General features: G+C 46.2%; 43 protein-coding genes (1 of these 43 only partly in view). 22 read left to right on the forward strand and 21 right to left on the reverse strand.

Going from position 1 to position 45,341, the window contains the following annotated elements; genetic code table 11:
* The 5 genes from KTG12_RS11570 to KTG12_RS11590 all read left to right on the forward strand — a co-directional run.
* Positions 1-331, forward strand: the 3' portion of a protein-coding gene (locus KTG12_RS11570; RefSeq protein WP_005645580.1) for a helix-turn-helix domain-containing protein. Its footprint begins 254 nt before the window's first position; the window shows 331 of its 585 coding nt (coding positions 255-585); its start codon lies off the left edge, out of view; it ends in the stop codon at positions 329-331.
* 12 nt (positions 332-343) lie between these two features.
* On the forward strand, positions 344-1,999 hold the full coding sequence (locus KTG12_RS11575; protein ID WP_216945445.1) for an AMP-binding protein: 1,656 nt from the start codon (positions 344-346) through the stop codon (positions 1,997-1,999).
* Between the two features lie 44 nt (positions 2,000-2,043).
* Complete coding sequence (gene ahcY, locus KTG12_RS11580; RefSeq protein WP_005635546.1) at positions 2,044-3,462, forward strand: adenosylhomocysteinase; 1,419 nt, start codon at positions 2,044-2,046, stop codon at positions 3,460-3,462.
* A 65-nt stretch (positions 3,463-3,527) separates the two neighbouring features.
* A complete protein-coding gene (locus KTG12_RS11585; protein WP_005635544.1) occupies positions 3,528-4,301 on the forward strand; it encodes a bifunctional 2-polyprenyl-6-hydroxyphenol methylase/3-demethylubiquinol 3-O-methyltransferase UbiG in 774 nt (257 codons plus the stop codon).
* A gap of 2 nt (positions 4,302-4,303) precedes the next feature.
* Positions 4,304-5,302, forward strand: a complete 999-nt coding sequence (locus KTG12_RS11590) for a glycosyltransferase (RefSeq protein ID WP_022322489.1) — start codon at positions 4,304-4,306, stop codon at positions 5,300-5,302.
* Between the two features lie 125 nt (positions 5,303-5,427).
* Here the strand turns inward: KTG12_RS11590 and KTG12_RS11595 are convergent, their stop codons facing one another.
* The 7 genes from KTG12_RS11595 to KTG12_RS11625 all read right to left on the reverse strand — a co-directional run bounded on the left by KTG12_RS11595 (position 5,428) and on the right by KTG12_RS11625 (position 13,060).
* Positions 5,428-7,947: a YfhO family protein gene (locus tag KTG12_RS11595; protein WP_138273051.1), complete on the reverse strand. Its 2,520-nt coding sequence runs from the start codon at positions 7,945-7,947 to the stop codon at positions 5,428-5,430.
* A gap of 26 nt (positions 7,948-7,973) precedes the next feature.
* Positions 7,974-8,735: a glycosyltransferase family 2 protein gene (locus tag KTG12_RS11600; protein WP_005645564.1), complete on the reverse strand. Its 762-nt coding sequence runs from the start codon at positions 8,733-8,735 to the stop codon at positions 7,974-7,976.
* An 81-nt stretch (positions 8,736-8,816) separates the two neighbouring features.
* Complete coding sequence (locus KTG12_RS11605; RefSeq protein WP_138273052.1) at positions 8,817-10,085, reverse strand: DNA primase; 1,269 nt, start codon at positions 10,083-10,085, stop codon at positions 8,817-8,819.
* Complete coding sequence (locus KTG12_RS11610; RefSeq protein ID WP_138273053.1) at positions 10,082-11,449, reverse strand: DnaB-like helicase C-terminal domain-containing protein; 1,368 nt, start codon at positions 11,447-11,449, stop codon at positions 10,082-10,084. The genes KTG12_RS11605 and KTG12_RS11610 overlap by 4 nt, the downstream gene beginning before the upstream one ends.
* Entirely contained in the window at positions 11,449-11,922 is a 474-nt protein-coding gene (locus KTG12_RS11615; RefSeq protein WP_005635526.1) for a hypothetical protein, read from the reverse strand. The genes KTG12_RS11610 and KTG12_RS11615 overlap by 1 nt, the downstream gene beginning before the upstream one ends.
* 280 nt (positions 11,923-12,202) lie before the next feature.
* The gene (locus KTG12_RS11620) at positions 12,203-12,577 is read right to left on the reverse strand and encodes a hypothetical protein (RefSeq protein WP_005645556.1); all 375 of its coding nucleotides are present in this window, start codon (positions 12,575-12,577) and stop codon (positions 12,203-12,205) included.
* 258 nt (positions 12,578-12,835) lie between these two features.
* Complete coding sequence (locus KTG12_RS11625; RefSeq protein WP_005645553.1) at positions 12,836-13,060, reverse strand: DUF4248 domain-containing protein; 225 nt, start codon at positions 13,058-13,060, stop codon at positions 12,836-12,838.
* A 221-nt stretch (positions 13,061-13,281) separates the two neighbouring features.
* Between KTG12_RS11625 and KTG12_RS11630 the strand changes: the two genes are divergently transcribed.
* Together KTG12_RS11630 and KTG12_RS11635 are read left to right on the forward strand one after the other, a co-directional pair.
* Positions 13,282-13,731, forward strand: a complete 450-nt coding sequence (locus tag KTG12_RS11630; protein ID WP_005645551.1) for an HU family DNA-binding protein — start codon at positions 13,282-13,284, stop codon at positions 13,729-13,731.
* A 240-nt stretch (positions 13,732-13,971) separates the two neighbouring features.
* Positions 13,972-14,424 (forward strand): glycoside hydrolase family 73 protein, encoded by a 453-nt coding sequence (locus KTG12_RS11635; protein WP_005645549.1) that lies wholly within the window; start codon positions 13,972-13,974, stop codon positions 14,422-14,424.
* A 554-nt stretch (positions 14,425-14,978) separates the two neighbouring features.
* On the opposite strand, the gene KTG12_RS11640 is transcribed toward KTG12_RS11635, so the two are convergent.
* From KTG12_RS11640 to KTG12_RS11700, 13 genes are all read right to left on the reverse strand, one after another.
* A complete protein-coding gene (locus KTG12_RS11640; RefSeq protein ID WP_005635510.1) occupies positions 14,979-16,058 on the reverse strand; it encodes a DegT/DnrJ/EryC1/StrS aminotransferase family protein in 1,080 nt (359 codons plus the stop codon).
* Positions 16,051-16,416: an FdtA/QdtA family cupin domain-containing protein gene (locus KTG12_RS11645; protein WP_005635509.1), complete on the reverse strand. Its 366-nt coding sequence runs from the start codon at positions 16,414-16,416 to the stop codon at positions 16,051-16,053. The genes KTG12_RS11640 and KTG12_RS11645 overlap by 8 nt, the downstream gene beginning before the upstream one ends.
* A 3-nt stretch (positions 16,417-16,419) precedes the next feature.
* Entirely contained in the window at positions 16,420-17,235 is an 816-nt protein-coding gene (locus KTG12_RS11650) for a glycosyl transferase (RefSeq protein ID WP_224204866.1), read from the reverse strand.
* A gap of 148 nt (positions 17,236-17,383) precedes the next feature.
* A complete protein-coding gene (locus tag KTG12_RS11655; protein WP_005635507.1) occupies positions 17,384-18,289 on the reverse strand; it encodes a glycosyltransferase family 2 protein in 906 nt (301 codons plus the stop codon).
* A gap of 1 nt (position 18,290) precedes the next feature.
* Positions 18,291-19,580, reverse strand: a complete 1,290-nt coding sequence (locus tag KTG12_RS11660; protein WP_149935991.1) for a nucleotide sugar dehydrogenase — start codon at positions 19,578-19,580, stop codon at positions 18,291-18,293.
* A complete protein-coding gene (locus tag KTG12_RS11665; protein WP_122298333.1) occupies positions 19,581-20,411 on the reverse strand; it encodes an alpha-1,2-fucosyltransferase in 831 nt (276 codons plus the stop codon).
* A complete protein-coding gene (locus KTG12_RS11670; RefSeq protein WP_005635501.1) occupies positions 20,408-21,415 on the reverse strand; it encodes a glycosyltransferase in 1,008 nt (335 codons plus the stop codon). Before KTG12_RS11670 ends, KTG12_RS11665 begins: the two co-directional genes overlap by 4 nt.
* A gap of 1 nt (position 21,416) precedes the next feature.
* On the reverse strand, positions 21,417-22,628 hold the full coding sequence (locus tag KTG12_RS11675) for a glycosyltransferase family 4 protein (protein ID WP_005651410.1): 1,212 nt from the start codon (positions 22,626-22,628) through the stop codon (positions 21,417-21,419).
* A complete protein-coding gene (gene wecB, locus KTG12_RS11680; protein ID WP_005635495.1) occupies positions 22,625-23,821 on the reverse strand; it encodes a non-hydrolyzing UDP-N-acetylglucosamine 2-epimerase in 1,197 nt (398 codons plus the stop codon). Before wecB ends, KTG12_RS11675 begins: the two co-directional genes overlap by 4 nt.
* A 4-nt stretch (positions 23,822-23,825) precedes the next feature.
* Positions 23,826-24,479: a CatB-related O-acetyltransferase gene (locus KTG12_RS11685; RefSeq protein ID WP_224204168.1), complete on the reverse strand. Its 654-nt coding sequence runs from the start codon at positions 24,477-24,479 to the stop codon at positions 23,826-23,828.
* Positions 24,480-24,680: 201 nt separating this feature from the next.
* Positions 24,681-26,126, reverse strand: coding sequence for a lipopolysaccharide biosynthesis protein (locus tag KTG12_RS11690; protein ID WP_005635487.1), 1,446 nt, complete (start codon positions 26,124-26,126; stop codon positions 24,681-24,683).
* Between the two features lie 16 nt (positions 26,127-26,142).
* On the reverse strand, positions 26,143-26,370 hold the full coding sequence (locus tag KTG12_RS11695; protein WP_005635486.1) for a hypothetical protein: 228 nt from the start codon (positions 26,368-26,370) through the stop codon (positions 26,143-26,145).
* A 386-nt stretch (positions 26,371-26,756) separates the two neighbouring features.
* Positions 26,757-28,070 carry a UDP-glucose/GDP-mannose dehydrogenase family protein gene (locus tag KTG12_RS11700; RefSeq protein ID WP_005635484.1) on the reverse strand — a complete coding sequence of 438 codons (1,314 nt, stop codon included), beginning with the start codon at positions 28,068-28,070 and terminating at the stop codon, positions 26,757-26,759.
* A gap of 343 nt (positions 28,071-28,413) precedes the next feature.
* On the opposite strand from KTG12_RS11700, the gene KTG12_RS11705 reads away from it, so the two are divergent.
* From KTG12_RS11705 to KTG12_RS11770, 14 genes are all read left to right on the forward strand, one after another.
* Complete coding sequence (locus KTG12_RS11705) at positions 28,414-29,553, forward strand: hypothetical protein (protein ID WP_005635482.1); 1,140 nt, start codon at positions 28,414-28,416, stop codon at positions 29,551-29,553.
* A 79-nt stretch (positions 29,554-29,632) separates the two neighbouring features.
* Positions 29,633-31,498: a DNA topoisomerase IV subunit B gene (locus tag KTG12_RS11710; protein WP_005635480.1), complete on the forward strand. Its 1,866-nt coding sequence runs from the start codon at positions 29,633-29,635 to the stop codon at positions 31,496-31,498.
* Between the two features lie 22 nt (positions 31,499-31,520).
* The gene (gene coaD, locus KTG12_RS11715) at positions 31,521-32,054 is read left to right on the forward strand and encodes a pantetheine-phosphate adenylyltransferase (RefSeq protein ID WP_022321745.1); all 534 of its coding nucleotides are present in this window, start codon (positions 31,521-31,523) and stop codon (positions 32,052-32,054) included.
* A gap of 12 nt (positions 32,055-32,066) precedes the next feature.
* Entirely contained in the window at positions 32,067-33,659 is a 1,593-nt protein-coding gene (locus tag KTG12_RS11720) for a S41 family peptidase (RefSeq protein ID WP_119216515.1), read from the forward strand.
* Positions 33,660-33,733: 74 nt separating this feature from the next.
* Positions 33,734-33,928: a hypothetical protein gene (locus KTG12_RS11725; protein ID WP_227225855.1), complete on the forward strand. Its 195-nt coding sequence runs from the start codon at positions 33,734-33,736 to the stop codon at positions 33,926-33,928.
* Entirely contained in the window at positions 33,925-34,203 is a 279-nt protein-coding gene (locus KTG12_RS11730; RefSeq protein WP_022321747.1) for a type II toxin-antitoxin system YafQ family toxin, read from the forward strand. Before KTG12_RS11725 ends, KTG12_RS11730 begins: the two co-directional genes overlap by 4 nt.
* A 6-nt stretch (positions 34,204-34,209) precedes the next feature.
* Complete coding sequence (locus tag KTG12_RS11735; protein ID WP_005635471.1) at positions 34,210-34,740, forward strand: chromate transporter; 531 nt, start codon at positions 34,210-34,212, stop codon at positions 34,738-34,740.
* Position 34,741: 1 nt separating this feature from the next.
* Positions 34,742-35,293 carry a chromate transporter gene (locus KTG12_RS11740; RefSeq protein ID WP_005635470.1) on the forward strand — a complete coding sequence of 184 codons (552 nt, stop codon included), beginning with the start codon at positions 34,742-34,744 and terminating at the stop codon, positions 35,291-35,293.
* Positions 35,294-35,552: 259 nt separating this feature from the next.
* Complete coding sequence (locus tag KTG12_RS11745; protein ID WP_122300432.1) at positions 35,553-36,908, forward strand: TolC family protein; 1,356 nt, start codon at positions 35,553-35,555, stop codon at positions 36,906-36,908.
* A gap of 133 nt (positions 36,909-37,041) precedes the next feature.
* Positions 37,042-38,274: an efflux RND transporter periplasmic adaptor subunit gene (locus KTG12_RS11750; protein ID WP_022321752.1), complete on the forward strand. Its 1,233-nt coding sequence runs from the start codon at positions 37,042-37,044 to the stop codon at positions 38,272-38,274.
* Between the two features lie 45 nt (positions 38,275-38,319).
* Positions 38,320-39,060 carry an ABC transporter ATP-binding protein gene (locus KTG12_RS11755; protein ID WP_022321753.1) on the forward strand — a complete coding sequence of 247 codons (741 nt, stop codon included), beginning with the start codon at positions 38,320-38,322 and terminating at the stop codon, positions 39,058-39,060.
* Between the two features lie 109 nt (positions 39,061-39,169).
* Positions 39,170-40,390, forward strand: coding sequence for an ABC transporter permease (locus KTG12_RS11760; protein WP_005651391.1), 1,221 nt, complete (start codon positions 39,170-39,172; stop codon positions 40,388-40,390).
* A gap of 246 nt (positions 40,391-40,636) precedes the next feature.
* On the forward strand, positions 40,637-41,704 hold the full coding sequence (locus tag KTG12_RS11765) for a sensor histidine kinase (RefSeq protein WP_371745255.1): 1,068 nt from the start codon (positions 40,637-40,639) through the stop codon (positions 41,702-41,704).
* Between the two features lie 42 nt (positions 41,705-41,746).
* A complete protein-coding gene (locus KTG12_RS11770) occupies positions 41,747-42,460 on the forward strand; it encodes a LytTR family DNA-binding domain-containing protein (RefSeq protein WP_005635454.1) in 714 nt (237 codons plus the stop codon).
* Between the two features lie 54 nt (positions 42,461-42,514).
* On the opposite strand, the gene dacB is transcribed toward KTG12_RS11770, so the two are convergent.
* Positions 42,515-43,972, reverse strand: coding sequence for a D-alanyl-D-alanine carboxypeptidase/D-alanyl-D-alanine-endopeptidase (gene dacB, locus KTG12_RS11775; RefSeq protein ID WP_005651384.1), 1,458 nt, complete (start codon positions 43,970-43,972; stop codon positions 42,515-42,517).
* An 89-nt stretch (positions 43,973-44,061) separates the two neighbouring features.
* Here dacB and KTG12_RS11780 point away from each other — a divergent pair, with 89 nt between their 5' ends.
* A complete protein-coding gene (locus KTG12_RS11780) occupies positions 44,062-45,210 on the forward strand; it encodes an AI-2E family transporter (RefSeq protein ID WP_005635451.1) in 1,149 nt (382 codons plus the stop codon).
* Positions 45,211-45,341: the final 131 nt, after the last annotated feature.

The raw sequence follows: 45,341 nt of genomic DNA on the forward strand, positions 1-45,341 counted from the left end.
GAACAGCATAGGCTTCAGCAACAACGACAGCAAGGCACGCAAGCACATGGAATACCATTCACTGTCACAAGACAAGTCGGGCCGCCATATGGAACCGTTCCTGATCGATGTCGCTCCGAGTGAAGACGGGGTGGATTTCGTACTCTCCACACACGAAGGGGAAGAATTCATCTATGTACTGGAAGGCGTCCTCGAAATCAACTATGGCAAGAATACCTATATCCTGGAAGAAGGCGACAGCATCTACTACGATTCCATCGTCGCCCACCACGTACATGCCGCCGCCGACAATACGGCGAAAATCCTCGGAGTCATCTACACCCCCTATTAATCTGCCGTCTCTATGGAAATACAATTACAAGACAGGACGCTCGGCCAGTGGATGGAACATTGGGCCGAGACGACACCCGACAAGGAATATCTGGTATATTCCGACCGCGACCTCCGTTTCACCTGGAAGGAATTCAACGAACGTGTAGACCGGATGGCGAAAGGCATGCTTTCGATCGGGATCAAACATGGCACGCATGTCGGCATCTGGGCGACCAATGTCCCCGACTGGCTTACATTCCTGTATGCTGCCGCCAAGATCGGAGCAGTGGCCGTTACCGTCAATACCAACTACAAGCAGAGCGAACTGGAATTCCTGGTCGAAAACGCGGATATCCATACATTATGCATTACCGACGGCGTGTTCGACGGAAGTTATGTCGACATGGTATATACCATGTTGCCCGAACTGAAGGAATCACAACGTGGCTACCTGAAAAGCAAACGTTTCCCGGTTCTGAAGAATGTAGTTTACATCGGGCAGGAGAAATACAGAGGAATGTACAACACTCCCGAACTGCTGCTTTTAGGCGAAAACGTCAGTGACGAGACACTGTTGGAAGCCAAAAAGCTGGTGACCCCGCACGACGTCGTGAACATGCAATATACATCCGGCACGACCGGCTTCCCCAAAGGGGTCATGCTGACGCACTATAACATTGCCAACAACGGGCTGTTGACAGGAGAACACATGAAATTCACGGCAGACGACAAACTATGCTGCTGCGTCCCTCTGTTCCACTGCTTCGGTGTCGTGCTCGCCTCCATGAACGTCTTGACGCATGGATGCACACAAGTCATGGTCGAAAAATTCGATCCGCTGGTCGTACTCGCCTCCATCCACAAGGAACGGTGCACGGCCCTTTACGGCGTGCCGACCATGTTCATAGCCGAGCTCAATCACCCGATGTTCAGCATGTTCGACCTGACCTCCCTCCGCACCGGCATCATGGCAGGCTCCCTTTGCCCTGTGGAGTTGATGAAGCAGGTGGAAGAAAAAATGTTCATGCGCGTGACCAGCGTATACGGGTTGACGGAAGCATCGCCCGGCATGACACATTCGCGCATCGACGATCCGGCGGAAGTCCGCTACAATACGGTGGGCCGTGACTACGAATTTACCGAAGTCCGCGTGATCGATCCGGAAACGGGCGAAGAATGTCCGGTAGGCGTACAAGGTGAAATGTGCAACCGGGGGTACAACACCATGAAAGGCTATTACAACAACCCGGCAGCCACGGCCGAGGTCATCGACAAAGACGGCTTCCTGCACAGTGGCGACCTGGGCGTGAAAGACGAACATGGCAACTACCGCATCACCGGACGCATCAAGGACATGATTATCCGGGGAGGAGAGAATATCTATCCTCGTGAACTGGAGGAATTCCTTTATCACCTGGAAGGGGTGAAAGATGTACAGGTCGCTGCCGTCCCATCCAAGAAATACGGAGAGGAAGTGGGAGCCTTTATCATCCTGCACGAAGGCGTCACCATGACGGAAGATATCGTCAAGGACTTCTGCCGCAGAAAGATCGCCCGGCATAAGATCCCGAAGTATATATTCTTCGTCGACACCTTCCCCATGACCGGTAGCGGAAAGATCCAGAAGTTCAAACTGAAAGACTTGGGCTTGAAATTATTGGCCGACCGAGGAATCACTCCGGTATGATTTTTTTTCGTACCTTTGCAACATTAACATTTTAGTATCAATTTATGTCACAATTATTTCCAACTAATCTGCCTTATAAAGTGGCAGATATGAGTTTGGCTGAATTCGGTCGTAAAGAAATCGAGATCGCCGAACACGAAATGCCGGGACTTATGGCACTTCGCAAGAAGTACGCCGATCAGAAACCTCTGAAAGGAGCTCGTATCACCGGCTCACTGCACATGACGATTCAGACCGCAGTGTTAATCGAAACATTAGTTGCGTTGGGAGCAGATGTTCGCTGGGCAAGCTGCAACATCTTCTCTACACAGGACCACGCTGCCGCAGCCATCGCTGCCGATGGTGTTCCCGTTTTCGCCTGGAAGGGTGAAACACTGGAAGAATACTGGTGGTGTACCGACATGGCACTCCGTTTCCCCGACGGCAAAGGTCCGCACATGATTGTGGATGACGGTGGCGACGCATCCCTGCTGGTTCATATGGGTTACCGGGCAGAGAACGATGCCGAAACGATCAACCGCAAAGGTGGCAATCACGAAGAACAGGTCATCCTGGATACCTTAAACCGTATCCTGGCTGAAGACAATACCCGTTGGCACCGCACGATCGCCGAAATGAAAGGTGTCTCCGAAGAAACGACTACCGGCGTACACCGCCTGTACCAAATGATGGAAAAAGGTGAACTGCTGGTTCCGGCCATCAATGTCAACGACTCCGTTACGAAATCGAAATTCGACAACCTGTACGGTTGCCGCGAATCACTGGCCGACGGCATCAAGCGCGCTACCGACGTGATGATCGCCGGCAAAGTCGTGGTAGTAGCTGGATATGGCGACGTAGGGAAAGGCTGTGCCCACTCCATGCGCTCTTACGGAGCCCGTGTCCTGATCACGGAGATCGATCCGATTTGCGCCCTGCAAGCCGCCATGGAAGGCTTCGAAGTGACGACAATGGAAGAAGCCGTCAAGGAAGGCAACGTTTTCGTTACGACCACCGGTAACTGCGACATCATCACCATCGAACATATGGCCCAGATGAAAGACCAGGCCATCGTTTGCAACATCGGCCATTTCGACAACGAAATCCAGGTCGACAAGCTGGTGAACTATCCGAACATCCAGCACACCAACATCAAACCGCAGGTTGACAAGTACACATTCCCGACAGGCAACTCTATCTTCCTGTTGGCAGAAGGCCGCTTGGTGAACTTGGGTTGCGCGACAGGCCATCCTTCTTTCGTAATGAGCAACTCCTTCACAAATCAAGTCTTGGCCCAGATGGATTTGTGGACAATGCCTTACGAAATAGGTGTCTACCGCCTGCCGAAACGTTTGGACGAAGAAGTTGCCCGCCTCCACCTGGAGCGCATCGGCGTCAAACTGTCCAAGTTGACACAGAAGCAAGCCGATTACATCGGCGTACCGGTCGAAGGACCTTATAAGGCCGAACATTACAGATATTAATATATCTGAGGGTGTGCTCAAAAGTATGAAGGCTTTCGGCACACCCTCTTTTTTATTTTGTAGATATGCAAAAAAGACACGCTGACAGACAACTATATTTCAACGAACAAAGTATTACGACACAAAAATATGTAATACCTTTCATTGAAAAGCATAAACCGATTACGGCAGATTCCCACATTCTCGAAATCGGTTGCGGGGAAGGAGGAAACATAAAGCCCTTTCTGGATCTCGGTTGCCAAGTGACCGGCATAGACATCAACGGAGGCCAGATTGCAATCGCAAAAGAAATCTACAGCGTACATCCCAACAACAGAAACTTGACATTGATCTGCGAGGATATCTACAAAGTAACCGAACTGCACAACAAGTTCGACATTATCATCATCCGGGATGTGATAGAACACATCCCCAACCAAGAATTATTCTTGCCTTTTATAAAGAGGTTCTTAAGTCCTCACGGTATTATTTTCGTAGCCTTTCCACCCTGGCAAAATCCATTCGGAGGTCACCAGCAGATTTGCAACAACAAGCTCCTAAGCCATTTGCCCTGGTTCCATCTATTGCCCCGTCCCGTATATAAAAAAGTGCTGGAATGGGGGAATGTCAATCCCGGAGGACTTTTGGAAATCAAAGATACCGGCATTTCATTGGAACGTTTTCTCTCGATCGTGCACAAAGAAAAATACCGGATAGTCGAAGAAGTCCTCTATTTCATCAACCCTAATTACGAAACAAAATTCAATCTCCGTCCCCGCAGACTATGGAGATTCCTGAATATCCCGTATATCCGTAACTTCTATACAACCTGCGGATATTACATCTTAAAGAATTCATAAATATGGCAACATCCCATTTATCCCTTATCATCCCTGTCTACAACCGTCCCAACGAGGTAGAGGAGTTATTGGACAGCCTTACACGGCAGAGTGAAACAAACTTCGAAGTCGTCATCGTAGAAGACGGCTCGAAGGATACTTGCCAGCATGTAGTCGAAGCTTTCAAAGATAAGTTGGATGTTTCCTATTCCTATATTCCTAATGGCGGTCCGGGCAATGCCCGTAACTACGGGGCGAAGCAGAGCAAAGGCGATTACCTGATCGTTCTCGATTCAGATTGCATCCTGCCTCCCGACTACATCAAATCGGTAAACAAGGAACTGAAGGAAACCGGGGCGGACGCTTTCGGAGGGCCGGACAAGGCTTCTGACAGCTTTACGGACGTGCAGAAGGCCATCAACTACTCCATGACCTCCTTCTTTACGACAGGCGGCATTCGTGGCGGAAAAAAGAAGATGGATAAGTTCTACCCCCGTAGCTTCAACATGGGAATCCGGAAAAGCACCTACGAAGCGTTAGGCGGCTTCTCCCCCATGCGCTTCGGGGAAGATATCGATTTCAGTATCCGCCTGTTCAAGAACGGCAACAAAGTATGCCTGTTTCCCTCCGCCTGGGTATATCACAAAAGACGTACGGATTGGCACAAGTTCTTCCGCCAGGTTTATAATTCCGGCATCGCCCGTATCAATTTGTACAAGAAATATCCGGACTCGCTTAAACTGGTACATCTATTGCCGGCGGCCTTTACATTAGGAGTACTCTTTTTCCTGGTCGGAAGCCTCTTCTGCACTTGGAGTTTATTGCCGCTCGGACTTTTCTGTTTGCTTATCTTTGCGGATTCTTCGATTCAGAATAAAAGCATCAAAATCGGCTTCCTGTCGATTATCGCCTCCTTTATCCAACTGTCAGGATACGGTTGTGGATTTTTAGATGCTGCCTGGAACAGGCTGGTTTTGAAAAAGGAAGAGTTTTCGGCATTCCAAAAGACGTTCTACAAATAAAAAGACTCCCAAAAGTCATTGTCAAGACAACCGTCTTCATCCCATACGAACATTGACTTCATCGGGATAAAGACGGTCGTCTTTATTACCACGACGACCGTCAAAAGTGATACGTTTGAACAATATCAATTTTTACTCTTTTTCCAATATTTCCATCCCGACCAACCGATCGCAGCGATCAGCAATAACAAGATCAGGAACGAACTGTAGGAAGAAACGTATGCAGCCGTCACATAACCGGACGGACGGAACTCGAATACGATCGTATGTTCGCCTGCCGGAACACGCATGCCACGCAATATCCAGTCCGCACGGAAATGAGGCACTTCCTTGCCATCGACCGTAGCCTTCCAACCCGGCTGGTAATATACTTCGGAGAAGACTGCCAATTGTTCCTTATCCGCTTTACTCTTATAGGTCAGGCGGTTCGGACGGTATTCTTCCAACACGATCGTTGCGGTTGAATCTTTCTGCGGCACAAATCCTTCCAAATCTTCTTGGAAACGCTTATCAACCACAGCGGTTCTCAGCGGATCGATCGTATTCAAGGCTTCTATCTCGGCATCCGCATTGTCCACCATATCCAGCTTGTCCACAAACCAGGCATTCCCGAATGCATACGGATTCTTCAACGGTTGCTGTTCAGGGTTATAGATGACATAGCGGGTATTCAACATATTCAAGGAAGGACAAGCAGCCAACGCAGACATCACGTCTTCAGCCGTCTGTGCCTTCTGCAAAGCACTGATAATCCCACGCAACTCACCGTCCAGCCGATGGTCGATCAGCTCCTGGTAACGGCGTAGCTTGACGGCATGATACCCTCCGATAGAATGATGGAAATAGGAAGTATTCGTTTCCTGCCACGGGTTATTGATGTTCAACACACGGAAAATCGAACCCGTATCCTGCAGAATCGCCTTGTCGGCAACCGTTTCCTTATACATCTCCGCCGGCTGCTGCCTGACGAAATTACTGTCATTCAGATAACGACGATCCACCGTCCAAAGATCAATCAAAATAAGGACTGCCACCCCTGCACTTACGAAAGTCGCCGCAGTCTTCTTGTTCTTCGCCTTCCAGAACCAGACAAGCAACCCGGCTCCCAACAGGATGAAGATCAAAGACCGCAACGCATCGGCCGAAGCCAGCGAAGCACGGTCCATCAACAAGGCCGTGTAATACCACTCCGGAACCTGGCTCTGGAACTGCGCATCGTATGCAGACCGGAAATCCAACAACAAGGAAGGCATCAGCCAAAGGATCACACAAAGTCCTCCGGTCAGCCCCAAAGCCCAAAGGAATCCTTTTTTCAAACGAGCCTCCTCCACTTTTTCGGTCAAGATTTCCCGCAACCCCCAAATAGCGACGATCGGAAATACCAATCCCGGTATCACCAACGCCATCTCGACCGTACGGAACTTATTGTACAAAGGCAGATAATGGAACATCAGGTCGTTGAAAGAATCGAAATTACGTCCCAACGCAAGGAATGTCAGGAACACCGATCCAGCCAGCAGCCACCATTTCATAGGATTCCGGATCACGAACATCCCCAAGACGAACAGGAAGCAGACCAACGCCCCGAAATAGACCGGCCCGGAAGTGAATATCTTATCTCCCCAATAGGTATAGGTCTGTACTTCTTTCCCCACCTGGGCCCCGTTTTTCTTCAACTCCTTGTATAACTCGGAAGAGCTGTCCAACGTTCCTCCCGAACCGCCGCCATATACATTCGGCACAAGAACGGTCATCAACTCTTTCCAGCCGTAACTCCATTGAAAAGCATAATCCTTATCCAAGCCGGTGGAAGCCTTCTCCACTTTGCCCGAAACATCCGGTTTCGGCGTCAGCTCTGAAGCGCCACGGATGGAGTGCTGCCCCAGATCCCAATTGGAATACATCCCCTGCGCATTAGGCAATACGGCCAATACGACGCAAGCGGCCATAATCAGGGAGGTCTTCAACCATTCGCCATAGGCTTTCTCCTTGATCTTTCTGACTGCATATCCTATATAGATCAGCAGACAAAGCAGGACCAGATAATAGGTGATCTGAATATGCCCGTTCGCCAGAGACAAAGCGACGCCCAGCAGGAACAAGACGGCTCCCCACAGATAGGAGCGCCTGAAAAGCAAAGCCATACCGGCCAACGTCACCGGCATATAACCGATCACATAGGCTTTCACGATATGCCCCGCCTCGATAATAATGATATTATAGGATGCGAATGCAAAAGCGAATGCCCCGGCAATCGCAAGCCACCAGTTTACTCCCATGACACACATCAGCAGGTAGAAACACACCAATCCGACAAATACCATAGCCGCATCGCCATATCCCACCTTTTTCAACCAACCATCCACAATCGAATAAGAAGGCATACTCGGTGCGGCCTGCCCATATCCTGTCACATACGGCATCCCTCCGAACATCGCATCCGACCAGACACTGAACTCACCCGGCTGTGCCGTCTCGGCGTATTGATCCATCTGGCTTGATCCCATTCCGGTCGCCTTGATATTATCGCCCTGCATGATTACTTTCCCATCAAACACCGCCGGTGAAAAATAGGTCATCACCAGTCCCAAAAACAAAATCAGGGCAACAACATGTTTCCCCCATTGCTTCAGCAAATCCTTCATATATGTCTCATTAAAATTCATATTCTTTACACCCGCCCCTTCAGGCACTTCGCCGTATAAAAACGGATGGCGAACCAGCCGTGGAGCAAAACCGTAACAAAAGTACCATAATATTTGCACATAATCGCATATCTCTCCCGCAAGGATGCTTTTCTTTGCGTCGTGCTCGTCCCGCCGTCCAGGAAGTCGGACAGGGTAAGGTGCGTGTTACAGAATGAACGGGCCTGCTTCATGCAACGGATACACCAGTCGAAATCGGCCGAATAGCGATATTGCAAATCATATGACGGGGCAATCGTACGTTTTGGAATGAACGACTGGTGGCAAACCAACATCCCCATCCTGAAACTCTTCCACGAAAGTTTCCGCGGCGCCCTAAGGCGGCGCAGTCCCAGCGACCGCCTTTCCTCGTCCACGATATTCGTTTCCCCATAGATGATATCCGGCAAAGCCTTCCTCTTCTGCAACCTGGAAACGACCGACTGGACCGTATCGGACGAACAGAGGGTATCGCCGGCGTTGATGAACCAGACATAATCTCCCGTCGCCTTTTGAAGCCCCTTGTTCATGGCATCGTATATCCCCTTGTCCGGCTCGCTCACCCAATAGGCCAGCCCCGATTCATACCGTCTGATGATATCCACCGTTCCGTCTGTCGAACCGCCGTCTATCACGATATATTCGATGTTCGGATAGGACTGGCTCAACACGTTCAACAACGTCTGCTCCACCAGGCGCACGGCATTATAGGTAATCGTTATGATTGAAAATGTAGGTTGTAACTGCATAATAATTATGACTATGTTCCATTTAACTTAACAATCCGTCTCCCGCGAATGACTCCGGCAAATTCATCGGTGACCGGTTGTTTACACCACCACATTCCTCCCCAGCCGCATCGTCACACGTGAGAGGCGGGATTTCTGTTTTGCGAGCAAAGATAACAAAGATATTCGGTCTTCACATGAAAGACAGAGAGATAAATCGCTCACGGTCTTTGCAATCTGCCGAAGCAGGTGGTGTTCGTAGGTTTCCAGCAAGGCCAGATGGAGGGAAGCGGTGATCTGACGGCGGAAAGAGACGAAGCCCGATCCATGCAGCAGGCTGTCCGGATCCTCCCCGTAAGGAAGCTGCATCCGGCTCACTTCGAACAAACAGGCCGGCTCCAACCGTTCCCCTTCCGGGCCTGTCCCGCACGAGAGCATCGCCACGATCTTTTCCATCGACGCCTCTCCGGCCCTGTCGGCATCCAGCAGCAGGACGATCCGCTGCGTATATCCCGCCAGCAACCGGAGATGCCCGGCAGTGAAAGCCACCCCGCAGAGCGCCACCGTATTCGTAAATCCGGCGGCATGCATCGCCAGGGCGTCCTTGTAGCCTTCGGTGACGAAGACGAACCGCCTCTCCCGTATCGCCTCCCCCGCCCGGTCCAGCGCATAAAGCACCCGGCTCTTGCTATAGACCGGACTGGCCGGCGAGTTGACATACTTGGCTCCCTCCTCCCCATCCGTCCGCCTGCGGGCCGCAAACGCCACCAGCCCTCCCTTCTCGTCCCGGATCGGGAAGATCAGCCGCGACCGCATCTTCCGGTAATCCGCCGGCACTTCCGGAGGAGCGATCCCCACCCCGAAAAGGCGGTACGTCTCCCTCAAAGCCTCGTCTTCCGGCACGTAAGGCTGCAACAGGGAGGCGAACAGACGATTGGCGGCGCCAATCGTCCGAATGGACAATTGAGAATTGACAACAGACAATTGGTCGTCACTGTTTTCATTTGCCGTTTTGTCCGGGGAGCCGGCTGTCCCCTTTCCGTCCGTCCTTTTCTTCTTCCCTGCATAATTGTCTACTGTCCACTCCCTACTGTCAATCGAATACCGTTTCGCCAGCTTTCCCATCGCTTCCGTAAACGAACATCCCTCGATCTTCTGCACGAAAGCGAACAAGTCTCCGCCTTCGCCGCAAGCGAAACATTTGAAAAACTGTTTTCCCGGATGGACGTGCAACGAAGGATGCTTGTCTGCATGGAAAGGACACAAGCCGACATATCCCGCACCGCTGCGCTGCAACGGCACATAGGCAGCCACCACTTCCTCGATCGTGGCCACCCGAAGGATTCTCTCTTTCAACGAATCGCCTCTCATAACAACCGGTTTTCATAAGACAGGAACCGTGTCATCGAAACATTGTAGCGGAAACGCGCCCGTCCGGTCGCCCCGTTACGGTTCTTGGCGACCAAAAGGTAGCCCACGCCCCGCAGGTCCTCCTTCGTATCCTTGTCGTACAAGATGCCGTATTTCTCGGCCCGGTAGACGAAGATCACCTGGTCCGCCACCTGCTCGATCGCGCCGGAGTTACGCAGGTCGCTCAAGATCGGCAGATAAGGAGCCAGGCGCCGGTCGCTGTCGCGGTTCATCTGCGCCAACAGAACGGCAGGCACATCCAGCTCGACCGCCATCAGCTTCACCTTCCGCACCACATCGCCCAAGGCCAGATCGGTCGTCTCGTTGCGGCTGCCCCGTGTGTAAGGGATATGGATCAGGTTCAGATAGTCGATGAAGAAGATGTCCAGCTCCCGGCGAGCCTTGCGCGTCATCAGCACGGCACGGATCTCGTCGATGGCGAGCGAACCGCAATAGACGATCCTCAACGGCAACCCCGCCAGCTCAGCCGCCGCTTTCTCCAACAACGCACGCTCCTCGCGGTTCGTCCCCTTGAAACGGATCTTGCCGGCCTCCACGCCGCTCAGCATCGAAAGGATACGTTCCGTCACCTCCTCCTCGCTCATCTCGATGCTGAAATAAAGCGTATTCCGCCCCGCACGCGCCGCCTGAAGCGCCATGTGCAAAGCCACCGCCGTCTTTCCCATCGAAGGCCGCCCGGAGAGCACCGCCAGTTCACCCCGGTAAAGGCCGCCCGTCAAGTCGTCCAGTTCGTCGAACCCGGTACGCACCTGTATATGTTCCCCTTTTTCGCGTGCCTCCTGATTACGGAACGAACGCGCCAGGACTTCGCGTGCCACCTCGGCCGCCATCCGGACATCCACGCCTCCGGAGGCATGTTCACGCAAGCCGTCCATGTCGTCCGTGACACCGGCGAGGAGCTTCATCACGTCGACATCCGGCTGCTGCGCCTCCAGGCCGCGTTTGTTCAGGCTCGCCACACAGCCGCGCAACATCCATTCGCGCTGTACCAGACGCACATATTCGTGGATGTGGCTGTCGTTGCGCACCGCCTGCAACATGGCGCTTAGGAAAGAGACTCCGTTCAGCTCGCCATAAAGCCGGTGATCGAGCCGGAACATCTCCGCCTCGACCGTCGCCATGTCGATCCGTTCGCCGCGCGAAGCCAGCCCAGCGAAGGCACGGAACACCAGGCGCAGCCCCGGTTCGGTAAACATCTCTTCCGTCACCCGTCCGCCCAATTCGTGGAAAGAGGCGGGACGTCCCAGCAGAGCGGCCACCAAGACCCGCTCCGCCGGATACGATTGTACGGCATTCAACCCCATCAGACAGTCTCCCCGGTGTTATAGACCGTCCCGTTCTGGTACATGTAGAGGGCTGTCGCAAGCGACAAACCGTCGCCGCCGCCCCCCTGCGGAGAGCCGTGGCCGTCGGGCTGGGGAGGCGCGTCATAGAAGGTCAAGGTGAACTTCGTCATCCTGCCCACCGCCGTGACCGTCAACCATCCTGCCTCGACAAGATGTCCGACAGCCGTGACTGCCGCCCGGCGTATCAACCCCGTACGCCGTGCCAGTTCCGAATAAGAGGTGATCCACTCGCCTCGTTCACAAGCATAGTCTTTGAAATGAAAGGAGACTTCTCCTTTTTTGAAATAGGCAAAACCCAATATGCACAGGAGCACCTTTGCCTCTTTTTCACACTTGTCTCCCGGCGTAAAAGCAATCTGCATGGCCTGCCGGGAAACTTTCGTATAGCCGCATCTTGCAAAATCGGCCGAAAACGTCATATCCTTTTTCATAATGAACGGATTTAAAATTAAACATTTTTACCCCAAATAAAAACGGTGCAGTCAATAGCACAATATAAACAATTTATTTTCAGCTACTTGTAGAGGTTTTCCGTCAGTTTCGGTTCAATCCTACATCTTAGAATAAATATATTAATATATATATAAGCTCATTAATTTGCGCCCTTTTCAATCGGCATGGGCAAAGGTACGACAGGAAAGGGGCGTTTTGTAATACCCAAAAATGTCGGATAAAAAAGCCGGCGCGGCGCATTGCAAGCGGGTTTACACGTTATTTCCTATACAAATTCCGAAAAAATTCCTGCAAAACAGGCCTCAATTGGTCATACATCCCACACTTGTCATACCAGATGGTCCGTATGGAAGACTCCGCCAGGCCCAGATCGAACGTCTCCGACATAAAACCGATCAGATACCGGGGCCGTACGTCCCCGAATACCTCCATCAACCACAGCGTCTTAAAAATCCCGATCAGAAATTCCGGCTTCGACACCGGGATGCGGTTCTTATACGCTTTCTCTTCTATCCCGAAAATCAGACGATGCAGGTCATCCCCGAATTCCTGGAAGAAATTCTGCGCCACGGCGCACATCCTCTCCTGCTTCCCCTTGGCCTCCTCCGTAAGGAAGAGTGCATAAACGATCATTTCGTACAGCGGATCGGACGCGTCCCGTACCTCTTTTCTGATTTTCTTGTACGAGCGGCAATAGTCACCTTTCCGCTTTTTTTTAACTTGCTCATATGCTTATCTATTTATTGCCTGCAATGCCGGCCGGCCTTTATCCTCTCCCTATCGATGGGAAAAAGTACCCTCTTCCGCATCCGGAAATCCGGTCTTTTGTCTCCCAAGTTCCCTGGTCTTACACGTCAAAGTCCCTTGTTTCGTACACAGAAGTCCCTTGTTTCAAGGCTCACCCAAAAACTGCACGATTGTCTTCACCTGTCGGGGTGTCAACGTCTTCTTCCCTTTCCGCCAACCGTAGCCCTGCAGCTCCGTCTCTAACACCGGGTCTGCCCCCACCCATTTGGACAACCGTTTCCCGGCCGATTCCGGCATCAAATCCGGCCCGTAAAGGACCGCCAATTCCTGCCACCCGTAACTTCTGATTTCGAATTCGTTTACGATCATAATTCCCATCGTTTCATTGTCCTATAAAGATACGGAATAAAAATCAATATTCAATAGATAATCACATTTATATCCTACTTCTTTCTACCTGTTTCCGCATCGATCTTCGCCGATGTTCCCCAATCTGTATTTCTGCCTGTACCGGGACCTTACCTTTGTCTTGTTATCGATAATGAAAAAAAGATTCCGTAAAAGTATTCACTTAAAAACTAATCACGCTTATGTCATTAAACTATCGCTTGGTAAGAAGACCGGATATGCGCAAAGACGCAGCCGAGGGCTCGAAGCTGTACTATGCACAGGTCCGTTCCTTGAAGAAATTGAAATTCGAAAAGTTCTGTAACATGGTGGCAGTGCGCAGCTCCGCCTTCGTGGGAGATGTGAAACTGGTCATCGACGGCATCCTGTCCGTCATGGAGGAACGGTTGGAAGAAGGGGATGTGATCCAGCTGGGCCGCCTGGGTAACTTCCGGATGGTCGCAGGCAGCAAAGGGGTGGAGAACGAAGCAGACTTCAACACGTCTTTCTTCAACAAGGCGCGTATCGTCTTCTCGCCGGGGACCATGCTGACGCAGGTGAAAAAGAATGTCACATTCGAACATCTCGACCTGGTCCCGGCCGGTGACAAACCGTCTTCCGGAGGCGGGGAGGAGAAACCGGGTGAACTGTAGGCCGGAAGCTAAATTCAAACAGACTAAGAAACTGTTTTGATTTTTCTGCCTGATGATTTGAGAAGTCTTTTTGAGGCAGATCCGTCACTCTGACGAGGAGGATAAGCAAGCTATCTGACGAAGAAGAGAGGGGCGGATATGACCGAAAAGACGTTCAAATTATCAGGCGAAAACAACAAGAATATAATTAAAAGGGGCTGTTTGTAAAAAATCAAAACAGTGTCCAAAAACAACAAGAAAATGAAAGCAGAACAGGTTGATTTTATATCGTCATATCTCCCTCTTGCCCGCAAGGCGGGAGAAAGTTTCCGGATCAATCCGGTAGTGATCCTGGCACAGGCGGTCATCGAATCGGGTTGGGGACAGAGCGACCTCGCACGCGAGCACCATAACTTTTTCGGTATCACCGCCTACGGCAAGAAAAACGTCTGGTGGAAAGGCGAAGGTATCGAGTTGGGCGCCCACTCCCTCCGTTTCCGTGTCTACGACACTCCGCAGGATTCCTTCATGGACTACGCCCGCCTGATCCGCCATGCCTACACCCCGGCGGCCGACGTCAGCAACAACCCGCAGGCTTTCGCCCGTTCCATCTCATACAGCCGTTACATCAGCGAAGTCAACGGCGACAACCGCGAAGCCTACCGCATCTTGCTGATAAAGCTCTGCCGACAGATCGAGAAAATTAAAGATTGAGAATTAAAAATTGAAAAATCCTTCTAATTTATGAAAGTCCTTGAAACAGTACTCAACTTCTTCCTCACGCTCGCCCAGGTCATCTTTCCCCGCAAGCGTAAACCGTCTCCCAGCGACCGTCCTTGTCCTCCTCCCCAGCCTCCTCTTCCTGTCCCTCCTCTCCCTCTGGAAGGGGGAAACGGAAGTGACCCTGGCCTGCATCGGCGGGATTCTCTCCCTCCTGAAGAACAACCAACCCCCTCCCCACATTCCCAAGAATCCCGACGCCCCTCTTCCCCCGACCACCAGCCACCCTCAGCCGACTGGCTGGGAATCTCAGGCTACACACTGATCGCCTGCGGGGGAGTGGGATGCGTCTGCAGGTGGCTGATGGGGTGAGGTAAAATGATCAAGAGCCATGTCCTAAAGGCCACGGCTCTTGATTGTTTTCGTTGATTTCTTATGTGTTATGAACAAGACAAATGAAAAAAGGAATAGAGATTAATTAATATACTAATTAGCCCAGGAAAAAATCGCTGATATTTATAGTACACAAGTAGTTTATGAACCATATTTCAAAATTTATTCATTATCTCTACGACTCTATATACATCACTTTCCGAATGCCCATAAGAGATAGGTAAACTTAATGTCGTACGATGTATTTCTTCTGAAATAGGATACTCCCCTTTTAATATACCTTGCATAGCTTTTTGCCTATGAGGAGGTATAGGATAATGAATATCTGTCTTAACTTCATTTTTCAGCAAATACTCTTTCAACATGTCTCTTTTAGGGTGTCGAACATTAAAGATATGATACACATCAAAACAGTCGGAGGTAACTATTGGCTTAATAAAATCTTCCTTTAAACCTTCTATATAAATTTGAGCTAGTTTTCTTTTATGAGCATTTATTTCATCTAAATGTTTTAGTTTGACATTCAATAACGCTGCTTGAATTTCATCCAAACGAGAATTATAGCCAATATAATCATTCTGATATTTGATATTTGAACCATAATTTCTTAACGCTCTAAACACAGAATCAGCTTTTGAATCATTAGTAGTAATAGCCCCAGCATCTCCCAGTGCTCCTAAATTTTTTGTAGGATAAAAAGAAAATGCACCTGTTCCAAAAGTACCAACTTTCTGTCCCTTATATTTAGCTCCATGAGCTTGAGCACAATCTTCTATCAGTTGTAGATTATACTTTCCAGCGAGCTGCATGATAGAAGTCATTTCGCAGGCTTTCCCATAAAGATGAACCACCATTATCGCTTTTGTTTTTTCAGAGATATGTTCTTCGATCTTTAAAGGGTCAATGTTATAAGTACGAATATCTGGTTCTACTAATACAGGTTTCAAGCCACACTGCAATATGGACAAAATGGTTGCAATATATGTATTTGAAGGAACCAAGACTTCACTTCCCTGCGGAAAATCATAAATACGCAAAGCCAGCATTAAGGCATCCAACCCTGAAGCAACTCCAATACAATGCTTGACTCCACAATAACCGGCAAAACTTTCTTCAAAAGTTCTCACCTCTTTGCCCAAGACATACCAGCCACTTTCCAAAAAAGAAGAAAAACACTCCTTATATTCCTTTTCTAAAGACTTATTCGTCCTTCCTAAATTTTCATATTCAATCATAAGGTTCGAAAATATAATCGTTAGGATCAAAAAATTCCGAAGCAAGTACCATCAATATGGCATCTTTACTAAAATGATGCATCGTGTGCCAATCATTCGGATCCAATATCAAACATTTATGAGGTGAATCCAATACAAACTCTTGCTTTTCTACTCCGGTATTATTTGATATCGTACAATGTCCCTGCAAACAAATTGCTGCTTGCATAGTCTTATGATGCCGATGCCCTCCCCTAGTAGAATCATCAACTCCATAAATATAGAAAATACGTTTGATATCAAAAGGTATTACTTTTTCTATCACAGTCAGATTTCCCCTATCATCCGTAAAAGTCTTTAAATCAATTATATGAGCCATTTATTATTGATGTAATAATTTTATATAATGTATTTCTTTAAATCCTCTTCTAACAAAAACTTCCGCAAGATACTTAAAAAATTTCCATCCGGATAAATAATGTTCCATTTTACCTAACGCATATTGTTTTCTCAACTTCACTATCTCTTTCACGTATGGATTAAATAGCAATATAATAGTAGAATCATTCCTCTTATAATAAGGACGAGGAGAAAAATAAAACGGAGTTACAAATACTAATGAATGAAAATGATAAAAAACAAGAGGGAACTGTTTTTCCGTCTCCAATTCTATACCTATTATCTCTTTTCCTTGTTGCTCAAAACGATATTGCTGCATATTCCAAGGAGCGACACCACCACCTAAATGTTGGAGAACGTGCACGCCTTCAAAACGTTCAGGCCAATCATCCAAATATTTTTGATCACCAAAACGTCCATCTTCAAAACGATTATAACACCATTCCAAACAAGCCTTACGCCACCACGTTAGAACTTTACGCCCTTGTTGATTATTCCTAAAATAAACAAATTGAACACAATATATTCCTGTTTTTTCACTTTGATCATATTGAGGCGTATAACGGTGTGGAGTAATTAACACAGACTCGCTTTCATCCATTTCATCCAACAGTATTTGAGGAGAAGCAAAAAAATACAAATCCGCATCAATATAGGTACAATGATCGACATCATAATTATCCAACACATACAAAATCGTTGAAGAAGAACAAGTCCAACAGTATTCTCCCCTACTTCTGGTTGGCTTTACTTTCAATAATTCTTCATCTTCAAACTCTGGCAAGGAAATAACCGTCATATTTGCCAAATAAAGAGATTTTAAAACCGAAAAGCATTCATCATTAAAAGCGAACACATAAAGATGGAAATCTTTACAATGTCGATTCAACGACTCATACATCGCCAATCCTCTGGAGAGATAGCCAGAATCAAAAAGAGTACAGAAATTAAGCATGCGTTTTTAATCTAAAAATATGTCTTAACCGATCTTTAATTCTTGCCCATAAGATCACATATTTAAAATAAAAAATAAATTGTTTTCGAGCATATTCGGATTCTTTAATTTCAATCGGACAAACTAATATCGGTTCTTGCGATAGCTCCACATCAAACTCCTCACTTGTTCCACAATTAGTGCCACTTCCATCACTTCCATTGTGATAAATCAATGATTTACCCGGATACAACGTTAGCTTATCTTCTAAAAAAGCCGATGCATACCAACGTATTGCCCAAGAGCCTATTTCTCCATTAACTTGTCTCTCCAGCATTCGAGTATATGGATAACTTCCTTCAAAATCAAACGTTCTAGTGAGAGACCGTTCTTTCAAACAATGAAGCAATTCACTTCCGTTTGAATTAAACAAATCCCAACCTCGCTTCCAAGTACCCCACCCTAAACAGTCCGCTCCTTTTATGAAAAAAGTATCAGGTAAGCTTTTTTTTATCGGATAAATATATCCATGAACACTTATCACCCGTTCTTCATCTTCATACAAAGACAACGCTTCATTCATAAACTTCAAAAAATAGGGGGAAGTAAGCAAGTCATCTTCTAAAACAATTATCCTTCCAAACTCATTGACAATGGAAGTGACACCATCAATAATATTATTAGCCAAGCCAAAATTCCGATCTCGCTCAATAATACGCAACGATTTAAATCCTGTAATATTTCGAATATAGGAACGAGTTTCTTCCACCCCTTTTTTAGCCGCTTCATTTTTAGGAGCATCAGAGAAAATTATCAAATCACTTTCTGAAGCATATTCATTCTTCAACAATGCTTCAACCGTTTGCTGAGTATGCCACGGCCTGTTATAAGTAAATATAACAATTGGTGCTAATTTCATTTTAAAGTCTCCCGTACACTAATGATTTATCCAAGACGCCTTTTACATCAAATAAAACGGTCGGCTGGTTACGAACGAAGCCAAAATCCAACTGTTTAAACTCATCATGAGCAACAGCTAAAATAATACCGTCGTATTTCTTGATATCCGACATCTGCTCCAACAGTTCGACGCCATATTCTTCCTTTACTTCGTCTCTTAAAGCATAAGGATCATACACATCTACGTCAACCCCGAAATCTTTTAGCTCATCAATAATATCGACAACTTTTGTATTTCGAGTATCCGGACAGTTCTCTTTAAAAGTAAAACCAAGGACCAAAACCTTACTTCCGACAATCTTTATGCCATGACGGATCATCAGTTTAACAGTTTTAGAAGCCACAAAACGTCCCATTTCATTATTAACAGTACGCCCTGATAGTATTACTTGCGGATTATATCCTAAGCATTGTGACTTGTGTAACAAATAATACGGATCCACACCGATACAATGTCCACCTACTAAGCCAGGAGCAAACTTCAAAAAGTTCCACTTTGTCGCGGCAGCATCCAATACCTCTTGCGTATCAATACCCATCTTATCAAAAATAAGAGCCAACTCATTCATAAAAGAAATATTGACATCTCGCTGCGCATTCTCAATAGCTTTACAAGCTTCTGCGACTTTTATGCAAGAAGCCTTAAATGTACCGGCTTTAATTATGGAGCTATAAAGTTCGTTTATCCTATCTGCAATCTCAGGTGTTGATCCAGATACCACCTTCTTTATCGTTGTCAAAGTATTCTTTTTATCACCTGGATTAATACGTTCAGGGGAATAACCACAAAAGAAATCCTGATTGAATTTCAAACCTGATTCCTTTTCCAATACAGGCACGCAATCTTCTTCTGTACAACCTGGATACACGGTCGATTCGTACACAACAATATCACCTTTCTTCAAAACTTTGCCAACCGTGGACGAAGCCCCTAACAAAGGCTTCAAATCCGGAGTTTTAAATTTGGTTATAGGGGTTGGAACCGTCACAATAAAGAAGTTACAATCATGCAATGCTTCTATATCATGGCTTAATTTCAAGCCTATCGCATGATTTGTATCAGAAAGCGATAGCACTTTTTTCAAAGATGAACTATCAATCTCTCTTGTTCTATCACTTCCACCTTGAAGCTCCTTTACACGAGCCTCATTTATATCAAATCCGACAACCGGATACTTTTTACTAAATTCAACAGCCAATGGCATACCAACATAGCCGAGGCCGATTACTGCTATTTTCATATTCTTCATTTATATATGTACAATAGAACCATTCATACTTACATCTGTATAACCATCTGGCATAATAACCTTTTTATCTGCATTCACTGAAAGCCACGCTCCCCACCAACTAAAAGTACTATTAGCAATAATAAAATGATTACATTGGCTCATTAATTTTAGTTCATAAAGTTCATCTTTAAAATTCTCAACAAAAAAACAAATCCCATTAATCGATAGATTTTCTCTACACCAATTTATATCATCTGAAAAAATAAAAAAGGTAGGATTTTCTACATTTTCAGATATATATTTTATTGCCTTCTTATAATAATCTATACTTATAACAGGTTCGTATTGTATCCTTCTAAAATGAATAGCTACTGCGTTCGATTTTTCTATCAAATCAGAATAATACAAATAAGTGTTATTAATTTCAACTTCAAATCTTAAATCTTTTAACAAAACATCTCGATAGGAACTAAAATCAAAATATTGCCAATATCCTTGAAGATACAAATTCTTATCCGAGTAAATCTTAAAAAAACTATCCAAAGTTTCTAAAGGGTATTTTTGATTTTCTTCAAAAAAATCAAATTTATATGCTAAAAGATGCCTTATATAAGGCATCTTCCTTTGTGCAAAGGATAATAATGTATAAAAGCGTAAAGCTGGCAATAATGAAATTGAAAAGTCTCCTAATCTATAAACTCTTTTATATCCATCATTAGCAAATCCCGTTCTTATATCTAATGTAACTTTGCAATCAGTAATCAAAGATAAGACTTTTGCAAAAGCGTAAATAAATAACTGATTGCCAACTCCACCCCAAACTCTTAAAATAATATCCTTCTTTTTCATTTAAATCTTTTTCTTATCGAATACCTTAATTGCCTATAAGAATCAAGCAAACGATTTTTCTCATACAAATAAAAACTTTCTAACACCGCTTTCTTTAACTGGATAGGATCAACAGACAGATTCTGTCCAGTTTTGTAATAAGAAGTAAACAGTGATAACAACAACTCAGCCCTTTTCAAATAAGTATGATTTTCCATAACACATTCATACCCTCCATTTGAAATCTTCTGACGAAGTTCAGAAGATTCCAGATATATCTGAATAGAAGAAATCATTTCCTTTACATCCATAACCTCAACCAGGTGTAAACCATTTACAAATGGAGAATCTTCAGACAGTCTCTCGGATAACAAAAAAGATCTACATGCCATTACTTCAAATAATCTTGTTTCTGTATCCAAATATTCCTCTGAATGAATATTCAATACTATTTTGGCCCGATTTACCAATTGAACCATATCAGCACCATAAATTCCAACTGCCTCATATAGATTACACGATCTTTTTATTTCATCCAGCCACTTTCTTCGTCGACCAAGCATATTTCCAATAAATAAGACATCAATATCTTTTTTTATTCCCTCTATTGGATAATGTGACATTGGATCAAAGCCATTTAATAGAACAGTTACTTTATCTTCTGTCAACCAACCTTTCTCTATAATTGAACGTTTACAGGCTAATGTGTGAACAAAAACATGTTCAAATAAGCCCGAATTTAGCAATCGGTCTTGATCTCTATTCCTTGAAACTAATTCAGATGCCCAAAAGAACTTGGGTCTATTGATTGATTTTAATATTCCTATAGGAAAATCATCTCCTCTTTGTAAGAAAAAATAGTCAAAATCTCCTACTTGTTTTATTCGTTGAATTATATCTTTCCTATGTTTTCTATAATCGATAGTTACTAAATCCACACCTAAAGAGAGGAACGCCTTTGCTAAAAAATGTTCAGCCCCCCAATCTTTATTTTGCTCATGTACTGCAATATATAATAATCTCATTTTATCCTTTCAGTTTTTTCCAATAATAGAAAGCATAAGGTAGTACATTAAACTTACCTGTTTTTCTATGTTCAAAACATTTTATTTGATCAACTAAATCTTCCTTATATGGTGCTATAGTTGCATTCTTCAATATCTCGCAAACTTGCATATATCGATCTTTCCAATTCAAATTTTGTTCCGCATAAATACGAGCCTCTTTCTTAAATACCTTTATTCTATCAATATTATTCAAATAATAAATCATCTGTTCTTGAATCGATTTAACTGAAACTTTACATTGAGGCCAAAAATATCCATCACTACGAGCGTACAAATATTCTACGTCCGCGATACGTCCATTTATTCCACTTTGTATAAATTCATTCATTGGAGCATTATCTGGTACAATACAGGGTAATCCACAAGACAAAGCCTCTGCAACAGTTAAGCCTAAACCATCCAATATAGAAGGATAAACATAAATATCTCCCAAATGATACAGTCCTGGCGCAGCAACAGTCTCCGTCCTCACTTCGATATTTGAACTCAATAATATTGATTGATCATACCTTGCTACATAATTATCTAATGCGACTTGAGTATGAATAAGTAATTTTGCCTTATCCTTATAAAAAGCAGGTAATGACAAAAAAGCAGCAATAACAGTATCCGTACCCTTTCTTATCGGATTCATTCCTGCCGAATGAAAGAATGTAATCTGTGATTGTTCACATGATTCTTCAATATTATTAGAGAAAAGATTAATATCTGTACCCCAAGGGATATAAAAACTCTGAGGTAAATCTTTAAACAACCGATAATGACGTTTTGTGTTACATAAAATGTAATCATATATAGCAAAAAAAGGTACTGTTTCTTCAGTATAGTAATCCACATATGTACCAACTTTAATACCTAATTCTTTACACCAAATTACTGGAATCCACCAATTTTGTTCATTAAATAGAACAACATCTATTTGTCGATTTTTAAGCCAATCTATAAAATCTTTTTTTTCTATTCCAGTTGCTCCACAATAATATTTCTTATTTACTTTTCCCCAAGTAACAAAATCACGATCCCATTCTGACTGATTACGAGCATATGATTCTCCACCTCTCGCATATATATACACACTATTGTTTGAATCAGATCGAAGAGCCTCCAAGTATTGTCTGGAAACATAAGCCGCCCCTCGCTCAAACCAAGTCGTTACAATTCCTACATTCATGATAATTTACTTGAGAACAATCTTTTAATTATTTCTGAGATACGAACAGATGTATATCCATCTCCATAAGGATTTTGGGCTTGGCTCATTGCCATATATAATTGATGATTTTCCAATAAAGAAGAAACTTCATCTACAATTTTCATTTTACTTGTCCCTACTAATTTTACAGTACCGGCCTCTACTCCTTCTGGACGTTCTGTCGTATCACGCATAACCAAAACAGGTTTTCCTAATCCTGGTGCCTCTTCTTGGATCCCTCCGCTATCCGTTAATATCAAATAAGATAACTCCATTAATGAAACAAAAGGCAAATACTCCAATGGATTACAAAAGAATAAATTCGTGTATTTCATTGAAATCGATTCTATCTCTCCAAAAACAGACTCCACAGCTTCCTTAACATGAGGATTCGGATGCATAGGATAAACAAAATCCACATTAGAGTACTTTAATGACAAAGTTTTTATACTTTCACAAATTTGAATAAAAGGTTTCCCAAAGTTTTCTCTTCTATGCCCTGTTATCAAAACTAATACTCTTTCATGTTCTTTCCATTTTGATAATAGCTCAACAGGTATTCGACTCTGCAAAAGAAGATTTTCATTATTGATTTGCAAAGACTTATTTTCTTTTAATAATGAAAGTGCCATGTGCAAAGCATCAATAACTGTATTGCCGACTACTTCAATTTTTGTCGGATCAATATTTTCTTTCAGAAGATTCTTTCTACTCAACTCCGTGGGAGCAAGATGAAATGAAGCAATACGCCCCGTTATCTGTCGATTAATTTCTTCTGGCCAAGGACTATAAATATTATGAGTGCGCAAACCAGCCTCCACATGGCAAACCGGTATTTGAGCATAAAATGCTGCAAGCGATGCGGCCATAGAAGTAGTAGTATCACCATGAACCAATACGACATCTGGTTTAGCCTCTATTAAAACCGACCTCAACTCCAATAATACCCGACTTGTTATATCATATAAATCTTGTCCCGATTTCATAATATTCAAATCATAATCAGGCTTTATTTGAAATATCTCTAAAACCTGGTCTAATAGATCACGATGCTGAGCTGTCACACAGACTTTCACATCAAAAATATTATTATTTTTCTGTAGTGTTTTCACCACTGGAGCCATCTTTATTGCTTCTGGGCGAGTTCCAAATATAATTAGTACATTTATCATATTTTCATTTACACAAATTTGTAAACCATTTAGATTCTACTGAAATATAGGAATAAAAAAAATCTATGTTCTGTTCTATATATTCTTTCGTCAACAAAGAGAAATCCATCTTCATCAAAGATTCTCTTATTTCTAAGGGGAATCTATATTTCAATATTTTTGCAGGATTTCCACCAACAATTGCATATGGTGGAACATCTTTTACAACAACCGCTCCTGCAGCAACTATAGCACCACGTCCAATTGTCACTCCTGATAAAATCAAAGCATTAGTTGCAATCCAAACATCATCTTCCACTATTATTGGCCCTTTTGTATATCCATCATCCTTTCCTATATTATAAATACTTCCTACTGGGAATGTCAATAATCTATCCGCAAAATGATTCCCTCCTGTAACAAATTTAACACCATCTGCAATAGAACAAAAGTTTCCAATAATTAGCTTTTCCTTATTTGTGAAAAAATTTATATCAATCTTTCCATAAGTATAATTTCCCACTGATATCATTCCAAATGGATAATTTCCACATAAATAAGTACTATTATGCCTATTCAAACGTCGCCAACTCTTATTATGAAAATATAACGAAACAGATGTTTTTCTATAATACAACAAAATATTACTTAGAAAAATATCATAAATCTTACTTCTCAATCTAGAAGGTATTTTTTTATATATTTTTACTAACATAATATACGAAATCAATACGTAAAACTATACAGAAACCCCACAATCTCTATAAGCAAAAAAGGCATAAAAAATCTCATAAATAGGATATGTCTGATTTATAATAGAATCTAATTGTTCTCTTAAAATATTTTTCACCATTATATGTACACAACACCACTGATATTTTTAACATAGCATTTTGCTTTTTACAAATTCCAAACAATCTTCGAATATTTTAGATCCTAACAATCTTAATGATAGAATATAAAAAATAGTATATAAAAAAATCTTTGCAAACAAAAGAATATATAAATTAGTCATTCCACTTAATATATAACTTAGCAGTACAAAAAGTAGAACGCTAATAATCAAATAAGATAAGACATCTTTACATATGAAAATAAATCTTATTGGTAGAATCTTCTTCACATAATGATGCCAAAAGAAAAGACTAAGGAAATAAATTCCTATATATCCAATTACCATATTAAATATGCCAAAAGGATATAACACCCCAATTATCAATATCTGGAATATACCTATAAGAACCATTCCCAATAAATAAATATCTGATCGAGAATAAATCATCAATACATTCACATACAACTGAGATAAATATCCTATTGCTCCCCAAAAACAAAACAACTGAAGAAAAGGTACGCTGTCCAACCACTTTTCTCCTAATAAAATCCATACAAATTCTTTTGCAACAAAGGCTAATCCCAACATGGCCGGAAAAGAAATAAATGCGCCAAAACGAACCATCTTTCTAAAAACAAGCACTTGTCTTTCCTTATCATCCATTACCTGAACTAACACTGGCTGTGCTACTCCATTAATCATTCCACCTATTAATTGGTGCCCCATTCCCATCCATTTCTGCCCCTGTGAATAAAAGCCCAACTGCTGTGGGGTATAAAATTTCCCTAAAACAACAGAAAAGACATTGTTGCTTATCTGTGTAAAAATATTTGTCAATATCAATTTTGAGCCAAAGCCAAACATTGATTTCAGAGGGCTAAAATTTATCTGAAATGTAGGTTTCCACGGTGCAAAATATAGTTTCAACAACGAACTGATTCCTATATAAGTTGTCGTTTGTATCGCCAATCCGTAATAAGCAAATCCGTTTAAAGCTAATATGACTCCGATAGTTCCTGAGCAGATTAACGATATGATATCAATCTTTGCCTTCTCTTTAACCATCAACATCTTAAACATATAAGCATTCGATGCAATTCCAAAGCCTCCAAATAGAAAACTTAAAAAGACAATACGAGACAAACCTATTAATTCCGGTTTATCATAAAATTGGGCGATCAACGGTGCACAAAAGAAAAGGATCAAATAGAACAATACTCCTGTTAGCGTACTAAACCAAAATACGGCATTATAATCCTCATGCCGTATTTCCTTTTGATTTGTAAGTGCTGCAGTAAAGCCGCTTTCTTGAATCGTTGAAGCAATCGCGCTAAAGATTGCCAACATTCCAACCATTCCGTAGTCGGATGCATCCAGAATACGGGCCAACATAAGACCAAACACCAAGTTCAACACCTGTTGTACCCCATTACTCAGCCCTCCCCAGAAAAGTCCCTTGGCTGTTTTTTCTTTCAGAGTTTGTTCTGCCATTTATTATTTCATTCCTTTAAAAATTTTCAATAGCAGAAATAAACTCTTCTGATTGATGGCTTAACGCATCAAATATTTCCGCATCATAAGACAATTTTTCTTTATCGACAAGGATCAGCAAGCCGATATCCGAATCCAGCCCTACATTCTCCTTAGCTTGCGAACCATAAAAATTGATATCCACTTCAGGTGCTATTGGGTGAAGCAAATTACTGACTTTATGTATTAATTTTGATCTTTGCATTATTCCTTACATTCCTCCGATTTTCCTTTCTCCAATCTCAATCCACTCTTCATAATTAAGCGAAGTCAGGACAGAATAAATATTATCCGACTGATACAAACTTTTGGTTCGAATGGCCCGGATTATCCGGGATTAAAGGGATTAACAGACCATATTCAACCAAGTCACTCATATACTGTTTGATGTTCTTTGGGGTGATAAGACACTCCCAAATAATACAAACATTTTAAACACAATCGCATTACACAGATCACTGATGCTCCCTTCAATAGCTACGGCGTCTTTTTCTTCAATAGAAAAGGTATAAACCTGACGATGAAAAAGCGGGTTGTCGCTTACTTTCTATTTATTATTGATTTGATTCCAAAAAGATTGGATAATCTTATCTATCTCCCTATGCAATGATAAACAAAGCCATTCTCCTCCAACTCCTTCACATCATAAATGTTCCGGCCATCCAAGATCAGCGGGGTTGCCATCAGTTTTTTGACGGCCGACCAGGAAGGCATCCTGAATTCTTTCCATTCCGTCACGAGCAGGAGGGCGTCGGCATCCACTACCGCGTCATAGATGTCTTTGGCATAGTGGATGGTGTCTCCCAAACGACGACGGGTTTCTTCCATCGAGACTGGATCGTAGACATACACTTCACAACCGGAAGCCAATAATTTATCAATCAAGACCAGAGAAGGGGCTTCGCGCATATCGTCGGTTTCCGGCTTGAAGGCCAGGCCCCACATAGCGATACGTTTACCTTTCAGATCACCCTTGAAATAATCGTCCAACTTGCGGAACAAGATGGATTTCTGCTCTTCGTTGACCGCCTCGACCGCTTCTAGGATACGCATCCGGTAACCGTTCGACTTGGCTGTTTTGATCAACGCTTTTATATCTTTTGGGAAACAGGAACCTCCATAGCCGATACCGGCATACAGGAAACGGTTGCCGATACGGGCATCCGAGCCGATCCCCTTACGCACCATATTCACATCGGCACCGACAATCTCACAGAGGTTCGCCACATCGTTCATAAAGCTGATACGGGTAGCCAGCATGGCATTGGCCGCATATTTCGTCATCTCGGCGGATGGTACATCCATGAAAATCACACGGAAGTTGTTCAACAGGAACGGACGGTACAAGCGGGTCATCAACTCCTTTGCACGTTCGGATTCGACACCGACGACCACACGATCCGGACTCATAAAGTCCTTGATGGCCGCACCTTCTTTCAGAAATTCAGGATTCGAAGCAACATCGAACTCAAGCGGCAAACCCCGTTTATCCAGTTCTTCCTGGATCGTCTCACGGACTTTACGGGCCGTGCCTACCGGAACGGTGCTCTTCGTCACGACAAGGAGATGTTTGGTCATGTTGCGACCGACGGTACGGGCTACTTCGAGCACATACTTCAAGTCGGCACTACCGTCTTCGTCGGGCGGAGTACCTACGGCGCTGAAGAGGACTTCGACCTCGTTCAGGCATTCTGTCAAATCGGTTGTGAAATGGAGACGGCCGGCTTGCTGGTTGCGGTGAACCATCTCTTCAAGGCCGGGTTCGTAGATAGGGATGATACCTTGTTTCAGGTTTGTGATCTTTTCGGCATTTACGTCGACGCAGAAAACTTCGGTTCCCATTTCTGCAAAACAAGTACCGGTGACAAGCCCCACATAACCTGTCCCGACGATAGCTATTTTCATGATTTTATAATCAAATAAAAGTTACGATTAAGTGTTTCCAAATAAAGTTTCGGATACACAAAGGTCCGTCACTCCCACACAAGGAACAACGAAAACGCCACAAAGATAAGAAATTGGAATCATTACACACCTTAAAATCGAGTTATTTGTACAAAAGGACAATACAGATATAAAAGCACAATCCCTTTCATTCCATCGACAAACCATTACGATCCGTTTCAATTCCGATGCAAAATAGACGCCAAAGATTTTATGGGCTCAAGGAGAGAAAACATTTTCTTCTTGCCAACCGGCACTAAAAATGAATTAATTGTGTAAATTTGCCGTTCAAACTAAATGACCGATGAGCGTAGTAATTAAAGAAGTTACCAGTAAGAAGGAACTCAAAAAGTTCGTAAAGTTCAATATCGAATTATATAAAGGCAACCCGTATCATGTGCCCGGCCTGATCGAAGAAGAGATGGTGACGTTGGATAAAAAGAAGAATCCGGCGTTCGAAGTGTGTGATGCGATCTACTTTTTAGCATACAAAGACGGAAAGGTTGTGGGACGCATCGCAGGAATGATCAACCGCCGGAGCAACGAGACATGGAACCAGAAATATGCACGTTTCGGGTTCGTAGACTTCATTGACGATGCCGAAGTGGTGGATGCCCTGTTCGGTGCTGTAGAAAAATGGGCGGTAGGACAAGGCATGGAGGCACTGCAAGGGCCGATGGGATTTACCGATATGGATCACGAAGGAATGCTGATAGAGGGATTCGACCAGATCGGGACGATGGCGACCATCTACAATTATCCTTACTATCCGAAGCAAATGGAACGTATGGGATATACAAAAGACCAGGACTGGCATGAGTTCAAAATCTATATACCGGACGGAGTACCGGAAAAACATCTGCGTATCGGCGAGATCGTAAAGAAGAAATACGGACTGAAGGTTATGAAGTTTAAGAACGCGAAATCGATCATGCCGTACGCGCAGAAGGTGTTCCGGACATTAAACGAGTCGTACGCGCCGTTATACGGCTTCGCACGTCTGACTCAAAAGCAGATCGACTACTACATCAATATGTACATTCCGATGCTTCGCTACGACCTGGTGACGCTTATCGTCCGTGAGGAAGACGACGAAGTGGTCGGTTTCGGAATCTCGCTTCCCAACCTGTCCAAGGCTATGCAGAAAGCGAAAGGGCATCTTTTCCCGTTCGGTTGGATTTATCTGCTGAAGGCTTTGAAGAGCAAGCCGAAAGTGATCGACCTCTACCTGACGGGGGTCTTGCCGGAATATCAGAGCAAAGGCGTGAACGCATTGCTGTTCAACGACCTGATACCTGTTTACAAGAGTGTCGGAGCTATTTATGCGGAAAGCAATCCGGAACTGGAAACGAACAATGCCGTACAGGCACAGTGGGATTACTTCAAACGCGAGCATCACAAGACAAGAAGAGCATACATTAAACAGTTGAAAGGGAAGAGTTGAAAGGGGAAAGTGATTCTTTATTCTTTTATTCCCAGTCTTTCAATTTTCAACTTTCAATTTTCAACTTTCAATTTTCAAAATGGACGAACTAAATTCAACAATGCAACAGCCGACAGCGTACAACGATGACGATATCAAGACGCTTGACTGGATGGAACATATCCGTCGCCGTCCCGGTATGTATATCGGGAAATTAGGAGACGGTAGTTATGCCGATGACGGTATTTATGTATTGCTGAAAGAGGTGCTGGATAACTCCATCGACGAATATATGATGGGTTACGGTAAAACCATAGAAGTGACCGTCGAAGAAGGCACCGTCTCCGTACGCGACTATGGCCGCGGCGTTCCGCTGGGCAAGGTAGTCGATGTCTCCAGCAAGATGAATACCGGAGCAAAGTACGATAGCAAGGCTTTCAAAAAGTCAGTCGGATTGAACGGAGTCGGAATCAAAGCCGTAAATGCGTTGAGCAGCTATTTCCTGATCACCAGTTACCGGGACGGCGAATGCAAGCGGGTAGAATACAACAAGGCAGTCATCACGGAGGAAGCCCCGATCTGCCCGACGGAGGAGGCAAACGGGACGCTCACCTATTTCATCCCGGACAAAGAGATATTCAAGGATTACCAGTATAAAGACGAATATATCGAGAGTCTGCTGAAGAATTACGTGTTCCTCAACTCCGGACTGACAATTGTCTTCAACGGCAAGAAGTTCCATTCACGCAACGGCCTTGTGGACCTGCTGAACGAGAACATGACGACAGAGCCTTTATATCCGATCGTCCACCTGAAGGGAGAAGACATAGAAGTGGTCATTACCCACAGTAACCAGTACGGAGAAGAATATTACTCGTTCGTCAACGGCCAACATACAACACAGGGAGGTACGCACCTTTCCGCCTTCCGCGAAGCGTTGGGACGTGTCATAAAGGAATATTACAACAAGAACTTCGAATACTCGGACATTCGCGCCGGCGTGGTGGCAGCCATCAGCATCAAGGTGGAAGAACCGGTGTTCGAAAGCCAGACAAAGACCAAGTTAGGCTCGAAAGACATGGGACCGGACGGACCTTCGGTCGGCAAGTTTGTCGGGGACTTCATCAAGAAGGAATTGGACAACTACTTGCACAAGAACGCAGAGACATCGGACGCCCTGCTGCGTAAGATCCAGGAATCGGAGAAAGAACGCAAAGCGATTGCCGGTGTGACCAAGCTGGCCCGCGAACGGGCAAAGAAGGCGAACCTGCACAACAAAAAATTGCGCGACTGCCGTATTCACCTAAACGACACGAAAGGCGACAATCTGGAAGACAGTTGCATCTTCATCACCGAGGGAGACTCGGCAAGCGGTTCTATTACGAAAAGCCGCGATCCGAACCTGCAAGCGGTATTCAGCCTTCGCGGCAAACCGTTAAACAGTTTCGGACTGACGAAGAAGATCGTATACGAAAACGAAGAATTCAATTTGCTACAGGCTGCATTGAACATAGAGGATGGATTGGAAGGCTTACGTTACAATAAGGTGATCATTGCGACCGATGCCGATGTGGACGGTATGCATATCCGCCTACTGCTGATCACCTTCTTCCTCCAGTTTTTCCCGGACCTGATCAAGCGGAACCATGTCTATATCCTGCAAACACCACTGTTCCGTGTACGCAACAAGCAGAAGACCTGGTATTGCTACAGCGAAGAAGAGCGTGTGAACGCAATCGCTGCCGCCGGAAAAAACGCCGAGATCACCCGGTTCAAAGGTTTGGGAGAGATCTCACCGGATGAGTTCAAGCATTTTATCGGAAAGGATATCCGCCTGGACCCGGTAACCATGAAGAAAGAGGACCTTGTGAAAGATATGCTGGAGTTCTATATGGGCAAGAATACGATGGAACGACAGAACTTTATCATAGATAACTTAGTTGTAGAAGAAGACGTTATCAATTGATAATTGACAATAAATTGAGAATATGGATAATACGATAAAAACAGGGGAGGGACAGGAATCGACCGATAATTGTCAATTGTCAATTGCCAGTTGTCCATTAAAAAGGATCGCTCTTTTCCCCGGAACGTTCGATCCTTTCACGATCGGGCACGAATCGCTGGTAAGCCGAGGACTCGAACTGGTGGACGAGATCATCATTTCGATCGGTATCAACGACACGAAACGAACCTATTTCTCACTGGAGAAACGGCTGGAGGCGATCCAAGAGCTCTACAAGGACGAACCGCGCGTACGGGTCATGTCGTACGACTCCCTGACGGTCGATTTCGCCCAACAGATGAATGCCGGGTTTATCCTGCGCGGTATTCGTACGGTGAACGATTTCGAATATGAAAAGAGCATAGCCGATGTAAACCGCAAGCTGAGCGGGATCGAGACATTTATTCTTTTTACGGAACCGGAACATACGCATATCAGCTCCAGCATCGTGCGGGAGTTGCTGCGTTACGGCAAAGATATTTCCCAGTTTGTGCCGAAAGGGACAAACCTTTATTAAAAAATAAAAACAATGAAACGAATTTTACTTCCACTCCTTATATTGAGTGTATTTGCCGCCTCGATGTCGGCACAGCGCGGTAACAACATAGATGCCCGCAAGCTCCAGTTGGCCCTGTATGCCATCTCCAACCTATATGTAGACTCTACAAGCGAAACGAAGTTGGTGGAGGACGCCATCGTCGGCATGCTGGAAAAGCTGGACCCTCACTCTACCTATACGGACCCGGAAGAGACGAAAGAGATGACGGAACCGTTGCAAGGTAACTTCGACGGGATCGGCATCCAGTTCAATATGCTGACGGATACTTTATACGTGATCCAGGTAATTCCCGGCGGGCCTTCGGAAAAGGTCGGCCTGATGGCTGGCGACCGCATCATCATGGTGGACGACACGCTGATTGCCGGCGTCAAGATGAAGAATACGGATGTGATGAAACGCCTGCGCGGTCCGAAGAATACGGAAGTGCGGGTAAAGGTCCTGCGCGGCGGAGTGCCCGACCTGATCGAGTTCAAGATCACACGTGGAAAGATTCCGGTATACAGCCTGGATGCCGCTTACATGGCGGATAAGGCTACCGGATACATCAAGCTGAACCGCTTTGCCGCTTCGTCGGCCGACGAATTCCGGGAAGCACTGGAGAAACTGAAGAAACAGGGAATGAAGAACCTGATCCTCGACTTGCAGGGGAACGGCGGGGGATATCTGAATATCGCGATCGACCTGGCCGACGAGTTCTTAGGCAAGGACAAGCTGATCGTTTATACCGAAGGAAACAAACAACCGCGCGAGGAAGCCAAGTCTTCGGCCCGCGGAGGGTTTGAAGAAGGACGTTTGGTTGTGCTGGTAGACGAAACATCCGCATCCGCCAGTGAAATCCTTTCCGGTGCGGTGCAGGATTGGGACCGTGGCGTGGTCGTAGGCCGCCGTACGTTCGGAAAAGGGCTGGTACAGAAACCGATCCCGATGCCTGACGGCTCAATGATCCGCCTGACGGTTGCCCGCTATTATACGCCTACAGGCCGTTCTATCCAGAAACCGTATGTCAACGGCAACCAGGAGCAATACAACCATGACTTGATCGACCGCTACAACCGGGGCGAACTGATGAGTGCGGATAGCATCCATTTCCCCGATTCGATGAAGTACAATACGCTGGAGACGAAACGCATCGTGTATGGCGGCGGCGGTATCATGCCGGATGTCTTTATCCCGGTCGACACGTCGCGCTACACGGACTATCACCGTAACGTCGTAGCGGCCGGCCTGGTGAACCGCATCGCCATGAATTATCTGGACCGCCATCGTGCCGAACTGAACAAGAAATATCCGAAGTTCGCCCAATACAAACAGAACTTCAACGTGACAGACGACATAATGCAAGAACTGGTCACACTGGCTAAAGACGACAAGATCGAATTCAACGAAGAGCAATACAACCGTTCCAAGCCGCTCATCATGCTCCAGATCAAGGCGCTTATCGCACGCGACCTGTATGATATGGCCGAATACTTCCAGGTCATCAACGACGACAACGAAAGCTTCCAGGAAGCCTTGCGCCTCATCAACGACGAACAGCGGTACAAAAAAGAATTGGGACGGTAAACCTATTATCGATAATACTTCCTATATTTGTATTCATCAACGAAAAGAAAGGAACACAAAAGATGGACACAACGATGAAAACGATAGAACTTACTTTGCCGGATTCGGAATTGTCTTTCATTAAGACAATAGCGAAGAAATTCGGATGGACTCTGACAACCAAACACACAAAAACTCAGAAAAGTCTTGATGAAGGCATTGCCGATATCAAAGCCGGGCGTGTTCGCGAAGTTTCTACGGATGAATTAAAACAAATGATGGGATTATGAGTTCATACACGATCCTAATCACTAAACGATTTGAAAAGGACTTGGAAATATGTAAGAAGAGGGAACTAAAACTTAGCCTCCTCTATACTGTAATAGAGCAACTCAAATTGAACGGGACATTACCAAAACAATATCGTGCCCACAAACTAAGTGGTAATTATGCTAACTATTGGGAATGCCATATTAAAGGCGATTGGTTATTAATATGGGAGCAAAACGATGATGAACTCATTTTGATATTAACCTCAACCGGAACACATTCAGATTTATTCTAAAGGATTATGTACTGGACACTTTTTCTGACATTCGTCAAAATAGGGACTTTCACTATCGGGGGAGGATATGCGATGCTGCCCCTGATACAGCGGGAAGTGGTAGATAAAGGATGGCTTTCGAAGGAAGATTTCATCGACCTCTTCTCCGTAGCCCAGTCCTTGCCCGGCATTTTCGCCGTGAACATCTCTATTTTTGTAGGATATAAACTGAAAAAAGTGCCGGGTGGTATTGTTTGCGCTTTGGGAAGCATCCTTCCCTCCTTCTTCATCATTCTGGCTATCGCGCTGTTCTTTACACACGTGCAGGACAACGTATGGGTAGAGAAGGCGTTCAAAGGATTGCGTCCGGCGGTCGTCGCCCTGATTGCCGTGCCTTGCCTGACAACGGCACGTTCGATCAAGATGAGTTACAAAGAGCTGGTTATCCCTATCGCTGCCGCACTGCTGATCTGGCAGGGAGGGTTGTCTCCTGTGTGGATTATTCTGGCGGCTATCATAGGAGGACTTGTTTACGGACTGAAAATAAAGAAAGACTGATATGATCTGGTTGCAATTATTCTATGTATATCTGAAAATCGGGATATTCGGTTTCGGTGGCGGCTATGCGATGCTCTCCCTGATACAGGCAGACGTGGTGGACCGCTACGGATGGATTTCGTCACAGGAATTTACGGATATCGTCGCCATCTCGCAGATGACCCCCGGGCCGATCGGGATCAACAGCGCCACCTACATCGGATATACAGCCATCCACAATGCCGGCTATTCGCCCGCGATGGCCGTATTAGGCTCCTGCCTGACGACATTTGCCGTCTGCCTGCCCTCTTTCCTGCTAGTGCTGGCCATCTCATACGCCTTTGCCAAATTCAGGAACAACAAATATGTAGCAGCCGCGTTCTACGGCCTCCGTCCGGCTACGGTCGGCCTGATTGCGGCAGCGGCTTTGCTATTGATGAATAGCGAGAACTTCATCGACTATAAAAGTTTCCTGATCTTCGGGGCTGCGTTCATCCTCACCTGGAAGTTCAAGATCAACCCGATCCTGATGATTATCCTGGCAGGAATCGCCGGGATAGTTCTCTATTGGTAAATTTTACCGCAAAAGTCAAGACTTTCGTAACAAGAAGTCAGGACCTTCAGAGTAAAAAACCTGGACTTCCACAATCAATATTCAGGGCTTTCTCTCAAAAAACACCCTTATTTCAAGTCAGGCTTTCATCGATAGAAAGTCCTTCTTTGTCGAGGAAACGCTCCTCTTTTTCTAATCTGATTGTGTAGGCTTTCATCCTGTTGTAGTTTTGCTTTCGAAAAAAGGTAAAAAGATTGTCAGGTTACAAAACGAAAGCATCATGAAACAGATTTCTTCCCTACTCCTCTCCTGCCTGCTTCTCCTGCCCACCGGGATGAATGCGGAGGAAGACACACCCAAACAATGGACGCTTCGCGATTGTATCGATTACGCCCTGGAGCATAACATCACCATACAGCGGAACCGCATCAGCGCCGAGAGTGCCCAAGAAGACGTAAAGACAGCCAAGGCGGATTTCCTGCCTTCCTTGAGCGGGAACATCAGCCAGCGCGTCGTCAACCGCCCGAACAGTGCAAGAGGCACCATCATCAGCGGCGATAACATCACGACAAGCGAAAGCAAAACCTCGTACAACGGCAGCTACGGCATCGACGCCAACTGGACCGTGTATAACGGCAGCAAACGGGTGAACACCGTCAAGCAACAGAAGCTGAACAACCGCATCGCCGAACTGAACGTGGACGAAAGCGAAAACTCGATCGAGGAAAGTATCACCCAACTGTATGTACAGATCCTCTACTCGGCCGAAGCTGTCAAAGTAAACGAATCGACACTTGAAGTAAGCCGGAAAGAGTTTGAACGGGGACAGGAATTGTTCAACGTCGGCAGTATCGCCTCAAGCGATCTCGCCCAACTGGAAGCGCAGGTCAGCAGCGACAACTACCAGCTGGTGACCTCCCAGGCTACCCTGCAGGATTATAAGTTGCAATTGAAACAGCTTCTCGAACTGGACGGGGACATCGAAATGGACCTCTACCTGCCGCAACTGAGCGACAGCAACGTCCTGATCCCGCTTCCCGAAAAAGACGATGTCTACAACACCGCCCTCAGCCTGCGTCCCGAAATAGAAGCAGGAAAGCTGAACGTGGAGAGCTCGGACCTGAGCATCAAGATGGCACGTGCAGGATATCTCCCGACCTTAAACCTCAGCGCAGGCATCGGAAGCACGAATGCCAACGGCAGCGACTTCAGCTTCAGCGAACAGGTCAAGCAGAACTGGAACAACTCGCTGGGACTGACCCTCAGCATCCCCATCTTCGACAAGCGGCAGACGAAAAGCTCCATCAACAAGGCCAAGCTGCAAAAGCAGACCAGCCAGCTGGACCTGCTGGACAACAAGAAGACACTCTACAAAACTATCGAAAACCTCTGGCTGGCCGCCAACAGCGCACAACAGCAATACGTGGCAGCTTCACAGAAGTTGAAGAGCACGGAAACCAGCTACTCTCTCGTCAGCGAACAATTCAACGTCGGCATGAAAAATACAGTAGAATTGCTCACGGAAAAAAATAACCTGTTAAGCGCACAACAGGAAACGCTCCAGGCCAAATACACGGCCATACTGAACGCAGGCTTGTTGCGCTTCTACCAAGGAGAAGAAATCAATTTATTCTGAAACATGACATTAGGGGTGAACCGCTAATGAATATATTCACTCTCTTTTTGTTTCGGTCCCTGCTTCGAGTCACTCTGGCAGGGGCCTCACAAAAGGAACCGCTAACAAAGACGAAATAAAAACAGATATAGATATGAACAAGAAGAAACTAATTATCGGTATAGTAGGCGTATTGGTCGTGGCCGGAGGCATCTGGTTCTTCACAGGCAAAACGTCGAAAGGCGGTATCCGGCTCGAAACCGCCAAAGTGGGCCGCAGTTCCATTTCGAACACGGTAACGGCAACCGGAACAGTCGAGCCGGTAACGGAAGTCGAAGTCGGCACGCAGGTGTCCGGTATCATCGACAAGTTGTATGCAGACTATAACGACGTGGTCAAAGCAGGGCAGTTGATCGCCGAAATGGACAAGGTCAACCTGAAAGCCGAACTCGCATCCGCCGAGGCACAGCTGGCAAGCAGCAAAAGCGAATTCGAGTACCAACAGAAGAATTACGCCCGCAACAAGATCCTCTTCGAAAAAAAGCTGATCAGCGACTCGGACTATGAAACGTCCACATACAACTATGAGAAAGCAAAAGCCGCCTACGAACAAAACCAAGCGGCAATGGTCAAAGTGAACCGCAACCTCGAATATGCGACGATCACCAGCCCGATCGACGGTGTCGTGATCAACCGTGCCGTTGAAGAAGGACAGACCGTAGCCGCCGGCTTCGAGACTCCGACCCTGTTCACCATCGCGGCAGACCTGACCAAGATGCAGGTGATAGCCGACGTGGACGAAGCCGACATAGGTAACGTAGAAAATGGGCAACGTGTCTCCTTCACCGTCGACGCCTACCCGAACGACGTATTCGAAGGCACGGTCATGCAAATCCGCCTCGGCGACAGCGAAAGCACCAGCAGCTCTTCTTCCACCTCGACCTCGACGGTCGTTACCTACGAAGTGGTGATATCGGCCGATAATCCCGACCTTAAATTGAAGCCGCGCCTGACAGCCAACGTGACGATCTTCACACTGGAACGCGATAACGTGCTGACAGTCCCGACCAAGTCGCTCCGCTTCGTACCGGATGCCGGGATGTTGACGCAACTGGGCTACATCGTCTCCGAAGCCGGCAAGGAAACCCCTGCCGGGAAACGTCTCGTATGGATCAAGAACGGGCAGGAGCTGAAGCCGAAAGCCGTTACCGTCGGTTCCACCAGCGGAAACATGATCGAGATAACCGACGGCCTGAACGAAGGTGAAGAATTGGCTGTCGATCTCGAAGCCTCCTCCATTACTCCGGCAGCCGAAGCCGAAACGGAAAGAAGCCCGTTCATGCCAGGCCCTCCGGGAAGCAATAAGAACAAGAAGAGTGCCAAGTAGGGGCAGGCTTTATATATCTGCCCTCCAAACAAGGAGTACAACAATATGAAAGAGATAATCAAATTAGAAAACATCAAGCGTGACTTCAAGGTCGGAGACGAAACGGTCCATGCCTTGCGTGGCGTCTCCTTCACGATCTACGAAGGCGAATTTGTCACCATCATGGGGACATCCGGCTCAGGAAAGAGTACCTTGCTGAACACGTTAGGTTGCCTGGATACACCGACCAGCGGAGAATATTACCTCGACGGCACATCGGTCCGCACGATGGGTAAGAACGCCCGCGCCACCTTGCGCAACCGCAAAATCGGGTTCGTCTTCCAGAACTACAACCTGCTGCCTAAGACGACAGCGGTCGAGAACGTGGAGCTGCCCTTGATGTACAATTCGTCCTACAGTGCAGCCGAACGACACAAGAAAGCAGTCGAATCGCTGGTTGCCGTAGGTTTGGGCGACCGCCTGATGCATAAGAGCAACCAGATGTCCGGCGGGCAGATGCAGCGTGTCGCCATCGCCCGGGCGCTGGTAAACGACCCCGCCGTCATCCTCGCCGATGAAGCGACCGGAAATCTCGATACCCGTACCTCTTTCGAGATACTGGTTCTTTTCCAGAAACTGCATGCCGAGGGACGTACCATCATATTCGTGACCCACAACCCGGAGATCGCCCAGTACAGCAGCCGCAACATCACGCTGCGCGACGGGCATGTCACCTCCGACACGGTCAACCGGAATATCCTGAACGCGGCAGAAGCGTTGGCGCGGCTGCCGAAGAATGACGATTGATCTTGCCACCCTTCCGTGGGGGGGCCCTTTATGCGAATACCGGAATCATCCGATACAAGCGGAAGGAGGCAAAGGTGTTTAAAGAATCACTTATAAAACAACAATAACAATGAACGGAACAAACCTAATAAAAATAGCCGTCCGGGCACTCGCCAATAACAAATTGCGCGGCTTCCTCACGATGCTGGGCATCATCATCGGCGTGGCCTCCGTGATCACGATGCTTGCCATCGGACAAGGCTCGAAGCGAAGCATACAGGCTCAGATCAGTGAGATGGGTTCCAACATGATCATGATACACCCGGGCGCCGACGTGCGTGGCGGTGTCCGGCAGGATGCCTCCGCGATGGAAACCCTGAAACTACAGGATTACGAAGACATTGTGGACGAAACACGCTTTGTCTCGGCCGTTTCTCCTTCCGTCAACAGCAGCGGGCAGGCGATCTACGGCGCCAACAACGCCCCGACCACGGTCTACGGCATCAGTCCCGACTACCTGGAGATACGGCGCTACAAAGTCGAGGACGGTGACATGTTCACCGAACAGGACATCCAGACAGCCGCCAAAGTATGCGTGGTCGGCAAGACCGTCGTCGACAACCTCTTCCCCGACGGCAGCAACCCGGTAGGCAAGGTCATACGTTTTCAGAAATTACCTTTCCGCATCGTAGGCGTGCTGGAAAGCAAAGGATACAACAGCATGGGAATGGACCAGGACGACCTAATCTTAGCTCCATACACAACTATTCAGAAAAAGGTCCTGGCCATCACCCATCTGCAAGGCATTACCTGTTCGGCCCTCAAGGAGGAATACACCGACCAGGCCATCGACGAGATTTCTGAAATACTCCGCCGCAACCATAAGTTGAAGGAAAGTGACGATGATGATTTTACCATCCGTAGTCAGCAGGAGTTGAGCACGATGTTGACAAGCACTACGGATATGATGACCGTGCTGTTGGCGGCTGTGGCGGGTATTTCGCTCCTCGTAGGCGGTATAGGGATCATGAATATCATGTACGTCAGCGTGACGGAGCGTACACGCGAGATCGGCCTCCGTATGAGTATCGGGGCAAAAGGCATCGACATCCTGGCACAGTTCCTGATCGAGTCCATCCTGATCAGTGTGACAGGCGGTTTGATAGGTGTAGTCTTTGGAGTGGGCGCGGCCCTTGTCGTGAACGGAGTCGCCCACTTTCCGATCTACATCCAGCCCTGGAGCGTCATCCTGTCGTTTGCCGTCTGTACTGTCACCGGTGTATTCTTCGGATGGTATCCGGCCAAAAAGGCAGCACAACTCGACCCGATAGAGGCGATACGTTACGAATAGCAGGCGGGAAGCATCGAGGGAAGAAGACGCTCTGCGTCAAGTATGCCTCATAGTTATGAGGCAATGTACCTCAAAGATATGAGGCAACTCACCTCATAGGTACGAGGCAATATGCCTCATAGCTATTAGGCATGCTCTACGCAGAGTCTCTTCCATGACCGATGCCGCCTGGCGTTCGACAGAGAAACAACACTTCTTCCATGCCCGATGCTTCTCTGATATATAATAAACAGTATCTTTGCATAAATGGGAACAACAGAGACAATGCACACATTACCGGCTCCCCCCTTCAAAGGCATGGGGAAGCTGATCCATATCGCAGCCTGGGCCATTCTCTTCGGGCTGCCGTTCTTCTTCACCGGACGCGAATCGCAGACGGTGACAGTCTTGAGCTATATACGCTCCATAATCGTCCCGCTATCGTTCATGCTGGTATTCTATGCCAACTATTCCGTGCTGATCGACCATTTCCTGTTCGCCAAGCGTCCCTGGAAATACTTTCTGTACAATGTCGTGTTGATCGCTTTCGCGATGGGAGCCGTGCATCTGATATTCGAACTGCTCCCGCATCCCAGATGGGAGCATCCGAGGCCGGAAAGAGAATGGCAGGAGATAGTCGGCTTCTTTATGGTGAACGCCATGCTGTATATGCTGGTGGCAGGGCTAAGTGTCGCCATCAAGATGACCGGGAGCTGGTATCAGATGGAGTCGTCCCGCCGGGAGTTGGAGAAAAGCCGTGCCGAAGCAGAATTGCAGAATCTGAAGAGCCAGTTGAACCCCCATTTTCTCTTCAACACACTAAACAACATCTACAGTCTGATCGCTTTCAGCCCAGAAAGAGCGCAAGAAGCCGTGCACGACCTAAGCCGCCTGCTCCGCTACGTGCTCTACGACAGCAGCCAGCCGATGGTTCCGTTAGAGAAGGAACTCGACTTTATCCGGAACTATGTGGAACTGATGCGTATACGCCTGCCGGAACATGTGAAACTGACCACCGACATATCGGCTGCCACACCAGAAACTCAGGTGGCGCCTCTCCTCTTCATCTCCCTGATCGAAAATGCTTTCAAGCATGGGGTAAGCCACAACAAACCTTCTTTTATCGACCTGAAGATTCACCAGGAAGGGACACGGATCGTCTGCTCTATCCGCAACAGCGACTTCCCGAAAGACAACGGACAGGACAAGAGCGGTTCCGGCATTGGGCTGCAGAATCTCAGCAGGCGGTTGGAATTGCTGTATCCGTCGCATCATATTTTCACGTACGGGCAAAAAGGAGACGAATATGTTTGCCTGTTAGAATTGCAGGCATAAGGATTTATTGTATTTTTGTCCGGTACATCAATACAACAAATTATGACGTTAACATGTGCAATCATCGATGACGAACCACTGGCCATCAGTCTGCTGGAAAGTTATGTAAACAAGACTCCGTTCCTCCGCCTCACGGCAAAGTTCAACAGCGCCCTTGAGGCATTGCCCGTATTGAGCGCCCAGCCGGTAGAGCTGCTTTTCCTCGATATCCAGATGCCGGAGTTGAGCGGCATGGAATTTTCTCGGATACTGGAGGCAGATACCCGCATCATCTTTACGACGGCTTTCGAACAGTATGCCCTCGACAGCTACAAGGTGAACGCCCTCGACTATCTGCTGAAACCGATCAGTTATCCGGATTTCCTCAAGGCGGCCAACAAGGCGTTGCAATGGTACGAGCATATGCAAGCGCCTGCGGCAGAGATCGAGTCGATCTTCATCAAGACTGAGTATAAGCAGGTACAGGTCGAACTGCGCAAAATACTCTATATCGAAGGGCTGAAAGACTATGTCAAAATTTTTATCGAAGATGAACCGCATCCCATCCTTTCACTGATGAGCATGAAGTCGCTGGAAGAGATGCTGCCGGCAAGCCGCTTTATCCGCGTACACCGTTCCTTTATCGTACAGCCTGAAAAGATCAAGGTGATCGAACGGAACCGGATCGTGTTCGGAAAAGAATATATCCCGATCTCCGACAACTACAAACCGAGGCTTGTCGAATTTCTGGCGCAACGGTCACTCAATTTCAATTGACAATGGACAATTAACTTTGTTAAGATGATACGGCGTAGCCCAATTCTCAATTAATTAAAAAAGTTGTAACAGCAACTTTTCCAAAGCCCTAGTCATCCGGCTCATCGGGCAAGAATAGTTATTCGAGAAAACGGCTACCGCATACGTCTTTCCATCTTTCGTGATATAGCCGGCATAGCTCCTGACACCCGTAATGCCCCCGCTTTTCAGGTGGGCTTTTCCCTGCAACTTCGATCCTTTCAAGAAATTGCGCACTGATCCCTCTATCCCGGCTTGTGGTAAAGAGGCTATGAAAGCATCCGAAACAGCAGATTCCGTCGCCATATAAACCAACAGCTCTCCCATAAATCCGGCCGACACCTTATCTGCCGGAGCCAAGCCGCTGCCGTCGTTCATCCGGAGCGGAAAGACATCCAAACCTTTCTTCTCCCAATATTCTTTCACGACCTGCACACCACGACCAAACGAGGAGATCATCTCGTTCCTTCGCGGTTTGTATTGCAATCCGACCGTTTTGACCAAAGCATCCGCATATAGGTTATGGCTGACATGGTTGCATATGCTTGCTATCTCCCGCAGCGTGGGCGAATAGGTCGTGACAATCTCTTTCCTCTCTCCCTTCTTCCACCGGTTTTCCTCCACCTCGATACGGTAGCAGGAAGGGGACCCGTCCACCCGTATTCCCTTCTGCTGAAGCTGGTCCGTCAGATAGCGTGCCAAATATAAGGCAGGATCGGGGATATCTCCTTTCAAGACATACGCCTCCCGGTTCGCAGGCAGGACACCATACAGGTAGCGCACGTCATCGAGCGGAGCACCGATAATATAAGCGCTGTCCGAAGAAACCGGAGCGGCTTTCAGGTAGTTCTTAAACCGGATAAAAGGGATATCCGGCTCTGTCCCCTTTAGGACCGGCCGCGTCCCGGCAGCCCCAGTCTGCAAGGATAGCTTATACATATTGTCGAAGATGGAAATACCATAACTTCCGGGGGCATAATAATTTCCCATATCTTCCCGGAGCCATTTAATAGAGACGCCTTCGGTGTCGAAAATGCTTTCGTCCGATATGACCGATCCTGTTATATGCTTGATGCCGGCTTTCTGCAAAGCAGCTATCCAGGTTGACAAAAACTTGTTCTGCCCCGGTGCGAAATGCGAAGAGCCCAAGGAGGGATCACCGCTTCCTTTTATATAGAGGTTTCCCTCCAACGTGCCGTTTTCCAGTATTCCGTCATATTCCAACGTGGTCGGATAGCGATAGTCTTCTCCCAATATCTCAAGCGCTGTCGCCGTGGCTACCGTCTTCAACACCGAAGCGGGCGATTGCAGCCGGTCCGTATCATAACTGTAGACCGTTCTTCCCTCCTGCACATCTTTCACTACCAGAGAAAAAGAGGCTCCCCGCATATAAGGGGCCTGCAATAACCATTTGACGGGGGCGGGAGTCTGTGCACCGGCAAGCAAATGAAGGCAAATCAACAGGCAAAGCAGTACTATTTTGTTTCGTATCATCCTTTCTATTCAACTTTATTTTATCTTTGCCATAAAGGCGAAGATAAGTCGGTTTGCATTATCTTTGCCTGCAAAGATAAGAATTTAATATGAACCCATTGTTTGATAAACCGTTCACATTCGACAGGGTGGCACGTATTCTGTTCGGCCTGGCTGTTATCAGTGGTATTATCTATCTGATCGCCGTCCTGCGAAATGCTTTGTTACCATTCCTGATTGCCTGGCTGCTGGCTTATATGATGCAGCCGTTCGTCAAGTTCTTCCAGTATAAAGTCAAGCTGAAAAGCCGTTTGCTGTCTATCCTGGCCGTTCTCGTGTCTACCCTTCTGGTGATCTCACTGGTGGGTGTCGTGATCGTCCCCTCTGTCACCCAGGAGTTCAACCGGACTTTGGAACTGATGCAGGAACATAACAGCGGCTACGGACATATCCCGATGATTCCGCAGTCATGGGCAGAGTATCTGGAAAAGAATATCGATCCGGACCAGTTGGCACAGCTCCTGAGCAAAGAGAACATAGAAAAGGCGGTCAAACAGATCGCTCCCAAAATGTGGATCGTACTGACCAATACTTTCTCCATTCTGTTCAGTATTACGATCGTGTTTGTAATCTTCCTTTACTTCATCTTTATCCTGTTGGATTATGAACGGATTGTCAACGGTTGGATCCGCCTGATTCCCGAACGTTACCGCCCCTTTGTCCAAGGGCTAGCCGACGATGTCGAATATAGTATGAACCGCTACTTCCGCGGACAGTCATTGATTGCCTTATGTGTCGGCATCCTCTTCGCCATCGGATTTAAGATCGTCGGTTTCCCGCTGGCCGTTATCCTAGGGCTATTCATCGGTTTCCTCAACCTCATTCCTTATATGCAAACGATCGGTATCATCCCGATGATCTTGCTGAGTCTCCTCAAAGCTGCGGAGACCGGAGAAAACTTTTGGCTGATCTTCGGATCGGGAATTCTCGTCCTTTGCATCGTGCAGTGCATACAAGACTTGTATCTCACTCCCCGCATTATGGGAAAGGCTATGGGACTGAATCCGGCCATCATCCTTCTTTCTTTATCCATTTGGGGAACTTTATTAGGTTTTATCGGCTTAATCATCGCTCTCCCCCTGACAACTCTCTTTCTCTCTTATTATAAACGTTTTATACTTATGGAAGAAGACCAGTCTCTTGTAGAGAAGCACGAGTTGTCAAAGGTCCAAAAGAAAAAAACATTCCCAAAAGAATAAAAAAACTTGCATCAGCTATTGCATATATAAAAAAAAGCCCTACCTTTGCACCCGCATTACAGAAGTAACGCACAGGATGATTCGCTAGCTCAGCAGGTAGAGCACATCCCTTTTAAGGATGGGGTCCTGGG

The organism is Parabacteroides sp. MSK.9.14 (assembly GCF_019041495.1).
In the GTDB taxonomy this organism is placed as follows: domain Bacteria; phylum Bacteroidota; class Bacteroidia; order Bacteroidales; family Tannerellaceae; genus Parabacteroides; species Parabacteroides merdae.

Bases quoted from the DNA above. Each gene is read 5' to 3' on its own strand.
- KTG12_RS11710 (WP_005635480.1), top strand. From the start codon at position 29,633: ATGGACGAACTAAATTCAACAATGCAACAGCCGACAGCGTACAACGAT.
- wecB (WP_005635495.1), bottom strand. From the start codon at position 23,821: ATGATAAATGTACTAATTATATTTGGAACTCGCCCAGAAGCAATAAAG.
- coaD (WP_022321745.1), top strand. From the start codon at position 31,521: ATGGATAATACGATAAAAACAGGGGAGGGACAGGAATCGACCGATAAT.
- KTG12_RS11640 (WP_005635510.1), bottom strand. From the start codon at position 16,058: ATGATTGAATATGAAAATTTAGGAAGGACGAATAAGTCTTTAGAAAAG.
- KTG12_RS11595 (WP_138273051.1), bottom strand. From the start codon at position 7,947: ATGAAGGATTTGCTGAAGCAATGGGGGAAACATGTTGTTGCCCTGATT.
- KTG12_RS11695 (WP_005635486.1), bottom strand. From the start codon at position 26,370: ATGCAAAGATCAAAATTAATACATAAAGTCAGTAATTTGCTTCACCCA.
- KTG12_RS11760 (WP_005651391.1), top strand. From the start codon at position 39,170: ATGAACGGAACAAACCTAATAAAAATAGCCGTCCGGGCACTCGCCAAT.
- KTG12_RS11735 (WP_005635471.1), top strand. From the start codon at position 34,210: ATGTACTGGACACTTTTTCTGACATTCGTCAAAATAGGGACTTTCACT.
- KTG12_RS11745 (WP_122300432.1), top strand. From the start codon at position 35,553: ATGAAACAGATTTCTTCCCTACTCCTCTCCTGCCTGCTTCTCCTGCCC.
- dacB (WP_005651384.1), bottom strand. From the start codon at position 43,972: ATGATACGAAACAAAATAGTACTGCTTTGCCTGTTGATTTGCCTTCAT.
- KTG12_RS11625 (WP_005645553.1), bottom strand. From the start codon at position 13,060: ATGATCGTAAACGAATTCGAAATCAGAAGTTACGGGTGGCAGGAATTG.
- KTG12_RS11615 (WP_005635526.1), bottom strand. From the start codon at position 11,922: ATGAAAAAGGATATGACGTTTTCGGCCGATTTTGCAAGATGCGGCTAT.
- KTG12_RS11690 (WP_005635487.1), bottom strand. From the start codon at position 26,126: ATGGCAGAACAAACTCTGAAAGAAAAAACAGCCAAGGGACTTTTCTGG.
- KTG12_RS11585 (WP_005635544.1), top strand. From the start codon at position 3,528: ATGCAAAAAAGACACGCTGACAGACAACTATATTTCAACGAACAAAGT.
- KTG12_RS11765 (WP_371745255.1), top strand. From the start codon at position 40,637: ATGGGAACAACAGAGACAATGCACACATTACCGGCTCCCCCCTTCAAA.
- KTG12_RS11725 (WP_227225855.1), top strand. From the start codon at position 33,734: ATGAAAACGATAGAACTTACTTTGCCGGATTCGGAATTGTCTTTCATT.
- KTG12_RS11590 (WP_022322489.1), top strand. From the start codon at position 4,304: ATGGCAACATCCCATTTATCCCTTATCATCCCTGTCTACAACCGTCCC.
- KTG12_RS11660 (WP_149935991.1), bottom strand. From the start codon at position 19,580: ATGAAGAATATGAAAATAGCAGTAATCGGCCTCGGCTATGTTGGTATG.
- KTG12_RS11670 (WP_005635501.1), bottom strand. From the start codon at position 21,415: ATGAGATTATTATATATTGCAGTACATGAGCAAAATAAAGATTGGGGG.
- KTG12_RS11650 (WP_224204866.1), bottom strand. From the start codon at position 17,235: ATGACGGTTATTTCCTTGCCAGAGTTTGAAGATGAAGAATTATTGAAA.
- KTG12_RS11755 (WP_022321753.1), top strand. From the start codon at position 38,320: ATGAAAGAGATAATCAAATTAGAAAACATCAAGCGTGACTTCAAGGTC.
- KTG12_RS11750 (WP_022321752.1), top strand. From the start codon at position 37,042: ATGAACAAGAAGAAACTAATTATCGGTATAGTAGGCGTATTGGTCGTG.
- KTG12_RS11635 (WP_005645549.1), top strand. From the start codon at position 13,972: ATGAAAGCAGAACAGGTTGATTTTATATCGTCATATCTCCCTCTTGCC.
- KTG12_RS11655 (WP_005635507.1), bottom strand. From the start codon at position 18,289: ATGAAATTAGCACCAATTGTTATATTTACTTATAACAGGCCGTGGCAT.
- KTG12_RS11705 (WP_005635482.1), top strand. From the start codon at position 28,414: ATGAGCGTAGTAATTAAAGAAGTTACCAGTAAGAAGGAACTCAAAAAG.
- KTG12_RS11630 (WP_005645551.1), top strand. From the start codon at position 13,282: ATGTCATTAAACTATCGCTTGGTAAGAAGACCGGATATGCGCAAAGAC.
- KTG12_RS11770 (WP_005635454.1), top strand. From the start codon at position 41,747: ATGACGTTAACATGTGCAATCATCGATGACGAACCACTGGCCATCAGT.
- KTG12_RS11610 (WP_138273053.1), bottom strand. From the start codon at position 11,449: ATGGGGTTGAATGCCGTACAATCGTATCCGGCGGAGCGGGTCTTGGTG.
- KTG12_RS11575 (WP_216945445.1), top strand. From the start codon at position 344: ATGGAAATACAATTACAAGACAGGACGCTCGGCCAGTGGATGGAACAT.
- KTG12_RS11620 (WP_005645556.1), bottom strand. From the start codon at position 12,577: ATGATCGTTTATGCACTCTTCCTTACGGAGGAGGCCAAGGGGAAGCAG.
- KTG12_RS11600 (WP_005645564.1), bottom strand. From the start codon at position 8,735: ATGCAGTTACAACCTACATTTTCAATCATAACGATTACCTATAATGCC.
- KTG12_RS11665 (WP_122298333.1), bottom strand. From the start codon at position 20,411: ATGAAAAAGAAGGATATTATTTTAAGAGTTTGGGGTGGAGTTGGCAAT.
- KTG12_RS11700 (WP_005635484.1), bottom strand. From the start codon at position 28,070: ATGAAAATAGCTATCGTCGGGACAGGTTATGTGGGGCTTGTCACCGGT.
- KTG12_RS11605 (WP_138273052.1), bottom strand. From the start codon at position 10,085: ATGAGAGGCGATTCGTTGAAAGAGAGAATCCTTCGGGTGGCCACGATC.
- KTG12_RS11780 (WP_005635451.1), top strand. From the start codon at position 44,062: ATGAACCCATTGTTTGATAAACCGTTCACATTCGACAGGGTGGCACGT.
- KTG12_RS11645 (WP_005635509.1), bottom strand. From the start codon at position 16,416: ATGGCTCATATAATTGATTTAAAGACTTTTACGGATGATAGGGGAAAT.
- KTG12_RS11675 (WP_005651410.1), bottom strand. From the start codon at position 22,628: ATGAATGTAGGAATTGTAACGACTTGGTTTGAGCGAGGGGCGGCTTAT.
- ahcY (WP_005635546.1), top strand. From the start codon at position 2,044: ATGTCACAATTATTTCCAACTAATCTGCCTTATAAAGTGGCAGATATG.
- KTG12_RS11720 (WP_119216515.1), top strand. From the start codon at position 32,067: ATGAAACGAATTTTACTTCCACTCCTTATATTGAGTGTATTTGCCGCC.
- KTG12_RS11740 (WP_005635470.1), top strand. From the start codon at position 34,742: ATGATCTGGTTGCAATTATTCTATGTATATCTGAAAATCGGGATATTC.
- KTG12_RS11730 (WP_022321747.1), top strand. From the start codon at position 33,925: ATGAGTTCATACACGATCCTAATCACTAAACGATTTGAAAAGGACTTG.